Origin of the sequence: Sulfitobacter maritimus, assembly GCF_013346665.1 — a bacterium.
Taxonomy (GTDB): domain Bacteria; phylum Pseudomonadota; class Alphaproteobacteria; order Rhodobacterales; family Rhodobacteraceae; genus Sulfitobacter; species Sulfitobacter maritimus.
In genome coordinates, this window is record NZ_JABVBB010000021.1 from 736,827 (window position 1) to 792,031 (window position 55,205).

Annotated in this window: 55 protein-coding genes, 4 tRNA genes and 1 other RNA gene (2 of these 60 cut by a window edge); 32 read left to right on the forward strand and 28 right to left on the reverse strand. The window is 61.1% G+C overall.

Going from position 1 to position 55,205, the window contains the following annotated elements; translation table 11 throughout:
• From HTT03_RS05550 to HTT03_RS05570, 5 genes are all read left to right on the forward strand, one after another.
• Window positions 1-687: the 3' portion of a DsbA family oxidoreductase gene (locus HTT03_RS05550; protein ID WP_174858850.1), read on the forward strand. Its footprint begins 3 nt before the window's first position; 687 of the gene's 690 nt are visible here — the last part of the coding sequence; its start codon lies off the left edge, out of view; it ends in the stop codon at window positions 685-687.
• A gap of 39 nt (window positions 688-726) precedes the next feature.
• Window positions 727-1,416, forward strand: coding sequence for a lipoyl(octanoyl) transferase LipB (gene lipB, locus HTT03_RS05555; RefSeq protein ID WP_174858851.1), 690 nt, complete (start codon window positions 727-729; stop codon window positions 1,414-1,416).
• A gap of 156 nt (window positions 1,417-1,572) precedes the next feature.
• Window positions 1,573-3,246 (forward strand): cytochrome c oxidase subunit I, encoded by a 1,674-nt coding sequence (gene ctaD / locus HTT03_RS05560; protein WP_174858852.1) that lies wholly within the window; start codon window positions 1,573-1,575, stop codon window positions 3,244-3,246.
• 230 nt (window positions 3,247-3,476) lie between these two features.
• Window positions 3,477-3,551: transfer RNA gene (locus tag HTT03_RS05565), tRNA-Gly, on the forward strand.
• 155 nt (window positions 3,552-3,706) lie between these two features.
• Window positions 3,707-3,781, forward strand: a tRNA-Gly gene (locus HTT03_RS05570).
• Window positions 3,782-4,039: 258 nt separating this feature from the next.
• Here the strand turns inward: HTT03_RS05570 and rlmB are convergent.
• Window positions 4,040-4,816 carry a 23S rRNA (guanosine(2251)-2'-O)-methyltransferase RlmB gene (gene rlmB, locus HTT03_RS05575; RefSeq protein ID WP_174858853.1) on the reverse strand — a complete coding sequence of 259 codons (777 nt, stop codon included), beginning with the start codon at window positions 4,814-4,816 and terminating at the stop codon, window positions 4,040-4,042.
• Window positions 4,817-4,928: 112 nt separating this feature from the next.
• Here rlmB and HTT03_RS05580 point away from each other — a divergent pair.
• Window positions 4,929-5,012 (forward strand) — tRNA-Tyr (locus tag HTT03_RS05580).
• A 316-nt stretch (window positions 5,013-5,328) separates the two neighbouring features.
• On the opposite strand, the gene HTT03_RS05585 is transcribed toward HTT03_RS05580, so the two are convergent.
• Window positions 5,329-5,796, reverse strand: coding sequence for a hypothetical protein (locus HTT03_RS05585; protein WP_246253353.1), 468 nt, complete (start codon window positions 5,794-5,796; stop codon window positions 5,329-5,331).
• 86 nt (window positions 5,797-5,882) lie between these two features.
• On the opposite strand from HTT03_RS05585, the gene HTT03_RS05590 reads away from it, so the two are divergent.
• A complete protein-coding gene (locus tag HTT03_RS05590) occupies window positions 5,883-6,887 on the forward strand; it encodes a hypothetical protein (RefSeq protein ID WP_174858854.1) in 1,005 nt (334 codons plus the stop codon).
• A 70-nt stretch (window positions 6,888-6,957) separates the two neighbouring features.
• Window positions 6,958-8,250: an O-acetylhomoserine aminocarboxypropyltransferase/cysteine synthase family protein gene (locus HTT03_RS05595; RefSeq protein ID WP_174858855.1), complete on the forward strand. Its 1,293-nt coding sequence runs from the start codon at window positions 6,958-6,960 to the stop codon at window positions 8,248-8,250.
• A 39-nt stretch (window positions 8,251-8,289) separates the two neighbouring features.
• Here the strand turns inward: HTT03_RS05595 and HTT03_RS05600 are convergent, their stop codons facing one another.
• A complete protein-coding gene (locus HTT03_RS05600; protein ID WP_174858856.1) occupies window positions 8,290-8,991 on the reverse strand; it encodes an SIMPL domain-containing protein in 702 nt (233 codons plus the stop codon).
• A gap of 167 nt (window positions 8,992-9,158) precedes the next feature.
• Between HTT03_RS05600 and HTT03_RS05605 the strand changes: the two genes are divergently transcribed.
• A complete protein-coding gene (locus HTT03_RS05605) occupies window positions 9,159-11,960 on the forward strand; it encodes a hypothetical protein (RefSeq protein ID WP_174858857.1) in 2,802 nt (933 codons plus the stop codon).
• Window positions 11,961-12,029: 69 nt separating this feature from the next.
• Here the strand turns inward: HTT03_RS05605 and hppD are convergent, their stop codons facing one another.
• Window positions 12,030-13,124: a 4-hydroxyphenylpyruvate dioxygenase gene (gene hppD / locus HTT03_RS05610; RefSeq protein ID WP_174858858.1), complete on the reverse strand. Its 1,095-nt coding sequence runs from the start codon at window positions 13,122-13,124 to the stop codon at window positions 12,030-12,032.
• 132 nt (window positions 13,125-13,256) lie between these two features.
• Here hppD and HTT03_RS05615 point away from each other — a divergent pair, with 132 nt between their 5' ends.
• Window positions 13,257-13,715, forward strand: a complete 459-nt coding sequence (locus HTT03_RS05615; RefSeq protein ID WP_174858859.1) for an Lrp/AsnC family transcriptional regulator — start codon at window positions 13,257-13,259, stop codon at window positions 13,713-13,715.
• Window positions 13,716-13,734: 19 nt separating this feature from the next.
• A complete protein-coding gene (locus tag HTT03_RS05620) occupies window positions 13,735-15,648 on the forward strand; it encodes a cation:proton antiporter domain-containing protein (protein ID WP_174858860.1) in 1,914 nt (637 codons plus the stop codon).
• Window positions 15,649-15,668: 20 nt separating this feature from the next.
• Here HTT03_RS05620 and cobT read toward each other — a convergent pair whose 3' ends face one another.
• Window positions 15,669-16,682 (reverse strand): nicotinate-nucleotide--dimethylbenzimidazole phosphoribosyltransferase, encoded by a 1,014-nt coding sequence (cobT, locus tag HTT03_RS05625; protein WP_174858861.1) that lies wholly within the window; start codon window positions 16,680-16,682, stop codon window positions 15,669-15,671.
• 78 nt (window positions 16,683-16,760) lie between these two features.
• Here cobT and cobS point away from each other — a divergent pair, with 78 nt between their 5' ends.
• Window positions 16,761-17,561, forward strand: a complete 801-nt coding sequence (cobS, locus tag HTT03_RS05630) for an adenosylcobinamide-GDP ribazoletransferase (protein ID WP_174858862.1) — start codon at window positions 16,761-16,763, stop codon at window positions 17,559-17,561.
• 121 nt (window positions 17,562-17,682) lie between these two features.
• Here cobS and HTT03_RS05635 read toward each other — a convergent pair whose 3' ends face one another.
• From HTT03_RS05635 to HTT03_RS05655, 5 genes are all read right to left on the reverse strand, one after another.
• A complete protein-coding gene (locus HTT03_RS05635) occupies window positions 17,683-18,195 on the reverse strand; it encodes a CarD family transcriptional regulator (RefSeq protein WP_174858863.1) in 513 nt (170 codons plus the stop codon).
• A 301-nt stretch (window positions 18,196-18,496) separates the two neighbouring features.
• Window positions 18,497-18,832 (reverse strand): ferredoxin FdxA, encoded by a 336-nt coding sequence (gene fdxA / locus HTT03_RS05640; protein ID WP_067262482.1) that lies wholly within the window; start codon window positions 18,830-18,832, stop codon window positions 18,497-18,499.
• Between the two features lie 53 nt (window positions 18,833-18,885).
• Window positions 18,886-19,269 carry an RNA-binding S4 domain-containing protein gene (locus HTT03_RS05645; protein WP_174858864.1) on the reverse strand — a complete coding sequence of 128 codons (384 nt, stop codon included), beginning with the start codon at window positions 19,267-19,269 and terminating at the stop codon, window positions 18,886-18,888.
• The gene (locus HTT03_RS05650; RefSeq protein ID WP_343035704.1) at window positions 19,270-22,251 is read right to left on the reverse strand and encodes a helicase-related protein; all 2,982 of its coding nucleotides are present in this window, start codon (window positions 22,249-22,251) and stop codon (window positions 19,270-19,272) included.
• A 15-nt stretch (window positions 22,252-22,266) separates the two neighbouring features.
• On the reverse strand, window positions 22,267-22,824 hold the full coding sequence (locus tag HTT03_RS05655; RefSeq protein ID WP_174858865.1) for a tetratricopeptide repeat protein: 558 nt from the start codon (window positions 22,822-22,824) through the stop codon (window positions 22,267-22,269).
• A 74-nt stretch (window positions 22,825-22,898) separates the two neighbouring features.
• Between HTT03_RS05655 and HTT03_RS05660 the strand changes: the two genes are divergently transcribed.
• The 7 genes from HTT03_RS05660 to HTT03_RS05690 are packed head-to-tail and all read left to right on the forward strand — an operon-like array spanning window position 22,899 to window position 30,898.
• Window positions 22,899-23,189: an SCP2 sterol-binding domain-containing protein gene (locus HTT03_RS05660; protein ID WP_174858866.1), complete on the forward strand. Its 291-nt coding sequence runs from the start codon at window positions 22,899-22,901 to the stop codon at window positions 23,187-23,189.
• Window positions 23,189-24,136 (forward strand): alpha/beta fold hydrolase, encoded by a 948-nt coding sequence (locus HTT03_RS05665; RefSeq protein ID WP_174858867.1) that lies wholly within the window; start codon window positions 23,189-23,191, stop codon window positions 24,134-24,136. Before HTT03_RS05660 ends, HTT03_RS05665 begins: the two co-directional genes overlap by 1 nt.
• 48 nt (window positions 24,137-24,184) lie before the next feature.
• A complete protein-coding gene (locus HTT03_RS05670) occupies window positions 24,185-25,189 on the forward strand; it encodes a ligase-associated DNA damage response exonuclease (RefSeq protein ID WP_174858868.1) in 1,005 nt (334 codons plus the stop codon).
• Window positions 25,186-26,784 carry an ATP-dependent DNA ligase gene (locus HTT03_RS05675; protein ID WP_174858869.1) on the forward strand — a complete coding sequence of 533 codons (1,599 nt, stop codon included), beginning with the start codon at window positions 25,186-25,188 and terminating at the stop codon, window positions 26,782-26,784. The genes HTT03_RS05670 and HTT03_RS05675 overlap by 4 nt, the downstream gene beginning before the upstream one ends.
• 56 nt (window positions 26,785-26,840) lie before the next feature.
• Window positions 26,841-28,658: a M3 family oligoendopeptidase gene (locus HTT03_RS05680; RefSeq protein ID WP_174858870.1), complete on the forward strand. Its 1,818-nt coding sequence runs from the start codon at window positions 26,841-26,843 to the stop codon at window positions 28,656-28,658.
• A 44-nt stretch (window positions 28,659-28,702) separates the two neighbouring features.
• Window positions 28,703-29,503 (forward strand): alpha/beta fold hydrolase, encoded by an 801-nt coding sequence (locus HTT03_RS05685; protein ID WP_174858871.1) that lies wholly within the window; start codon window positions 28,703-28,705, stop codon window positions 29,501-29,503.
• A 3-nt stretch (window positions 29,504-29,506) separates the two neighbouring features.
• Entirely contained in the window at window positions 29,507-30,898 is a 1,392-nt protein-coding gene (locus tag HTT03_RS05690; RefSeq protein ID WP_174858872.1) for a sensor histidine kinase, read from the forward strand.
• 31 nt (window positions 30,899-30,929) lie between these two features.
• On the opposite strand, the gene HTT03_RS05695 is transcribed toward HTT03_RS05690, so the two are convergent.
• From HTT03_RS05695 to HTT03_RS05705, 3 genes are all read right to left on the reverse strand, one after another.
• Window positions 30,930-31,199, reverse strand: coding sequence for a DksA/TraR family C4-type zinc finger protein (locus HTT03_RS05695; protein ID WP_174858873.1), 270 nt, complete (start codon window positions 31,197-31,199; stop codon window positions 30,930-30,932).
• Between the two features lie 221 nt (window positions 31,200-31,420).
• On the reverse strand, window positions 31,421-31,795 hold the full coding sequence (locus HTT03_RS05700; protein WP_174858874.1) for a hypothetical protein: 375 nt from the start codon (window positions 31,793-31,795) through the stop codon (window positions 31,421-31,423).
• Between the two features lie 199 nt (window positions 31,796-31,994).
• Window positions 31,995-32,555 carry a protein-tyrosine phosphatase family protein gene (locus HTT03_RS05705; RefSeq protein WP_174858875.1) on the reverse strand — a complete coding sequence of 187 codons (561 nt, stop codon included), beginning with the start codon at window positions 32,553-32,555 and terminating at the stop codon, window positions 31,995-31,997.
• A gap of 98 nt (window positions 32,556-32,653) precedes the next feature.
• Between HTT03_RS05705 and HTT03_RS05710 the strand changes: the two genes are divergently transcribed.
• Window positions 32,654-33,280, forward strand: coding sequence for a GntR family transcriptional regulator (locus HTT03_RS05710; RefSeq protein WP_174858876.1), 627 nt, complete (start codon window positions 32,654-32,656; stop codon window positions 33,278-33,280).
• 52 nt (window positions 33,281-33,332) lie between these two features.
• Here HTT03_RS05710 and rpoH read toward each other — a convergent pair whose 3' ends face one another.
• Both rpoH and HTT03_RS05720 read right to left on the reverse strand, forming a co-directional pair.
• Window positions 33,333-34,229 (reverse strand): RNA polymerase sigma factor RpoH, encoded by an 897-nt coding sequence (rpoH, locus tag HTT03_RS05715; protein WP_174858877.1) that lies wholly within the window; start codon window positions 34,227-34,229, stop codon window positions 33,333-33,335.
• A gap of 173 nt (window positions 34,230-34,402) precedes the next feature.
• Complete coding sequence (locus HTT03_RS05720; RefSeq protein WP_174859000.1) at window positions 34,403-35,446, reverse strand: RluA family pseudouridine synthase; 1,044 nt, start codon at window positions 35,444-35,446, stop codon at window positions 34,403-34,405.
• Between HTT03_RS05720 and HTT03_RS05725 the strand changes: the two genes are divergently transcribed.
• Window positions 35,445-35,735 carry a DUF6476 family protein gene (locus tag HTT03_RS05725; RefSeq protein WP_174858878.1) on the forward strand — a complete coding sequence of 97 codons (291 nt, stop codon included), beginning with the start codon at window positions 35,445-35,447 and terminating at the stop codon, window positions 35,733-35,735. The two genes, HTT03_RS05720 and HTT03_RS05725, sit on opposite strands and share 2 nt — an antisense overlap.
• On the opposite strand, the gene HTT03_RS05730 is transcribed toward HTT03_RS05725, so the two are convergent.
• A complete protein-coding gene (locus tag HTT03_RS05730; RefSeq protein WP_174858879.1) occupies window positions 35,736-36,521 on the reverse strand; it encodes an inositol monophosphatase family protein in 786 nt (261 codons plus the stop codon).
• Between the two features lie 164 nt (window positions 36,522-36,685).
• Between HTT03_RS05730 and HTT03_RS05735 the strand changes: the two genes are divergently transcribed.
• The gene (locus tag HTT03_RS05735; protein WP_174858880.1) at window positions 36,686-37,726 is read left to right on the forward strand and encodes an NADP-dependent oxidoreductase; all 1,041 of its coding nucleotides are present in this window, start codon (window positions 36,686-36,688) and stop codon (window positions 37,724-37,726) included.
• Window positions 37,727-37,993: 267 nt separating this feature from the next.
• On the opposite strand, the gene HTT03_RS05740 is transcribed toward HTT03_RS05735, so the two are convergent.
• Window positions 37,994-38,899: a LysR family transcriptional regulator gene (locus HTT03_RS05740; protein WP_174858881.1), complete on the reverse strand. Its 906-nt coding sequence runs from the start codon at window positions 38,897-38,899 to the stop codon at window positions 37,994-37,996.
• Window positions 38,900-38,993: 94 nt separating this feature from the next.
• On the opposite strand from HTT03_RS05740, the gene HTT03_RS05745 reads away from it, so the two are divergent.
• Entirely contained in the window at window positions 38,994-39,860 is an 867-nt protein-coding gene (locus HTT03_RS05745) for a methylenetetrahydrofolate reductase (RefSeq protein ID WP_174858882.1), read from the forward strand.
• Window positions 39,861-39,941: 81 nt separating this feature from the next.
• Window positions 39,942-40,424: a PaaI family thioesterase gene (locus tag HTT03_RS05750; RefSeq protein WP_174858883.1), complete on the forward strand. Its 483-nt coding sequence runs from the start codon at window positions 39,942-39,944 to the stop codon at window positions 40,422-40,424.
• 19 nt (window positions 40,425-40,443) lie between these two features.
• Here HTT03_RS05750 and HTT03_RS05755 read toward each other — a convergent pair.
• Window positions 40,444-40,520, reverse strand: a tRNA-His gene (locus tag HTT03_RS05755).
• Between the two features lie 331 nt (window positions 40,521-40,851).
• Between HTT03_RS05755 and HTT03_RS05760 the strand changes: the two genes are divergently transcribed.
• The gene (locus HTT03_RS05760) at window positions 40,852-41,040 is read left to right on the forward strand and encodes a DUF6324 family protein (protein ID WP_174858884.1); all 189 of its coding nucleotides are present in this window, start codon (window positions 40,852-40,854) and stop codon (window positions 41,038-41,040) included.
• Between the two features lie 6 nt (window positions 41,041-41,046).
• Here the strand turns inward: HTT03_RS05760 and HTT03_RS05765 are convergent, their stop codons facing one another.
• Window positions 41,047-41,523, reverse strand: a complete 477-nt coding sequence (locus HTT03_RS05765) for an MmcB family DNA repair protein (protein ID WP_425506294.1) — start codon at window positions 41,521-41,523, stop codon at window positions 41,047-41,049.
• A gap of 89 nt (window positions 41,524-41,612) precedes the next feature.
• Here HTT03_RS05765 and HTT03_RS05770 point away from each other — a divergent pair, with 89 nt between their 5' ends.
• The 3 genes from HTT03_RS05770 (at window position 41,613) to ssrS (ending at window position 43,944) form a co-directional block, all read left to right on the forward strand.
• On the forward strand, window positions 41,613-42,926 hold the full coding sequence (locus tag HTT03_RS05770) for a hypothetical protein (RefSeq protein WP_174858885.1): 1,314 nt from the start codon (window positions 41,613-41,615) through the stop codon (window positions 42,924-42,926).
• Complete coding sequence (locus HTT03_RS05775) at window positions 42,923-43,714, forward strand: COG3904 family protein (RefSeq protein WP_174858886.1); 792 nt, start codon at window positions 42,923-42,925, stop codon at window positions 43,712-43,714. Before HTT03_RS05770 ends, HTT03_RS05775 begins: the two co-directional genes overlap by 4 nt.
• 76 nt (window positions 43,715-43,790) lie before the next feature.
• Window positions 43,791-43,944, forward strand: a non-coding RNA gene (gene ssrS / locus HTT03_RS05780) — 6S RNA.
• A 58-nt stretch (window positions 43,945-44,002) separates the two neighbouring features.
• On the opposite strand, the gene nusB is transcribed toward ssrS, so the two are convergent.
• The 4 genes from nusB to HTT03_RS05800 form a co-directional block, all read right to left on the reverse strand.
• The gene (gene nusB / locus HTT03_RS05785) at window positions 44,003-44,479 is read right to left on the reverse strand and encodes a transcription antitermination factor NusB (RefSeq protein ID WP_174858887.1); all 477 of its coding nucleotides are present in this window, start codon (window positions 44,477-44,479) and stop codon (window positions 44,003-44,005) included.
• Window positions 44,476-45,027 (reverse strand): 6,7-dimethyl-8-ribityllumazine synthase, encoded by a 552-nt coding sequence (locus tag HTT03_RS05790; RefSeq protein ID WP_174858888.1) that lies wholly within the window; start codon window positions 45,025-45,027, stop codon window positions 44,476-44,478. Before HTT03_RS05790 ends, nusB begins: the two co-directional genes overlap by 4 nt.
• Before the next feature lie 5 nt (window positions 45,028-45,032).
• Window positions 45,033-46,157, reverse strand: a complete 1,125-nt coding sequence (gene ribB, locus HTT03_RS05795) for a 3,4-dihydroxy-2-butanone-4-phosphate synthase (RefSeq protein ID WP_174858889.1) — start codon at window positions 46,155-46,157, stop codon at window positions 45,033-45,035.
• 80 nt (window positions 46,158-46,237) lie between these two features.
• Window positions 46,238-46,825 (reverse strand): riboflavin synthase, encoded by a 588-nt coding sequence (locus HTT03_RS05800; protein ID WP_174858890.1) that lies wholly within the window; start codon window positions 46,823-46,825, stop codon window positions 46,238-46,240.
• A 129-nt stretch (window positions 46,826-46,954) separates the two neighbouring features.
• Between HTT03_RS05800 and HTT03_RS05805 the strand changes: the two genes are divergently transcribed.
• The 3 genes from HTT03_RS05805 to HTT03_RS05815 all read left to right on the forward strand — a co-directional run bounded on the left by HTT03_RS05805 (window position 46,955) and on the right by HTT03_RS05815 (window position 51,526).
• Window positions 46,955-48,247 carry a capsule biosynthesis protein gene (locus HTT03_RS05805; RefSeq protein WP_174858891.1) on the forward strand — a complete coding sequence of 431 codons (1,293 nt, stop codon included), beginning with the start codon at window positions 46,955-46,957 and terminating at the stop codon, window positions 48,245-48,247.
• Between the two features lie 114 nt (window positions 48,248-48,361).
• The gene (locus HTT03_RS05810) at window positions 48,362-49,492 is read left to right on the forward strand and encodes a polysaccharide biosynthesis/export family protein (RefSeq protein WP_174858892.1); all 1,131 of its coding nucleotides are present in this window, start codon (window positions 48,362-48,364) and stop codon (window positions 49,490-49,492) included.
• 9 nt (window positions 49,493-49,501) lie between these two features.
• Window positions 49,502-51,526: a capsular polysaccharide export protein, LipB/KpsS family gene (locus HTT03_RS05815; protein ID WP_174858893.1), complete on the forward strand. Its 2,025-nt coding sequence runs from the start codon at window positions 49,502-49,504 to the stop codon at window positions 51,524-51,526.
• 2 nt (window positions 51,527-51,528) lie between these two features.
• On the opposite strand, the gene ribD is transcribed toward HTT03_RS05815, so the two are convergent.
• Window positions 51,529-52,608: a bifunctional diaminohydroxyphosphoribosylaminopyrimidine deaminase/5-amino-6-(5-phosphoribosylamino)uracil reductase RibD gene (gene ribD / locus HTT03_RS05820; protein WP_174859002.1), complete on the reverse strand. Its 1,080-nt coding sequence runs from the start codon at window positions 52,606-52,608 to the stop codon at window positions 51,529-51,531.
• Window positions 52,609-52,637: 29 nt separating this feature from the next.
• Window positions 52,638-53,105, reverse strand: a complete 468-nt coding sequence (nrdR, locus tag HTT03_RS05825) for a transcriptional regulator NrdR (RefSeq protein ID WP_174858894.1) — start codon at window positions 53,103-53,105, stop codon at window positions 52,638-52,640.
• A 186-nt stretch (window positions 53,106-53,291) separates the two neighbouring features.
• On the opposite strand from nrdR, the gene HTT03_RS05830 reads away from it, so the two are divergent.
• Window positions 53,292-53,963, forward strand: coding sequence for an SDR family oxidoreductase (locus HTT03_RS05830; protein ID WP_174858895.1), 672 nt, complete (start codon window positions 53,292-53,294; stop codon window positions 53,961-53,963).
• An 18-nt stretch (window positions 53,964-53,981) separates the two neighbouring features.
• Here the strand turns inward: HTT03_RS05830 and HTT03_RS05835 are convergent, their stop codons facing one another.
• The 3 genes in view from HTT03_RS05835 to HTT03_RS05845 are tightly spaced (at most 1 nt apart) and all read right to left on the reverse strand, a layout consistent with a single transcriptional unit that may run on beyond the window.
• Window positions 53,982-54,398: a secondary thiamine-phosphate synthase enzyme YjbQ gene (locus HTT03_RS05835; protein WP_174858896.1), complete on the reverse strand. Its 417-nt coding sequence runs from the start codon at window positions 54,396-54,398 to the stop codon at window positions 53,982-53,984.
• Window positions 54,399-54,803: a hypothetical protein gene (locus HTT03_RS05840; RefSeq protein ID WP_174858897.1), complete on the reverse strand. Its 405-nt coding sequence runs from the start codon at window positions 54,801-54,803 to the stop codon at window positions 54,399-54,401.
• 1 nt (window position 54,804) lies between these two features.
• On the reverse strand, window positions 54,805-55,205 hold the 3' portion of the coding sequence (locus tag HTT03_RS05845) for a hypothetical protein (RefSeq protein ID WP_174858898.1). The gene runs 10 nt beyond the window's last position; only the last 401 of its 411 coding nucleotides appear in the window; its start codon lies off the right edge, out of view — the gene reads right to left on this strand; it ends in the stop codon at window positions 54,805-54,807.

Below are 55,205 nucleotides of genomic sequence, written 5' to 3' on the forward strand. Positions count from 1 at the left end.
CCCGCAGACACCTCCGCCGCCCCTCCGCAAACCGACGCCCCCACGGTACAGATCGACATCGTGTCCGATGTCATGTGTCCTTGGTGCATTGTTGGTTACAAGCAACTGGAACAGGCGCTCGGCGCGGTGGGTGTCGGGGCCTATATCCGGTGGCATCCTTTCGAATTGAACCCGCAGATGCCCGCTGAAGGCCAGAACATGGCCGAACATCTGGCCGAGAAATACGGCTCCACCCCCGCGCAATCTGCCGAGAATCGCAAACGCCTGACCAGCATGGGCCGCGCGTTGGGCTTCACTTTCAATTTCACCGACGACACGCGGATGCAAAACACCTTCCTCGCCCATCAGCTTTTGACTTGGGCGCAGAGCAAAGGTCTGCAACACCCGCTGAAGATGGCTTTGTTTGACGCGCATTTCACCCAAGGCCGCAATGTGGGTGATAAAGAAGTATTAACCGATATCGCCGCCTCCGTCGGTTTGGACCCTGCCGAAGCGAAAGAGGTCCTCGCCAGCGGCAGCTATGCGGCCCAGACCCGCGAAGCACAGCAAATCTGGACCTCGCGCGGTATTTCCGGTGTGCCGTCGATGATTTTCGAAGGCAAATACTTGATCACCGGAGCGCAGGGGGCCGAGAACTACGCGCAACTGTTGCGCAAAGTGCTGGAAGAACGCGACGCCGCCGCGTGAGCACTGGCCGCGCGGCGCGGGGATTGCTAAGGCTAGCGCATGGTTGAATGGATTATCTCCGACGGTCTGACCGATTACCGCGCCGCTGAAGCGTGGATGGAATCACGCGCGGCGGCCATCGCGGCGGGCGAGGCTGATGAATGCATCTGGCTGGTCGAACATCCGCCCCTCTACACTGCAGGCACCTCGGCAAAACCAGCAGATTTGACAGATCCGGGGCGCTTCCCCGTCTACCCCACGCGGCGCGGCGGACAGTACACCTATCACGGGCCGGGCCAACGGGTTGCCTATGTCATGCTTAATGTCGCCGCACGCGGACGCGATGTCCGCTGTTTTGTGCGTCAGCTAGAAGACTGGGTGATCGCCACGCTCGACCAATTCAATCTGCGCGGAGAGATTCGGCCCGGTCGCGTCGGCGTTTGGGTCCAACGGCCCGACAAGCCGAACCAAGCCGATGGCAGCCCCGCCGAAGACAAAATCGCCGCGATCGGAATCAGACTGCGCAAATGGGTGAGCTTTCACGGTATCAGCATTAATGTTGAGCCGGACCTAAGCCATTTTAGTGGCATCATCCCCTGCGGCATTGCCGAACATGGGGTGACATCGCTTGTCGATCTCGGCTTGCCGGTCACGATGGATGACGTCGACCTCGCCCTGCGCGCCAGCTTTGACGGCGTGTTCGGCGCAGAGGCCCCCGCCCCCGCCTGTCCGGCCAGCGCGCCTCGCTGACCGCGCCGGGCGCGAGACAAATCGCCGCGCAAAAAATACCCCCCCTGCGACGAACGAGCCCATTGCCCCCAAGGGAACGGCGCTCTAAAACGGGCGCGACGACGCAGCGCGCCGATTATGGTGCCTTGTGACCAATTCATTTGCAGGAGGCACCGCATGGCAGACGCAGCCATTCACGGCCAAGATCACCACGACGACCGGGGGTTCTTTACCCGGTGGTTCATGTCCACCAACCACAAAGACATCGGTATTCTTTATCTGATCGTCTCGGCCTTTGTTGGGCTTATCTCGGTGGCCTTCACCGTTTACATGCGCCTTGAGCTGATGGAGCCGGGCGTTCAATATATGTGTATGGAAGGCGCGCGTTTCATCTCTGATGGCACCGCATCCTGTACGCCCAACGGACATCTCTGGAACGTGCTGATCACCGGCCACGGCATCCTGATGATGTTCTTCGTCGTGATTCCTGCGCTCTTTGGCGGTTTCGGCAACTATTTCATGCCGCTGCAAATCGGCGCGCCGGACATGGCTTTCCCCCGGATGAACAACCTGAGCTTCTGGCTCTATGTCGCAGGCACCACCCTGGCGGTCTGCTCGCTGTTGACACCGGGTGGCGCGGGCCAGCTGGGTTCCGGCGTGGGCTGGGTGCTTTACCCGCCGCTTTCGGTACGTGAAGCCGGCATGTCGATGGATTTCGCGATCTTCGCGGTCCACGTCTCGGGTGCCTCCTCGATCCTTGGCGCGATCAACATGATCACCACCTTCCTGAACATGCGTGCCCCCGGCATGACCCTGTTCAAAGTGCCGCTCTTTGCCTGGTCGATCTTTGTCACAAGCTGGCTGATCCTTCTGTCCCTGCCGGTTCTGGCGGGCGCGATCACCATGCTCTTGATGGACCGTAACTTCGGTTTCGCCTTCTTTGACCCCGCCGGCGGCGGTGACCCAGTGCTCTACCAGCACATCCTGTGGTTCTTTGGTCACCCCGAAGTTTACATCATCATCCTTCCCGGCTTCGGCATTATCTCCCACGTCATCGCGACCTTCTCGCGCAAACCGATCTTCGGCTACCTGCCGATGGTCTGGGCGATCATCGCGATCGGTGCTTTGGGCTTCGTCGTCTGGGCGCACCACATGTACACAGTGGGCATGACCCTGAACCAGCAGGCCTACTTCATGCTGGCGACCATGGTCATTGCGGTCCCAACCGGTGTGAAGGTCTTCAGCTGGATCGCCACCATGTGGGGCGGCTCCATTGAGTTCAAAACACCAATGCTCTGGGCCTTCGGCTTCCTGTTCCTCTTCACCGTCGGTGGCGTCACCGGCATCGTGCTGAGCCAAGCCGCCGTGGACCGCGCCTATCACGACACCTACTATGTTGTGGCGCACTTCCACTACGTGATGTCGCTGGGTGCTGTCTTTGCCATCTTCGCAGGGATCTACTTCTACCTGCCCAAAATGACAGGCCGCATGTACCCTGAATGGGCTGGCAAGCTGCACTTCTGGATGATGTTCATCGGGGCCAACCTGACCTTCTTCCCACAGCACTTCTTGGGCCGTCAGGGCATGCCACGCCGCTACATCGACTACCCAGAGGCTTTCGCCTATTGGAACCAGTGGTCGAGCTGGGGTGCCTTCCTGAGCTTCGCCTCCTTCCTGTTCTTCTTCGGGATCATGGCTTACTCGCTGACACGCGGCGCCCGCTCCACGGCGAACAACCCTTGGAACGAATATGCCGACACGCTGGAATGGACCCTGCCCAGCCCGCCGCCCGAACACACGTTCGAGCAGCTTCCAAAGCAGGAAGACTGGGACAAGCAGCACAGTCACTAACCTCGGCAAAACAATCGAAAGGCCCCGCCCCCGCGGGGCCTTTTCTTTTGCACCGCGCCACCGCTGGGCCAAACCGCACCATTCAGACCCCTTCCAATTCATCCTTTTAAAAATACCCGCGGGGGTCCGGGGGCAGCGCCCCCGCCTTGCACAACTTTTTCCACGCAAAACGACATTTCCCTCTTGAAGCCTCTCGCGCCTATGGGTATCCCGCCCACACCAAACGGTAAGCGGGCGTAGCTCAGGGGTAGAGCATAACCTTGCCAAGGTTAGGGTCGGGCGTTCGAATCGCCTCGCCCGCTCCATTTGGACTTCACAGGGTCGCATCTTCGGATGCGGCCCTTTGTGTTTTCAGTGCCATCGATCTTCCTAGAATTAATTCCCGCGCTTTGTTCCCGACCTTCATTTTCCCTCTTGCAGCCGCCTGCGCGAATGGGTATTCCCCCCTCAGCAACCGGATGCGGGCGTAGCTCAGGGGTAGAGCATAACCTTGCCAAGGTTAGGGTCGGGCGTTCGAATCGCCTCGCCCGCTCCAGGTTGATCCTGCCACCCCGCAGGAACGCAATGCCGCCCCAAGGGGCGGCTTTTGTGTATCTAGCCCTTGCCCCCAGCACAAAAAAACGCCCCATGGAATCCACGGGGCGTATAGGTACGGAACGAGGGACAGTATGTGGCCAGCAGGCGTTCCGGGCCTGCGGTCATCTTATAACTTAAGAAGCCTTTGCCGTTTTCAAAGGGGCCAGCGCGCACCGGCCCGCCCCCCTTTCGCCTTTGAGCCAATTTCTGCCGATTTTCAGCCGCCAACCCGACTGGCATAGAGCGCAATGGCTGCCGCATTGGAAACGTTGAGCGATCCAAACCCCCCGGCCGCGTCGATCCGCACCAGCGCATCGACTGTCTCGCGTGTCTTCTCCCGCAGTCCCGGCCCCTCGGCGCCGAGGACCAAGGCGACAGGACGGTCTCGACGGCCTTCTACAGCGGCCTCGATGGTCTGTGTGGCCTCCCCATCCAGTCCCAGCACCAGATAGCCCATGTCCTGCAACGCTTTGATCGTATCAGCGAGGTTGCGCACCCGCAGGTAAGGCTGCCGCTCCAGCGCACCGCTGGCGGTCTTGGCTAGGGCGCCCGTCTCAGGCGCAGAATGGTGCTTCGTGCCAATCACCGCCGAAGCGCCCAAGACTTCAGCCGAGCGGAGAATCGCGCCGACGTTATGCGGATCCGTCACCCGATCCAGTAACAGCAGCCGCGGCGCGGAATCACCAATTGCCACATCCTCCAGCCGCCCCCAGTTGAGCGGCTTAACTTCCAGAGCCGCGCCTTGATGGACCGAATTGGGATCAAGCGGTGGGCGGAACTTGCGCGGGTCGACAACCTCGGGCGTGATTCCCGCTGCCGCAATGGCATCTTCCAGCTTCGCTTGGGCATTCGGCGTCACCATCAAACGCAATTTCTCGCGTTGCGGATTCTGCAGCGCATCGCGCACCGCGTGCAGGCCAAAAAGCCAGACAGTCTGCGCCGCTTCGGCCTTCTTGTCCTGCTCTTTCTGCACGACCCATTTAGGTTTCTTCATCTCTTTATCCTTTCGCGCGATTTCCCCAAGATTTCTCAGGAATTCGCCTTGACGGTCCGTTGGGTCGCTTGTAATCACGCCCCCACGTCAGGTGCAATGCACAGGGCAAAGTGGGCGACAGGCCGCAAGGTGTGGCAGGGGACTGTAACTCCCTCGCGGAGACGCACGCCTGGTTCGATTCCAGGGTCGCCCACCACTTTACCCCATCTAAAGACAACGATATTCCGCAACCCTCGTGTTCGAGGCCGGCCGATCGATCCCCCGGATCGATCCTACGCTATGCAGCATGTTGCAGGGGCCGCCTGCGGCTCCCTCGCGGAGACGCACGCCTGTTCGATCCCGAGTCGCCCTTACCCCTCGCTCAACTTAGCAATTACCCAGACCCCAAATGTCAGGGGATCAGCACCGCGCCGCGTGGGAAACGCGCGCTGTCCAGACTGAGGTCGTCATAAACCAGTTGCACCTGCACCGATTGAAGCGAACCGGGCGCGAAGGTCATATAGGGCAGCGGGTCACTCTCCAGAATCGCATTCGGCGCAGACGTCCACGTGACAGGGCGGCATTGGCCAATTCTGCATCGCCTGATCGTTCACAGAAATCGCCATGGCGGCAAGCCCGCAACGCCAGCTCCACAAATGAGTGACATAGACATAATCCTGACCGTTGTAGTCGCGCACCGCGACCCAACTGCCACGGGTGACGTCAAGGATCGGTTTGACCTCCGCCGCCGTCGTGAACCTGCCGCTGGGGGTCTGGTCTTCGGCGGCAAGTCCCGGCGGCACCACGGACATATCAAACGCCGCAGGCAAAGCGGGCTTTGAAGGCGCTGCGGGGGCGTCCGGGCGGTCCGGCTTGCCGGAGGTTGCGGGAGCCTGCGCCGTCTGCGGGCGCTGCGGCACCAGTGGCGCTGCGATCCCATCTGTGGGCGCGTTTTGCCCGCCAATACCGATAGCGATGACTGCGAAAATGAAATCAAACATCCCAAACCCTCCGGCCCCCAAATGCCGCCTTTTGCCAGATCAGACTTCCGCCTATACTCGCTCAAAACACGAGGCCGCGCCTAAGTATGACACGCAATTCGCGTATTTCGCAAATTTTCAACGTCGTCATCGTGGCCCAGCAAGGGCGGCTGGCCTATGAGGCGTTGCTTTTTGCCGCCTCGCTGCGCCACTCTGCACCCGGTTTCAAAGGGCGTCTGTTCATCGCTGAGCCGCAGCCGGGGCCCCTTTGGGACAAAGACCCGCGCATCAGCAATGACGCGCTGCGCATGGCCCTTTCGGACCTTGGGGCAGAGTTTATTCCTTTTGAAAGCAAGCATTTTGGCAGCGCTTACCCCTATGGCAACAAGATCGAAATGCTCAGCGCCCTGCCCAAGGGGGAACCCTTTGTTTTCTTTGACACGGACACGCTGATCACCGGCGATCTGACCGCGGTCCCTTTCGATTTTAACCGCCCTTCCGCCTCGCTGCGCAGGGAGGGGACGTGGCCGCAGCCGCAGCTTTACGGGCCGGGCTATACCGGATTGTGGAAATCACTCTACGACAAGTTCGACCTCGATTTCGACAGCAGCCTCGATCTCAGCCAACCTGGCGAATACTGGCGGCGTTATCTCTATTTTAACGCCGGTTTCTTCTACTACCGCTGCCCTCATGAATTTGGTGCATTGTTCCTGCGCTATGCGCTGGCGGTGCGCGATGATCCTCCGGTCGAGCTTTGCGCGCAGAGCTTTGATCCTTGGCTGGACCAGATCGTGCTGCCGCTGGTGATCCACAAGCTCGGCGGCGGCCGCGATACACTGCCGCCCGGTCTGCTCGATGGCGCCATCTCCTGCCATTACCGCTTCCTGCCGCTGCTCTATGCCCGCGAAAGCACGCGCGTGATCAAGGTGCTCGAAACCGTCGCGGCAACCCATAAGATCAAGAAGCTGCTCAAGGAACGCGATGCGATCAAACGCATGATCTACCAAAAGCGTGGGGCCAAGGTGCGCGCGCTGTTTGACCAAGACAACCTGCCGCGCCGTGAACAGGCGATCCGCAACCGGATCAAATCAAACGGCTTCTGGATGCGCTAACCGCCAGTTGTTTGTCCGCAGACTTGGCCCTAGGGTGCCCGAGACCCCATTTTTCTGAGAGGACAGAGCCATGGCAGACACCCCTAATCTTCGTTTTGACACCCAGCAAATCCACGCCGGCGCGGCGCCGGACCCGGCCACCGGCGCGCGGCAGACGCCGATCTACCAGACCACGGCCTATGCCTTTCGCGACGCCGATCACGCCGCGGCGCTCTTCAACCTGCAAGAGGTCGGCTATATCTATTCGCGCCTGACCAACCCCACCAATGCGGTGCTGCAAGAGCGGATTGCCACGCTGGAAGGCGGTGTTGGTGCGGTTTGCTGTTCGTCGGGCCACGCGGCGCAGATCATGGCGCTGTTCCCGCTGATGGGGCCGGGCAAGAATATTGTCGCCTCGACACGCCTTTACGGCGGCACGGTGACCCAGTTCAGCCACACGATCAAACGCTTCGGCTGGTCCTGCAAATTCGTCGACTTCGACGATCCGCAGGCGGTGGCCGATGCGATTGACGATGACACTCGCGCGGTCTTTGGCGAGGCGATTGCCAACCCCGGCGGCTATATCATGGACGTGCGTGCGATTGCCGATGTGGCCGATGCGGCGGGGATTCCGCTGATTATCGACAACACCAGCGCCACGCCCTACCTCTGCCGCCCGATCGAACACGGCGCGACGCTGGTGGTACATTCCACCACCAAATACCTGACCGGCAACGGCACCGTCATGGGCGGCTGCGTGGTGGATTCGGGCAAGTTCGATTGGTCCGCGAATGACAAATTCCCCTCGCTCAGCCAGCCTGAGGAAGCCTATCACGGCATGACCTTCCATGAGACCTTTGGCCCGATGGCCTTTACCTTCCACAGCATCGCCATTGGCCTGCGCGATCTGGGCATGACGATGAACCCGCAAGCAGCGCATTACACGCTGATGGGGATCGAAACCCTGTCCCTGCGGATGGAGCGCCATGTGCAGAACGCGGTTAAAGTGGCCGAGTGGCTCGAACAAGATGACCGCGTTGATTACGTGACCTATGCGGGGCTGAAGTCGTCGCCCTATTACGAGCGTATGCAAAAGGTCTGCCCGAAGGGCGCGGGCGGCTTGTTCACCTTCGCGGTCAAGGGCGGCTATGACGCCTGCGTGAAGCTGGTAAATGAGTTGGAAATCTTTAGCCATGTCGCCAACTTGGGCGATACGCGCTCGCTGGTGATCCACTCGGCCTCGACCACGCACCGTCAGTTGACGGAAGAGCAGCAAGAGGCGGCGGGCGCAGGTCCAAGCGTGTTGCGTCTTTCTATCGGGACCGAAGATGCCGACGATCTGATCGCCGATCTGGATCAGGCGCTGACCAAAGCCACGGCCTAAACGATTGCCCCCGCCAGACTGTCTGGCGGGGGCTTTTTCTTATTGCTGCGCCGCGATGGCAAAGGTCATCGACACCTGCGCCTGCACCTCGACCTCGCCCTCGGCAATCGCACTGTCCATGGCAGCGCCCATACGGGCTGCCTCAAACATGCGGGGCTGCGGATTTGTGTTCTCGGTCATCCGCAACAGTTCACCCAGTTCGACCCCTGCGGCCTCGGCCATTTGGCGTGCGCGTTCCGTGGCGTCGGTCACAGCGGCGCGGCGCGCCTCGGTCATGGCGTCTTTCGGGTCTTGAAGGCTGAAGTCTATCCCGTTGAAATCATTCGCGCCCTTCTCAAGCACCGCGTCCATCATCGCGCCGAGCTTGCTGAGATCGCGCACTTTCACCGTTACCGAATTCCCGGCCTGATAGCCGGTGATTTTCGGCGGCTCGCCGTTTTCCATGGGCCGACGGTCATGCACCGGGCGCAGGTAAAAACGGCTGGTCTGACGGTCCTTTGCCGCAACCCCTTCGGCGTCCAGCTGCGCCAGAATGGCCGCAACCGCTTGGGTTACCTTATCCATCGCCGCCTTGGCCGTGGGGGCTTCTTCTGTCACGCCAAGCGTGATCGTTGCCATATCGGGCGCGGCAGCGACGCTGCCCAGCCCGGTCACGAGTATGCCCTGCTCCGGCGCCTGCTGCGCCGACAGCGCCCCGGCCCCAGCCATCCACGCCAGCGCCACCCAATTTATCAGTCGCATCGTTGTTCCTTTCGCCTGTTTCTGCGGCCCATTTGCTCATCGCCAACAGTGGCTGGCAAGCCGTCCCCAGCCTGCTGCCCTTCCCTTGGGCGAACTCCTGCTCTATCTTAATCGCGACGCGCGGCGCGCCTGTAAGTGCGCCCGACCCCATGCTAAAGTCGTTTGCGATGAAGCCGAATTTTACCCTTTCTCTGTCCTTCGACGGTATTCGCCTGCTGCACCGTGTGGCAGACGGTTGGCGCTTGGTGGGCGAAGTGATGCTGGACAGCGCCGATCTGGCCGCTGAACTGGCCGTCCTGCGCAAGACCGCCACTTCGTTGGAGCCGGGCGGGCTGCGTAGCCTACTGCTGATCCCGGATTCGCAAATTCGGTATCTGACCCTCGACACGCCGGATATGGACCCCGCCGCACGCCGCGCTGCCGCTGCTAAAGCGCTGGAGGGAGCGACCCCTTATGCGGTGGATGAACTGGTCTTTCACGTCAGCCCGGACGGTGCGCGCAGCCATGTCGCCGCCGTGGCCCGCGAGACTTTGGACGAGGCCGAGGCTTTTGCGGTGGAGCATCGCTTCTACCCCGTAGGATTTGTCGCGGCCCCCAGCGATCACAGCTATCGCGGGGTGCCGGATTTCGGCCTGACCACCGCCGCGCAGTCGCTGCTCGCCCCCGGTGAAACTCTGGAGCCGGAAACCGCCCCTGTTGTAGCCCTTCCGACTACACCGGCGCCGAAAGGCCCGATTGCCGAAACGCCGGAACCCGCGACGGAAGAAACGCAGACGCCCCTGCCCGATGCCACTGGCCCAGCCAATGTTGAAGAGACGGCGCAGGCTGAACCCTCCCCCGTTCTCGCGGAGACCCCCGCAGACCCGCCGCCACCACGCGACGAGCCTTTGCCCGAATTCAGCGCCCCGGTCGAACCGCCCGCCGAGGCTGACCCGGCGCCTGTGCAAAGCACCGCGCCCCGGATCGAGGATTTACCAAAGCCAGAAGCCCCGCCGCGCGATCAGCAAAAGCCAGGCAGCGTTGCGGCCTCGGCCGCGCCATTGGCAGCAGCAGCGGCAACTGAAGGCGCAAAGCCCCCGTCGCGCAAGATCGACTTCTCCGCCCCGCCGGCAAACGGTGCCACGAGCGCCGGTTTCGCCAGCCGCCGCGCACCGGAGCCGCAACCGTCCAACGCAAAAGCATCGGCCAAAGCACCCAGTTTGGGCGGCGCCCGTCGAGACACAGCGCCCGCAGGCGACAGCAAAGCCAGTCCGACCCCCGCCGCAGGCGCAGCCTCTGGCACCGCATCAACGCCGCTTGCCGCCGCAACCGCAGCGGCAGCATCCCCTGCGCATATGCCGCTGGATGCCACAGAGGGCACCACAGAGACCGCCACCCCCCAGCCCGACAGCAGTTCGCTGACCGCGCCAAACCGGTCGACGGGTGGGACATTCCTGAGCCGCCGCAAAGCCAAGGACAAAAAGCCCCGCAAGGAGCGCCGCCTGACCCCAGCCGCAATGGCCGCGCCCACGCCTGCCAGCGAAGCAGAGCGGATGACCATTTTTGGCGCGCGGCAGCGCACCTCTGTAGGGGGCAAACCCCGCTTCCTTGGGCTGATCTTGACCGCAGCGCTGTTGCTGTTTCTGGCTGCTGTCGCGGCATGGGCGTCGATCTTTCTGGACAATGGCAGCGCCCTGTCGCGCCTCTTTGGCGATCGTAGCCCGCGCAGCACTGCGGAGGCGATGGACCAAGCGCCGATTGACAGCCCCGCCCCGGATGTGGCCGAACCCGTCACCCCGCTGGATGAAGCGCGTGATCTTTTGCCGCCGGAGCCTGAAGGGCTTAACGCCATTGAAACTGCCGCGCTCGACGCAGGGTTGACCGACGAAGACGGCGCGGTGCTCGACGCGCTGCGCACGCCGCAGCTGCGCCCCAGTTCCGACATGACAGAGGCCGAGATCGACGCGCGCTATGCGACAACCGGCATCTGGCCGCGCGCGCCGCAGGTGCCGCCTGCCCCTGCGGCCGAGATCGACATTGATGACCTCTATCTCACCAGCATCGACCCGATCAGCAGCACCACTGACGCCGTAGCGCTGCCTGCGGTCGACCGGTTCGCCACGGATACCGCCCCCGGTGCTGTGGCCACCCCTGCCGCTGCCGGAACGACATTTGATCTTGATGCCCGCGGTTTGGTGACCCCCACCGCTAAGGGTGCGCTCAGTCCGGACGGCCACCTTGTCTATCTTGGGAAGCCCGATGTGGTGCCGCCGCAGACGCTGGCAAAGCGCGAAGTTGTGCCTGAAGCCTCCGCAGTCGACAGCGGCTTGATAGAGCGCCGCCCCCATGCCCGGCCCGAAGACCTTGCCGAGACAAATGAGCGCGCGCAGTTGGGCGGGCTAACCCGCGCTGAATTGGCCGGACTGCGCCCGCAATTGCGGCCGCAATCCGCTCAAGAGGCGGCGGCGGAAGAAGCAGCAGCGAAGGAAGACGCGACAGAAGAGGTCGCAGCTCTGGCGCCAAGCTCTGACCCAACTGTTGCACCCACCGACACAAATAACGCGGTCGCAGCTGCCCTCGCCACACCGCCTGCGATTGAGAACGCCACCAAACAGGCCACGAAACTCTCCCGCCGCCCTGACACACGTCCGCGCAACTTCTCGCGGATTGTAAAACGGGCGGAAACCGCTGCCGCACCCGCACAGGTGGCCAGCGTTGCCCCCCGCACAGTCGCGCCGAAGATTCCGTCCAAGACCTCTGTTGCGAAACAGGCGACCTCCAAAAACGCGATTAACCTGCGCAAGATGAACCTTATTGGGGTCTACGGCAAACCGTCGAACCGTCGCGCTTTGGTGCGTCTAAGCAATGGGCGCTACCAGAAAGTCGAAGTCGGCGACCGGGTGGACGGAGGCCGGGTGGCGGCGATTGGCGACAGCGAATTGCGCTATGTCAAACGCGGACGGAATGTCGTCTTGCGGATGCCGAACTAGGCGAAGGGTTTCCCCAAATGAAAAGGAGCGCCGAAGCGCTCCTTTAACCCGTCAGGCCTGACGTGTCGCTCAGGAGGCTTCCAACTCTCCGTTGTCGATCTGCTCCTGTTCGATCGATTCAAACAACGCTTTGAAGTTACCCTCCCCAAAACCGTCATCGCCTTTGCGCTCAATGAACTCAAAAAAGATCGGCCCGATCACGGTTTTTGAGAAGATTTGCAACAAGATGCGAGTCTCCCCCCCATCAACGACTCCCTCGCCGTCGATCAGGATGCCGTGTTTCTGCATCCGGTCGAGCGGTTCTTCGTGGCCCTTCACCCGGTCTTTGCTGAGCTTGTAATAGGTCGCGGGCGGCCCCGGCATGAACTTCAGCCCATTGTCGGCAATGGCGTCGGTCGCGTCATAGATGTTGCGCGCGCCCACGGCGATATGCTGGATGCCCTCGCCGTTGTACTTCTTGAGATAGGCCACAATCTGGCCGGTCTCGCCCCGGTCTTCATTGATCGGAATACGGATACGACCACAGGGGGAGGTCAGCGCGCGGCTGGTCAGCCCGGTGTATTTGCCCGCAATGTCAAAGAAGCGGATTTCGCGGAAGTTGAACAGATCACCGTAGAACTTGAACCAGACGTCCATATTGCCCTTGTGGACGTTATGCGTGAGGTGATCGAGGTAGTAAAAGCCAACACCTTCGGGCTTCGACTGGGCGATCCAATCGTATTCCCAGTTGTAGGGCGAAGTGTCGTAATACTGATCAACGAAATAGATCAACGAACCGCCGATCCCCATGATCGCAGGCACGTCGAGCACCTTCCCATCGCCTTTGTATTCCTCTGCCCCCTTGGCCACCGCGTGCTCCAGCGCCTTTTGCGCATCGACCACGCGCCAACCCATTGAGGGCGCACAGGGGCCGTGGTCTTCGACAAAGCGCGCGGCAAAACTTTCAGGATCGTGGTTTAACACGTAGGTGATGTCGCCCTGCTGCCAAAGCTCGATCTTTTTTGTCTTGTGATTGGCGACATGCGCGTAGCCCATCTTGGTAAAGACGTCGCGCAGCGCCTGTGGGTCAGGGCTGGCGAATTCTACAAATTCAAACCCATCGGTGCCAGCCGGGTTCTCTGGCGTGATGGTCGATTTCGGGGCATCATGCGGGAACGGACCCATGGAGATCTCCTGTCAATTGATTTGTCCTAGAATACAAGCGACGGACTGCGGGTACTCCGCTTTTCGCTGCGCCGTTCTGGTGATTTTCGCAAACATCGCGCATAGTAGCCGCAAACGATGCGGGAAACATGCATGACACTAGATGAAACGGACCGGCGGCTGCTCACAGCCTTGCAAAAAAACGCCCATCTGACGGCGCAGGAATTGGGAGAGCAGTTAAACCTGTCCCCCAGCCAAGCCGGACGGCGCCGGCAGCGGTTAGAGGCTGAAGGTTTTATCCGTGGCTACCATGCGCGGCTTGATCCAGTGCGCATGGGGCTGAATGTGCAGGGTTTTGTGCAGGTGCATCTTGGCACCCATGGGCCGGAGCATTCGGCCAGCTTTGCGCGGCTCATGGCCACCCGTCCCGAGATTGTGAGCGTGTGGACCATGACAGGGGATGCGGACTATCTTTTGAGGGTCTATTGTGACGATCTGCCAAGCCTGAACCGGCTTATTCACGATGTTCTTTTGCCGCATCAGGCTGTGTCTCGGGTTCATAGCCAGATCGTCATGGATCAACTCAAACAAGACGGGCCGCTGCCCATCTGACCCATCCGAAAGGACGCCAATGGAAGGCTTTTTGTTCCAAGCCTCGGTCTATCTTGCCGCTGCTGTGATCGCGGTCCCCATCGCCGCACGTCTGGGGCTGGGGTCGGTTCTGGGCTATCTCGCGGCGGGTATTCTGATCGGGCCGGTGCTGGGGCTGGTCGGGTCTGAGACCAAGGACGTGCAGCATTTCGCTGAGTTCGGCGTTGTGATGATGCTGTTCCTCATCGGTTTGGAGCTTGAACCCCGCGCACTTTGGGACATGCGCCACCGTCTGCTGGGATTGGGCGGCGCACAGCTTGTTCTGTCAACCGCCGCACTGATGGGGATCGCGATGGCCTATGACCAGCCGTGGCGCGTGGCGCTGGCGATTGGTCTGACGCTGGCGCTTTCCTCAACGGCGATTGTGCTGCAAACGCTGACCGAAAAGAACCTGATGCGGACCCAAGGCGGGCGCTCGGTGTTTTCTGTCCTGCTCACCCAAGACATCGCGGTGATCCCGATCCTCGCCTTTCTGCCCCTGCTCGCCGCCTCCATCCCGCCCGGTATGTTGCCCGATGGCTCCATCTCGCTCGATCCCGACAAGGTCGAGAGCGCGCATGTCGGCGGCGACGGTGGCAATGTGAACGAGGCCGCGCACGCCGCGCTGACATTCGTTCAGAACTTGCCCGGCTGGGGGGTCACCCTTGTCACCTTTGGGGCCATCGCGGCGATCATCCTCGTGGGCGTTTACCTGACCCGCCCGGTCTTTCGCTATATCCACCTCGCCAAACTGCGCGAGATGTACACGGCCTTGGCCTTGCTGATCGTGGTGGGGATTTCATCGCTGATGACGCTGGTGGGCCTGTCCCCGGCTTTAGGCGCCTTCCTCGCCGGGGTTGTCCTTGCCAGCAGCGAATTCCGCCATGAGTTGGAGACCGACCTTGAGCCGTTCAAAGGGCTGCTCTTGGGGTTGTTCTTCATCACCGTGGGCGCGGGGGTCAATTTCGAACTGTTGTTTGAAAAACCGCTGATCCTTGTCGGCATGGCGCTGTTGGTCATCATCGTCAAAGCGTTGATCCTGCTGGTGCTGGGCCGGATGTTCCGCCTTAAGGGCCGCGACGGTTGGCTGTTCACACTCGCACTGGCACAGGCGGGGGAGTTTGGCTTTGTCTTGGTCAGCTTCTCCATTGCCACCGGGGTGATGCCCGACCGGATTGCGGAGACGCTTTTGGTGGTTATCGCCCTGACCATGCTTATCACGCCGCTGCTCTTCATCCTTTATGACGGCATCAGCAAACGGCTGGATGACGCAGGGCCGATCACCCCGGATGAGATCGATCAAAGCGGCCCGGTAATTATCGCGGGCGTCGGACGGTTTGGGCAAATGGTGAACCGTATGGTGCAGGCCAGCGGGTTTGAGACCGTGGTGTTGGACCACAACCCCGAGACCATCGCCGTGATGCGGCGCTTCGGCTTCAAGGGGTTTCTAGGCGACCCGACCCGGCCCGACATTCTGCGCAAAGCGGGGTTACAAGACGCCCGCGTTTTGGTCGTTGCCCTCGACAATCCCTCTGCGGCGGTGGCGCTGATCGCCTATGCCCGCAAGGAAAACCCCAACCTGCATATCGTTAGCCGCGCCCGCGACCGGACTGAGGTGTACCGCCACTATCAAGCAGGCGCCAACGACATCACCCGCGAGCTTTTCGACAGTTCCCTGCGGGCCGGCAGGTATGTGTTGGAGAACATGGGCATGTCAGATTTCGAGGCCAATGAGGCGCAGAAGCTGTTTTACGCCCATGACCGCGCGTCAGTCCGCGAGTTGGCAGCGCTCTGGCAGCCCGATGTACCACCCTCGCAAAACGCGGCCTATGTCGCGCGGGCGAAAGAGTTGCAGAAAGAGCTTGAGACCGCTTTCATCAACCTTGGCGCGGAAAAGGACAAGGAGCGCGCTTAACCGGGCGCGCCGTTCCTGCATCAAGCGTCGCTAACACCCGCCTCGGCAAAAGTCGCCACCCCAATGTGACAGGCCAAAGCCGTTTTCAACACCGCAATGGCAAGCCCCGCGCCCGAGGCTTCCCCCAGCCGCAACCCCAAGTGCAACAATGGCTCTTTGCCAAGGGCGTTGAGAAGCCGACTGTGGCCGTTCTCAGCGCTCTGATGTCCGGCGATGGTGTGGTCCAAAGCCCCAGTCACGCTGCGTTCCAGACAAAGCGCCGCCGCGCAGCAGATGAACCCGTCTAGGATCACGGGAATGCGCAGCATCCGCGCCCGCGCAATCGCCCCGGCCATCGCCGCCAACTCGCGCCCGCCAAGGCGGCGCAGGGTCTCAAGCCCATCGCCCGCCCTTTGGTGTCGTGCCACGCCTTCGGTTACCACTTGGGTTTTCAACGCCAGCCCCGCGTCGTCCACCCCAGTGCCGCGTCCGGTCCATTCATCGGCATCACCGCCCAAAAGCGCACAGGCCACAGCGGCAGCCGCGGTCGTGTTCGCGATCCCCATCTCACCGACGACCAGAAGATCCGCCGAGGGGCTGACCGCGTCCCAGCCCGCCTGCAGGGCGGCAAGGAAAGCGGGTTCGTCCATCGCAGCGGTCTGGGTGAAATCTTCGGTGGGCGTGTCGAGCGACAGCGGTACCACGTCGAGCATCGCCCCATTCACCCGCGCGATCTGATTGATCGCCGCGCCGCCGCTTTCAAAATTTGCCACCATCTGCGCCGTTACGGCGGCTGGAAAGGCCGATACCCCTCGCGCGGCAACGCCGTGGTTGCCCGCAAAAACGATGATCTGCGGCGCGGTGATCTCGGCCACCTCCCCCCCGCGCCAGCCGCGATACCAGCAGGCGAGTGTCTCCAACCGGCCAAGTGCGCCAGGCGGTTTGGTTAACTGGCTGTCACGCTGCCGCGCCGCATCCAGTGCCTCCGCATCCATCTGAGGCATCTGCTGTAAAAGAGCGCGGAATTCGGAAAGGGTCGTGAAGGGCTGTGTCATATGGCATCCGATAAGGATTGATATTTATCCGTTAGTAGCCGTAGCTTGCAGGCGCTGAAAGTGCCGAAAGGGCGAAACATGACCAAACCCAATCCGGCACCTTGGAAACAGACATTTCAACTGCGGGATCTCCCGGTGGCGCTGGCGTTATTAACCCGCTTGCCCCTGCCGCATTTTCATTTCCCGACCGAGGCCAACCGTCCCACCGCGCGAGGGGCTTGGGCCTATCCGCTGGTGGGGGTTTTGCTGGCCGTGATCGCAGCAGCCGTGGGCGAAGCGCTTAGCCGCATGGGGGCCACTGCGGGGCTGTCGGCGGCTTTCGTGCTGCTTGCGCTGGTAATGCTCAGCGGCGCGATGCACGAAGATGGGCTGGCTGATTGCGCCGACGGCTTTTGGGGCGGATGGACCCCGGACAAACGGCTCAAGATCATGAAGGACAGCGTGATTGGCACCTATGGGGTGATCGCGCTGGTGCTGTCGCTGCTGCTGCGCTGGTATCTGTTGGTCGAATTGATCACCGATGATGCCTTGCTTTGGGCGCTGATAATCGCCGCTGCCGGGTCACGGGCGGCGATGGTATGGGTGATGGACAGCCTGCCGGTCGTGCGTCGCGATGGGCTGTCAGGCCGCACCGGGCGCCCCAGCGCATGGGCCAGCGGCGCAGCGGTACTGATAGCGGTGGTGCTCACCGTGCTCGCGCCGGATGTCTCGGCATGGCGGTTGGTGCTTCTGGCCTTTTTGGCAGCACTCGTGATGCGGCATTTGGCAAAACGCAAAATCGGCGGTCAGACCGGCGATGTACTAGGCGCGACTCAGCAGGTGACGGAGATTGCGCTGCTGATCGGCTGTCAAATGATGGCCTTTGGCTGGCAGGGTTGAGCGGTTTGTCTCAGGGGCTGTTCATGCATGGTCCGGCTACTAAATCCCACCGCATAAACACGAAAAAGCCGCACCCAGAGAGGGCACGGCTCATTCGATAATACACGCTCAACGCAGCCGTTTAGGCAGCGACACGGCTTTCCAGCACATCGCCGACCTGCTTGGCTGCAGCGAGTTCATCCCCACCGGACACCGCCGCCACTTCGCGGGTCAGCCGCTCAAGAGCCGCTTCATAGAGCTGACGCTCCGAATAGCTCTGCTCGCGCTGGTCATCGGTGCGGTGCAGGTCGCGCACTACCTCGGCAATGGCAATCAGATCGCCAGAGTTGATCTTTTGCTCATACTCCTGCGCACGACGCGACCACATGGCGCGTTTGACCTTGGCCTTGCCCTTCAGCGTCTTCATCGCGTGATTGATCACATCCGGCGTAGAGAGCGCACGCATGCCAATCTCAGTCGCCTTATGCGTTGGCACGCGCAGGGTCATCTTGTCTTTCTCAAAGGAAATTACGAAGAGTTCCAACGAGATCCCAGCGACTTCCTGCTCCTCGATCGACATGATCTGCCCGACGCCATGCGCGGGATAGACGACGAATTCATTCGGGCGGAAATCAAGCTTTTTCGATTTGGTCATTTAGGTCGCTCCTTGGCGTGCGGGGCAGCCCCGCCGTTAACTCATAAACCTGAACAGCACGCGAAAAACGCAAGCGAGAGCAGCCTGTCTGGTCTGCAATCGAATGCGTCTACGTTAGAAATTTGAAGTCAACCTCTACAGCGTGGTCGATACATTTCCGGCTCGTCTGTTACAGTTTGGGACAGCATACCACAAAAACGAAGCGTTCGGAAGCGCCCCCCGCGCGGAAGGGGTCAAACACCATGATATACAGGGATTTATGGCCTAAACCTCATCCCTTCACAGTTCAAAGCGGCGCGAATCAGCCGCCCTCGCCCGGTTTTTCCGAGAAGAGCTCCATCTTGCCCTCTTTGCCGTCCATCTCCTCTGCTTCGGGCAGCGGGTCTTTTTTGGTGATGATGACGGGCCAAAGCTCGGAATATTTGCGGTTAAACTCCACCCATTTTTCCATGTCCGGCTCAGTATCGGGGCGGATCGCATCGGCCGGGCATTCCGGTTCACAGACGCCACAATCGATACATTCGTCAGGGTGAATGACCAGCATGTTCTCGCCCTCATAGAAGCAGTCTACCGGGCATACCTCGACACAGTCGGTGTATTTGCAGGCGATGCAGGCGTCATTCACGATATAGGTCATGCGGGAAACTCTGGCTGGGGTGTTCGGAGGACTAGCTAAACCGCAGGGCGAGATCATTCAAGGTGGCGTGCCTTAGAAAGATCAAGCTGCCTGCGGTCGCGTTTGGTGGGGCGTCCCTTTCCTTCATAACCGGGGTTTTCCGGGGCGATGTTCTTGGGCTTGGCTTCTGGCGGGGATAAATCGGTATAGAGCGCCTGCGCCTCGGGCGCGGGGCCGCGCCTTTGGCCGATGGCGTCAATCTGGATGACACGGACATGATCGCCTTGAGCAAAGGTCAGCACATCGCCGGGGCCAACTGTGCTCGCGCGCTTTTGCGTTGGGGTGCCGTTGATCCGCACCGCGCCGCCCGCCACCTGCGCGGCGGCGAGCGAGCGTGTTTTGTAAAAGCGGGCAAACCACAGCCATTTGTCCAGCCGTAGTTTCTCGTCCGCCGTCATTTACTTGTCGTCCTTCAGCCCCATCAGCGCAGCGGCAAATGGGTTGTCGGGGTCGATCCGCTTCTCTTTACGCGGGGGCCGGGCAGAGAAATTCTGGGCCTTGCCGCCCTTATCCGCGCCGGGTTTGCGTCCTTTGCCTTTGGCCGGTTTGCCACGCGGTTTACCCTGCCCTTGCGGACGGTCCCCGCCGCGACGGTTGGCAGCATTGCCGCGCGGATTGCGTGCCCATGTGAAGGTGTAGAAGACTTCCATTTCAGGTCCGGCAATATCCGCATCCGGCGCCGTGCCTTGAGGGATTTCCTCAGCCGGAACTTCGGGGATCGCAGCTTCGACTTCGGCATCCTCCGCCGGGACATCGGCCATCGGCGCGATGCCATCGTCAAGCATCTGCTCCACATCCGCCGGGCGATCTGCTGGATCGGTGTCGGGCGACGGGGTTTCGACAATACCACCCGCGGGCTCTTCTGCGGCAACATCCATGATCGGCTTATCAGCCGCATCATCGGTCACTGCGTCGGGGGCTATCTTCTCAGGCACCTCATTGTCGGCGGCCGGGTCCATCGCATCATGGCTGCCGTCTTTCGGCATCACGGTATCGACGGACTTGACCTTGGTGCGCTCGTTCTTCTCGGCCTTGTAGCCGAGACCTTCCATCAGGTCGGCGAACTGCTCAAGCGTCATGCCGGTGATCGACAGCATGTCCGGTTTGGCTTCGAACCCGCCGCGAGAGTCTTCAGCCCTCAACATGTCCGCCAAACGCTCCAGCATATCGATACGGATCGCCCGTTTGCCCGCGTTGCGGTAGCCCGACATCGTGTCGGCCCCTTCGGGCGCGCCAGCTTCAACCGGGATTGTGACCAGACCGGGAGGCGGGGATTCAGGGAATTCGTTCAGACCTTTGCTCAGCGACCAGAGCACGAGGCGCAGACGTGTCGGCGCGGGCTTGAGCATCAGCGGCATGAAGATGGTGAACTGGCCAAAACGGATGCCATGTTTGCGCAGCGCACCACGGGCGTCTTGATCGAGCGATTTCACATCATCGGCCACCTGCGCACGGGGCAGGATGCCGAAATTCTCGACCAGTTGGAATGCAAAGCCGCGTGCAAGGCCTGTCAGGGTCTCGTCTTTGGCAAGCCCCATGAGCGGCTCGAACAGGGCCGCAACCTTGCGGTCGATAAAATGTTGCAGGCGGCGCTTGACCTTTTCAGCCACTTCCGGACCGGCGATATCGTCAACGAAGACCTCGACCTGTGGCTTCAGCGGATCGGAACCAGCGGTCAGCTTGCCCACCGCAGCACTGCCCCACATGAGGCCGCCCTGCTCGGTAAAATCAATCTCGGTATCGGGTGCGTTGTAGAACCGATCAGCGCGCAGATGAAACTGCGGCGCCAGTGCCTGCAATGCGGCGGTCTTCACCGTTTTGTCTTCTGCCGCACCTGCGCCCTTGTCCACCCGAAAGCGGAACCCGTCCAGCTTGCCTACAAATTCACCTTCAACGGTGACTTCACCGGTCTCGTTTACATCGGCCACCATGGCTTCCTTCTGTCCAAGCCGGCGCAACAATACGGATGTGCGCCGATCTACAAATCTTTGCGTCAAACGCTCGTGCAGAGCGTCCGACAAGCGGTCTTCTACGACACGCGTCGTGTCGCGCCAATGGCTTTCGTCCTTTGTCCAGCCCTTGCGCTGAGCAACGTAAGTCCATGTGCGGATAAACGCGAGTCGTTTGGACAACGCATCAATGTCCCCATCGGTTCGATCAATTCGTCTGATTTGTCGCGCCAGCCAGTCATCGGGGATATATCCGCGCTGGTGCAAGTCGTTGAAAATGGTCTCTAACAGGCCTGCATGTTCGGCATGGCTGATGCCGCGAAAGTCGGGAATACGACAAACATCCCAGAGCAAGCGCACCGAGGCACCATCCGTGGCGCGGGCGAAAACCTCATCAACCTGCGCCAGTGACTTCAACGCCCGCAGATCGTCGGATTCGCGGGCGCGGACCAGACGTTCATCCTCTGGCGGCATCTCCAACGTCTGGATCAGCCTGTCGATAGTGCCGAACTGCAAAGCGTGGTTGCGCCAGTTGATTTTGTTCTGCGGGGTAAAGCTGTGATCCATGATTGCGCGGGCCACATGGTCGTCCAGTGCTGGCGCATCGCCAGTGGTGCCAAAGGTGCCGGACTTGAACCCGCGCCCGGCCCGGCCCGCGATCTGGGCCAATTCGTTGGGTGCAAGCGGGCGCATCCGCCGCCCGTCAAACTTGGTCAGCGCAGAAAAGGCGACGTGATCGACATCGAGGTTCAACCCCATGCCAATCGCATCGGTCGCCACGAGGTAATCAACCTCGCCGTTTTGATACATCGCCACCTGCGCATTGCGCGTGCGCGGTGAAAGCGCACCCATCACCACGGCCGCCCCGCCCTTTTGGCGGCGGATCAACTCGGCAATCGCATAAACGTTCTCGACCGAAAACCCGACGATGGCGCTGCGCGGCTTCATCCGGCTGATCTTTTTCTGACCGGAGTAGATCAATTCACTCATCCGGTCGCGTCGCATGAAATCGACCCCCGGCACCAATGCCGCGATGGTCCCGCGCATCGTGTCGGCCCCCATAAAGAGCGTCTCGTGCAGCCCGCGCGACCGCAGCAAACGGTCGGTAAAGACATGCCCCCGCTCTGGGTCGGCGCAAAGCTGGATCTCGTCGATGGCGACGAAATCCGCGCCGATCTCCTGTGGCATCGCCTCAACGGTGCAGACCCAATACTGCGTGCGCGGTGGCACAATCCGCTCCTCGCCCGTCACCAGCGCCACGACCGAGGGGCCACGCGCTTTCACGATACGGTCATAAACCTCACGCGCCAAAAGCCGCAGCGGCAGGCCGATCACACCTGTGCGATGGGCCAGCATCCGTTCGATTGCATAGGTCGTCTTGCCTGTGTTTGTCGGGCCGAGAACGGCCACGACGCGCTTGTTGCCTGCCACCTGTCTATCCTTGAATTAAAGCTCGCGCCCGATGCCATCCCGCCGCAATGCGTCAAGAGCAGATCGGGCGTCTTCGTGATGGGGGTTCAATGCCAGCACTTTGCGGTAAAGTATCGCCGCGCGGCCCAGATCACCAAATTCCTGCACCATGACCGCAAGACCGAAGATTGCGTTGTAATTATCGGGGTTCAGCGCCAGCGTGCGCTCCAGATCATCCAGCGCGGGGCCATAGAGGTCGGCGCGAAAATAGGCCTGTGCACGGGTGTGGAACCCTTCGGCAAATTGCGGCGCGTGATCGGTGAGCGCAGTAAGATGCTCAATCGCCAACTGAATTTCTCCTGCCGCCAAAGCATCGCGCCCGCGGTTCAGCAGCAAATCCATCGCCGGCGACCCTGAGCGCGACCAATGCGCCTCAATCTCATGGGTGATGCGCCCGGCCTCTGCCGCCGGGGCCGTGCGCAGCTTGTCCAACAGCTCTGGGGGCGCAGGTTCAGCCGTGGCCAGACCTGCAAGCCACATAAAGCCGCCAACTGCCGTAACGATATGTTTGAGGTTGACGGTGAGGTTGCGCATAACAACAGTGAATGTAACAGGCTGCCGCTGCAATTCCAGATGTGTCGGGGCCAAATGCCAAAAAAGGGCGAGCGATGAGCGATATTGTGAACGAAGCGGTTGTGGTGCTGAACGAAAAGCTGGCCGGTAGCGATTTTGACGGCACGGCCAAATTCGACATTGAAGACGAAGGCACCGTGATGATGGATGAGAACGGCGCACGTGCAGGTGATGACGAAGCCGACGTGACGTTGAGCGCCGATGCAGAGACCTTCCAGTCGATCCTTGAGGGCGACACCAACCCCACATCCGCTTTCATGACCGGCAAGCTCAAGATCGACGGTGACATGGGCATGGCGATGAAACTCGCCGCCGTCCTCGGCTGATGCAGCTCGACCCGGCCCCGCTTTTCACCGATATCGCACCCGGACCAGAGGGCGGCAAAGCCTATTGGGCCGAAACGTCGGATGGCAAGCGGATCAGGCTGGGTCATTGGCCGCTTGAGAATGCCCGCGGCACGGTGCTGCTGTTCCCCGGGCGCACGGAATATATCGAAAAATACGGGCTTTGCGCTACTGAGTTGGCGCGGCGCGGGCTGGCCACCTTGGCGATTGACTGGCGCGGTCAGGGATTGGCGGACCGGCTGCTGCCTGACAAGCGCATTGGCCATGTGGATGCCTTTGGCGACTATCAAAAAGACGTGGCCACCATGCTGCGGGCCGCGCGCAGCCTGAACCTGCCACGCCCCTATTTTCTGCTGGCCCATTCCATGGGCGGCTGCATCGGGCTGCGTGCCGTGATGGAGGGGTTGCCGGTGCAGGCCGCTGCCTTTACCGGCCCGATGTGGGGCATCTATGTCGCACCGCAACTGCGGGCTGTGGCATGGTCGATGGCGCAGCTTATGCCGCAGATCGGTCAAGGCCACCGTCTGCCGCCGGGCACCAGAATTGACCCCTACCCGCTCATCGCGCCATTTGAGGACAATCTGCTTACGACCGACCAGCAGATGTACGACATGATGCGCGACCAACTGGCCGCCCACCCTGAATTAAGCCTCGGCGGTCCCAGCTTTGTCTGGCTGCGCGAGGCGCTGGCCGAGACCAAACATCTCGCGGGGCGGTCTGCGCCCAATATGCCCTGCGTCACCTTCCTTGGCAGCAATGAACGGATCGTCGCGACTGACCGTGTCCATCGACGCATGAATGAATGGAAAGGCGGGCGGCTGGAGATTGTCGAAGGGGGCGAGCATGAGGTGCTCTTAGAGGTGCCTGAGCTACGCAATCCCATTTTCGACGGTTTGGAAAAGCTCTATCTGGGCTGCGTCGCCGCATAGAGCGTCATTTTCCTGTGCAATCGCCGCGCGCCGCCTAGATTGCTCAGAATGACACGCGAACCCGTCCTGACCTTTACCGAAAACGGCATCTACTGCGCTGCTGGAGATTTCTACATTGACCCGTGGCGCCCTGTCGCGCGGGCGCTGATCACCCATGGCCACGCCGACCATGCCCGCGACGGCATGGGCAGCTACCTCGCCACAGATGCCGCCCTGCCCGTCATGCGCCACCGTCTGGGCGAGATCGACGCTGAAGGCATCGCCTATGGTGAGCGTCGGCAGATCGGCGGGGCCACGGTGTCTTTCCACCCCGCAGGCCATGTGCCGGGCAGCGCGCAGATCAGGGTTGAGGTCGCAGGCGAGGTCTGGGTCGCATCGGGGGACTATAAGGTCATCGACGACGGCATGTCCGAGCCTTTCGAGCCGGTCAAATGCCACCATTTTATTACTGAGAGTACCTTTGGTCTGCCAGTCTTTCGCTGGGCGCCGCAGGCCGATGTGGCGGCTGATCTTAACGCGTGGTGGGCGCGCTGTGCAGCCGAGGGCAAGACTGCTTTCCTAGGCGCCTATTCACTGGGCAAGGCGCAACGCCTGCTGTCGATGCTCGACCCCCACGTCGGCCCGATCCTGACTCATACGGCAGTGGAGAACACCAATGCCGTGCTGCGCGGCCAAGGCATCACCCTGCCCGACACCATGTTGGTCACGCCTGAACTGAACCCCAAAGACCACCCCGGCGCTCTGGTGCTCGCCCCGCCCTCGGCGCTTGGCAGCCAATGGGCGCGGCGCTTTGGCAAGCAGGAGAGCGCTTTTGCCTCCGGCTGGATGGCTTTGCGCGGCGTGCGCAGGCGGCGTGCGGGGGACCGGGGGTTTGTTATCTCCGACCATGCCGACTGGGACGGGCTGCTCTGGGCGATCCGCGAGACAGGTGCGGAAAACATATACGTTACGCATGGTTATACGGATATCTTCACGCGATACCTTAACGAGCAAGGCTGGAACGCGCAGGTCGTCCCGACCCAGTTCGACAGCGACGGAGGTGACAGCGAATGAAGGATTTTGCCGCCCTCTTTAACGCCGTCGACCAGACCACCAAGACCACAATCAAAGTCGCCGCCTTGGCCGAGTATTTCACTACGGCTGAAGAGACCGACCGTCTCTGGACCGTCGCGCTCTTTTCAGGTCGCCGCCCGAAGCGCGCCGTGACCACGACCAAACTGCGCGAATGGGCCTCCGAAGCCTCCGGCGTGCCGCTGTGGCTTTTCGAGGACAGCTACGCCATTGTCGGTGATCTGGCCGAGACCATCGCGCTTGTCTTGCCGCCTGTCGACAGCGACGACACCGGCACGCTCACCTCATGGATCAACGCCCTGCGCGGGTTGAAAGAGGAAGACGACGCCGCCCGCAAGGCCTTCGTCCTCTCTGCATGGCAACAGCTTGGCGGGACCGAGCGGTTTTTGTTCAACAAGCTCATCACCGGCGGCTTTCGCATTGGCATCAGCCAAAAGCTGATGACCCGCGCCCTGTCTCGCGCCACTGGTCGCCCCGAGCCGGAGATGGCGCATCGCCTGATGGGCAATTGGCATCCGGACGACGTGACGTGGCACAGCCTCATCGAGGCCGAAGACGCGAGCGCCGACGCCTCGCGCCCCTATCCGTTCTACCTCGCCTATGCGCTGGAGGATACGCCGGAAGCCTTGGGCGATCCAACCGATTGGCGGGCAGAGTGGAAATGGGACGGCATCCGCGGCCAGTTGATCCTGCGCGATGGCGACTATTTCGTGTGGTCACGGGGCGAAGAACTCATGACCGACCGTTTCCCCGAACTCGCCCGCGCCGCTGACCATATGCCCCCCGGCACGGTGCTCGACGGGGAATTGCTGGTCTGGCAACCGGGGGCGGAGTTCCCCTCCTCATTCAATGCGCTACAGGCCCGGATTGGCCGCAAGACCGTGCCGAAAAAGCTGCTCGCCGAAGCGCCCGTGATCCTGCACGCCTATGACATGCTCGAATGGCGGGGCGAAGACATCCGCCACCGCCCCTTTGCCGAGCGCCGCGCCCTGCTGGAAAAGGCCAGCGCCGATCTGCCCGCTGACGCTCCAATCCGCCTGTCGCCACAGCACAAGTTCACCGATTGGACCGAGCTCGCCACGCTGCGTGACACCGCCCGCGACGCACAGGCCGAAGGGCTGATGCTGAAACGCGCCGACAGCCCGTACCTGTCGGGCCGCAAGAAGGGCGATTGGTGGAAATGGAAGCTTGACCCGCTGACCATCGACGCGGTGATGATCTATGCGCAATCCGGCTCAGGCCGCCGGGCGAACCTCTTTACGGATTTCACCTTCGCAGTCTGGAACGGCAACGATCTGGTACCCTTCACCAAAGCCTACTCCGGCCTCACGGATGCCGAATTCCGCCAGATCACCGCATGGGTGCGCAAGAACACGCTGCAACGTTTTGGCCCGGTGCGGCAGGTGACCCCGCACCATGTCTTTGAAATCGCTTTTGAAGGCATCCAGCCCAGCCCGCGCCATAAATCCGGCGTCGCCCTGCGCTTTCCGCGTATGCTGCGCTGGCGCAAGGACAAGCCGTTGCAGGAAGCAAACACGCTGGATGACCTGAAAGAAATGCTGCGCATCTACGGGTAGCTTGTCCCTGCGCGCCGGGAGGCATAGATGTGACGAAACGCAAAAGAGGTACACCGATGTTTCAGCTTCCCTTCCCGCTTCGCGACGCCAATGCCACTGCCGGGGGCAAAGACCTCGGCGATCTGCCGGAATGGGACTTGAGCGACCTCTACACCAGCGAAGACGCGGCGGAACTGAAACGCGATCTGGACTGGCTGGAAGAGGCTTGTGAGAGCTTTGCGGCAGACTACGAAGGCAAGCTGGCTGACCTGGACGCCAAAGGTCTGCTCGACTGTGTGCTGCGCAATGAGAAGATCAATCAGGTCGCCGGGCGCATCATGTCCTACGCGGGGCTGCGCTATTACCAACTCACGACGGACGCAGGCCGGGCCAAGTTCATGTCCGACATGCAGGAAAAGATCACCGACTATACCACGCGGCTGGTCTTCTTCACGCTGGAGCTGAACAAACTGCCGGACGACCATCTGGCCAATCTGCTCGACCAAGACGCCGATCTCGCTCGTTACAAGCCGGTGTTTGACCGCATCCGTGCGATGAAACCTTATCAACTGTCTGACGAGATGGAGAAATTCCTCCACGATCTCGGCGTCGTGGGTGACGCGTGGGAGCGGATGTTTGACGAAACCATCGCGGGGCTGGAGTTCGAGGTCGACGGTGAGACGCTCAACATCGAAGGCACGCTGAACCTGCTGACCGACCCCGATCGTGCCAAGCGCGAAGCAGGCGCGCGGGAATTGGCGAACGTGCTTGGCGCAAACATCCGCACCTTTGCCCGCGTCCACAACACCCAGGTGAAAGAGAAAGAGGTCATCGACCGCTGGCGCGGCATGGAGACGCCGCAGACCGGGCGCCACCTGAGCAACCATGTCGAGCCCGAGGTCGTCGAAGCGCTGCGCAACGCTGTGGTCGAGGCCTACCCGAAGCTAAGCCACCGCTACTATGAACTCAAGCGCAAGTGGCTCGGCCTCGACGTCATGCAGGTCTGGGACCGCAACGCGCCGCTGCCGATGGAAGACCCCAAGGTTGTCGACTGGGCGCAGGCCGAAGAGACCGTGATGGAAGCCTATACCGCCTTTGATCCGCGCATGGGTGAGTTGGCGAAACCGTTTTTCACCAAGGGCTGGATCGACGCGGGTGTGAAACCGGGCAAGGCACCGGGCGCCTTTGCGCATCCGACTGTGACCAACGTCCACCCCTACGTGATGCTGAACTACCTTGGCAAACCGCGTGACGTGATGACGTTGGCGCATGAGTTGGGCCATGGTGTACACCAAGTGCTGGCCGCCGATCAGGGTGAAATGCTCTCCTCCACCCCGCTGACACTGGCCGAAACCGCATCCGTCTTTGGCGAGATGCTTACCTTCCGCAAGATGCTCGACAAGGCCCAGACCCAAGCCGAGCGCAAGGTGCTGCTGGCGGGCAAGGTTGAGGACATGATCAACACGGTCGTCCGCCAGATCGCCTTTTACGACTTCGAGTGCAAATTGCACGAAGCACGCCGTGGCGGCGAGTTGACGCCTGATGACATCAACGCACTGTGGATGTCCGTGCAGGCTGAAAGCCTTGGACCGGCGTTCGAGTATATGGAGGGCTACGAGACCTTCTGGGCCTATATCCCGCACTTCGTCCACTCGCCCTTCTACGTCTATGCCTATGCCTTTGGCGACGGTCTGGTGAACGCGCTCTACGCGGTCTATGCCGAGGGTGAAGAAGGCTTCGAAGACAAGTATTTCGAGATGCTCAAAGCCGGCGGATCAAAGCACCACAAAGAACTCCTCGCGCCCTTTGGGTTGGATGCTTCTGACCCCGCCTTCTGGGACAAGGGTCTGAGCATGATTTCTGGTATGATTGACGAGTTAGAAGCGATGGAATAACCGTGGGCGAACGTCTTTTGCACTAATTTCGAGGGGTGCTCGCTATGTCGGCTTTAAAGCGCAATAACGTGAACCTCGTTGGACAAGGGCAAAAGACGATCGTCTTCGTGCATGGCTTCGGCTGTGACCAGACGATGTGGCGCTTTGTGGCGCCGGCATTCGAAGAGAACTACCGCGTGGTGCTCTATGATTTGACCGGCGCTGGCCAATCCGACCTTTCAGCCTATGACTTTGACCGCTACAGCGATCTTTCCGCCCATGCGGCTGACCTGATCGAGATCTGCGACGCGCTTGAGCTTGAGGAGCCGATTGTGATTGGCCATTCGGTCGGGGCGATCATCGCGGGCCTCGCAGCCGCCGACAATCCCGGCCGCTTTGGGCAGGTGGTGATGGTTTCGCCCTCGCCCTCTTTCGTGAACGACGGTGAGTATATCGGCGGTTTCGACAGGGCCGATCTGCTTCAGGTGATCGACTTCATGCAGGAAAACTACCTTGGCTGGGCCGAACAAATGGCCCCGGCCATCGCTGGCCAGCAGTCCGAAGGCGATAGCGCGCGCCTGCTAACCAAGAGCTTTTGCCGCACCAATCCCGACATCGCGCGACATTTCGGACGGGTGACTTTTCTGTCTGATCGGCGGTCTGACATGACCCGTATCAAGACCCCGACCCTGATCCTTCAGTGTGACGACGATGCAATCGCCCCCGTGGCCGTGGGCGATTGGATGTATAACACGATGACCGGCGCGACCCTGCGGGTGATCGAAGCTGTTGGCCACTGTCCTCATATGACGGAGCCGAAAAAGGTCATCCGCGAAATCAATCGCTACCTTAACGAGAGCGGCTGAGCCTTGAGCACGCCCCCCAGCCTCCCCCCTGAGGACGCTCAGCTTTTAATCGACCAAGCAGACAGCGGCTTTGTCGTGACTGATCACAATGCCAATATCACCTATTGCAACAGCCGTTTTGCAGCCTGGAACAACGCGTCTGCCGGTGAATTAATCGGACTTCGTCTGTCTCATCTGCTCGACGTGCCGGGCCGCGTGTTTTTTGAAACGCATATCATGCCGATGATCCTGCTTCAGGGCTTTGCGCGCGAAATCCTATGCCGTCTGAACCCCAAGGACAGCGAGCGGCTGCCGATCTTGCTTAACGCCAGCCGCCATCCTGCGGATGAAGGCCCAGAAGCGCGTATTGTGTTCAACATCTTTAACGCGACCGAGCGGGCGATGTATGAAAACGACCTGCGCCGGGCGCGGGATGACGCAGAAGAACTGGCTGCCGTAATCCGCTCCGCGCAGGTTGCGATCTTTCGCATCGATAACGAAGGTCGGGTCAAGAACTTTAACCATCGGGCAGCGACGATGTTTGGATTTGACCCGGCGCAGGGCATTGGTCGCATGATCACCGACTTGGCGCCCCTGCCCGATGACCCTGAGTGGTTCGACCGCATTAAGCCACAAGCGTTGCAGGGCGAAGCACCTGAGTTCTTCGAAGCTCAAACCGAAAGCGGCATTCATCTTTCCATCTCACTCACCCCCATCACGGAAGGTGGCGAACGCACGCCCCACCCCGATTTCTCGCTGCTGATGCGCGATGTGACAGAGCGGATGCGGACTGAGCGGCAGTTGCAAATCACCCTGCAAGAACTGAACCACCGCGTCAAAAACAACCTCGCTGTCGTAACCGGCATTGCCCGTCAGACCTTCCGCTCCGAAGCCTCGGCCGATGAAGCGGCCCGCTTTATGGCGCGGCTGCAATCTATGGCCAAAGCGCATGACCTACTGGTGTCGAACAATTGGCGCAGCACCAGCATCCGCGACATGGCGCAGCTCACGGCCGAAGAATCGGGCATGGTCGCGCAGTTTGACATTGATGGGCCAGAGGTGGTTTTCGCGCCGCAAAGCGTGGCAATGCTGGCGCTCGCGCTTTTTGAATTGATGACCAACGCGATGAAATACGGCGCGTTGACCTCCGACCACGGGCGCGTCGCCCTGCACTGGACCCTGACCGGAGAAGGCAACGATCAGCGCTTCTGCCTGAAATGGCAGGAAACCGGTGGCCCGCCGCTAAAACAAGAGGCGCGAGACATCGGTTTTGGCTCAAAACTCGTCAAGCGCCTCGTCGCCGCAGAGCTCGGCGGCACCGCGCAGTTGGACTTTGCACCGACCGGATTGGTCTACACGCTAGAGGCCCCCTACAAAGGCCCAGAGGACGCCAAGGCCCCGCGTCATTTGTTATAACGATTGCAGCAGCCCATTGGCCAGCCCGCCCTCACTTAAGCTGGCTGTCCTTTGAGCCGCGCCGGTTAATGCCACCGCGCATCTGTTGCTGGCCGTCACGTTCGCGCACACAGTCAATGCAAAGCTTAACGCCCGGCAAGGCAAGGCGCCGTGCTTCGGGTATCGGCTCTTCACATTCGGCGCATTCAAGCAGGCTCTCACCCACGGGCGCACGGCGGGCCTTTAGCCGCGCAAGTTCATCCGAAATAGACGCTTCGATCTGTTCACTCACTGCCCCATCACGGGCCCATCCGCCAGCCATGGCCTAACCTCCAAAACCTGAAAATCACCCCCGCGCCGCTGTCAATTCATCGCCTCGCGCGGTCTGTTGGTCATAAGATGGGTCTGAACAAAGACTTAATCAAGCCACCCCCGTGATGGACTGCCATTGCCCTCCTTTGCTGTTCTCCTTAGTCAAAAAAAAACCGCACCTCGAAAGATGCGGCAAGTCTGGCATTTGGGTCTTCAAACGAAGGCAGTAATTCAAGCGACTTTTAGTGCGCCCTCCCGTTCTTGCTGATCGAAACGTACGGACAGGCTAATGGCAGTTTGGATCAACCGCTTGCGCAAGTCCTGGGATTGCCCTGCGCGGCGCAAGGGGACGCTGGTGAGCAAATAAGCGGTCCGCGGTGGGCTGGAAGGATGATGCGAATAGGTCACGGCGACACAGGCTTCAATGCGGCCGAAATCGCGACAATAGCGAACCTTGGTGATATTTGCGCGCAGCACCTCATAGCTCACCGGGCGGCTGTGCGCATTAAGCGAGATATCGACCGGCTCATACAAGCGCCGTTTCCGCATCAACTCACCATTCGTGAGGGGCTTGTAGGTGTGAATAACTTCTGAGCGCATAAACATGATAGAACCTCGCCTCTGTGTAACTCTTCGTTAATCTTTCTCCCTTTGGGCAGATGATCCGACCTAGTGCCGCCCCACGTCCCCAACCTGTATACATGTCTTGTTGCCGAATTGTGGCAGGAAAAAGGCGAGAACTTGCAGGAATTACGGCAACCTGGCTTTCCGCTGCATAACCTTACGTCAACCTAATGCCGCACGCTCAAGCGGCCTGATACGCACGGAGCCAGTTTTCTTGGACCTGATTCTCGATCGCTTCAGAGAAATTCCGGCGGACGAAGGGGATCGCTTTTGACGCTGACATGCCGCAGGCGATGAGTAACAAGGCCGCCGTCAACCCGCTTCGCCCCGCGCCATACTGGCAGCACAGTGCAATGGTCTCACCACGCTCAAAGGCAGCAAGGCAACGGGTTTCATGGCCCGGCCATTTGGTCATAAACCCTTCGTCTGGAACTGAAAAATCACGGATAGACGAAAACCAAAGTGTCAGCCCCTGCTGCTCCGCCGCTCCACGAAGCAGATCAAACGCGCCCTCTGGCAGCTCCTCCTCTTCAGTCAAGACCAACAGGCGCCGCGCGCCCGTCCGCACAAGACCCGCCAATGTCTCATCCATTTGCGCGGGGTCCAGATAGGCTGCCCCATCAACATCTGTCGCAAGACCGGGGAACCCCGCCATTGCAATATGCCCACCCCGTGGTGTTGCAAACACCGCTCTGATTGAGGTCGCCTCACCGTCGAACGACGGGGTCTGAGCTGCGGACATAGGTAAATTCCTGAAACAAATTGAGGTTGCGCTTACCTACATGTATACATGTGCAGACATCAAGCTGGCACTGTCGTTGGATTGAAGGGAGTTTTCAAATGCTGAAGGGCAGCCAGTCCAGCCAACATATCGCAGAGGCACTGCGTGCTGACATCTGCCTTGCGCAGTCGTCTGACGATCAAATGCTGCATGAAGGCGCGTTGGCACAACGTTTTGGCGTCTCGCGCACGCCAGTGCGTCAGGCTTTGCAGCGTCTATCCTATGAACGCATGATCACGGTAAAATCTGGGATCGGCTCGGTCATTTCGCCACTGGAGGATCCGCAGCGCGATGATGATCTGCGTGCAGCCGTAGCGGTGATCAAAGCGGTGGCCGCCTGCGCATCTGACGCACCTGCCTCGGCGGCCCAGGTGATGGATTTTGCCGGTATGTTGGGGCTGCTTGCAGTAAGTGATCTCGGACGAGCCGAAGACTTCTTTCAACTGCGCGCCCGGTTGGCCGCATCGCTGTCTGCGTTAATCGAAAACCCGATCTTGAAGGACGCTTTCCATGCGGCTTATTGGCGTCTGATCCGCTGGCGAATTCAAGACTTGCGCAGCAATCCTGCCGCACAAGCCGCTTTGTTGGATCGGTTGGTCAACACCATCATTCAGACATTGCAGCAGGATACGGTCGCGGCCACCTTCGAAAAGGTCGCTGCTTTAGAGGGCCATCCCCCGGACTGACATGCCGCATATAAAACGCCCCCTACTATCGGTTAGCAGGGGGCGCTCAGTGTTAATCAGCGGGCACCATGCCCTTTTCTTTCGCCAATTCACGCATACGTTTCTGCAGCTTTTCAAACGCGCGCACTTCGATCTGACGAATACGCTCTCGGCTCACGGCATACTGGGTCGAGAGGTCTTCCAGCGTGACAGTCTCATCCGACAACCTGCGTTGCGTGAGAATGTCTTTCTCGCGGTCGTTCAGAACCTCTAGCGCCTCAGCCAGCATCTCGCGGCGGGTTTGAAGCTCATCGCGCTCTGCGTAGTCGCCAGCCTGATCGGCGTCCTCATCCTCTAGCCAATCTTGCCATTGCATCGTGCCTTCGCCTTCAGAACCGACAGTGGCGTTCAGCGAAGCATCGCCGCCAGACATCCGTCGGTTCATCGACACGACTTCAGCCTCGGTCACGCCAAGCTGGGTCGCAATTTCGGTCACGTTCTCAGGCCGCAGGTCGCCTTCTTCCAAGGCACCGATCTTGTTCTTAGCCTTGCGAAGGTTAAAGAACAGTTTCTTTTGGCCGGAGGTCGTCCCCAGTTTCACCAAGGACCAAGAGCGTAGGATATACTCTTGGATCGACGCCCGGATCCACCACATCGCGTAGGTGGCAAGGCGGAAGCCCTTCTCCGGATCAAAGCGTTTCACAGCCTGCATGAGCCCCACATTCGCCTCTGAGATCACTTCAGCCTGCGGCAACCCATATCCGCGATAGCCCATCGCGATCTTCGCCGCGAGGCGCAGGTGCGAGGTCACCATCTTATGAGCCGCTTCGGTGTCCTGTTCCTCAACCCAGCGTTTGGCCAGCATGTATTCTTCCTCAGGCTCCAACAGAGGGAACTTGCGGATTTCTTGCATATAGCGGTTTAACCCGCCTTCGGGTGTTGGTGCGGGCAGATTTGCATAATTCGCCATGTCATGTCCCTTTCCCAGTTCATTTCCGGGCCTATGTTATTACACTTAACATGCAATATGGGCGGCCCGCTCTGTGCTTTCAAGGCGGAAGCATCTGCGCTTCTGTTCACCTTTGCACAACGTCTGTGAACAAAACGTAACCAGCGAGGGGCAAGTTCCCCTCCTCAGACGGGTCAGCCGGAGGCTGGCGGACCCTCGCGCAGCATATCCAGCAAATCTGCCATATCAGGGGGCAAAGGCGCTTCAAAACGCAGGTTTTCTCCGGTGACAGGGTGTTCGAACCCCAAAACAGCGGCGTGGAGCGCCTGTCGTGGAAAGGCACGAACAGCCTCAGCCGTGGCTTCTGGAAGGGCCGACTTCGCCAGTTTGCGCCGGCCGCCATAGGTGGCATCCCCCACAAGTCCGTGACCGGCGTGGGACATATGCACGCGAATTTGATGTGTGCGACCGGTTTCCAGCCAACATTCCATCAGCGCCAATACGGGCGGCTTGCCAAAGCGCGCCACGGTGCGTGCGCGGGTCACGGCGTGGCGACCGCCTTGGAACAGCACAGCTTGCCGTTGACGATCGGTCTTGTGCCGCGCCAGTTGCGTGGTCATGCGCAGAATGTTCCCCGCCTCAAATGATGCCCCTTTGACGCCGCGCAAGCGCGGGTCATTGGCATCCGGCACCCCGTAGACGAGCGCTTGGTAATACCGTTCCACGGTATGTTTCTCAAACTGTGCGGCTAGCCCATGATGCGCCGCGTCGGACTTCGCGACGACCAGCAGACCAGTTGTATCTTTATCAATGCGGTGCACAATCCCGGGCCGCTTCATGCCGCCGACGCCTGAGAGATCATCACCGCAATGTGCTAACAATGCGTTAACCAGCGTGCCCGATGGCGAGCCCGGCGCGGGATGCACCACCATGCCGGCGGGTTTGTCGATCACGATTAGGTCGTCATCCTCGAACACCACAGACAGGGGGATATCTTCGGGGAGGATATGGCTCTCTGCCGCTTCCTCGACTTCGATCTGCACCACTTGTCCCTCGGCCACCTTGGCGCGTGGGTCCTGAACGACGGCACCATCCACGGTCACCGCCCCCTCTTCGATCAACCGACCCAAGCGCGTGCGCGATAGGTTCGCTGCCTCTGGCACATCGCGGGCCAGCGCCTTATCAAGACGGGCGGGCGGGCTTTCGCCCAGAATGAAATCAATGCGGCGGTGAGACATGGACACGGACAACCCTGATGAACCGGCGAACTTACGGTTTCTGCGGCGGATGGTGACGGTCTTGACCGTCGTGATGATTGGCGGGGTTCTAGTGCTGATCTTCGTGCTTGTCACCCGTCTGAGCGATCAAGGTCCGACCATGCCGCGCAGCATTACCCTGCCCGATGGCAGCAGCGCCCAAACGTTTACGCAAGGCCGCGGCTGGTATGCGGTGGTGACGGATGCGGACGAAATCCTCATCTTTGATCAGCTGACCGGCGAGCTGCGCCAGACGATTGCGATCGACTAATCAGCCGCGGATCGTCTTGGCGAAGGTTGAGAAGATCGGTTCGTTCGAGCAGACGATCTCGCCATGTTGCAGGATGTTCCGCTCAGGGCGGATCGCTTCCACGAGGCCACCGGCTTCTTTAACGATCAACATGCCCGCGGCCACGTCCCAAGGCTTCAGACGACGCTCCCAGAAACCGTCGTAACGGCCCGAGGCAACGTAAGCGAGATCAAGCGACGCCGCACCCCAGCGGCGCACACCGGCGCAAACGGGCAGCAAGCGGCCCAGATCTTTCAGGGTTTCGGGCAGATCGGCACGGCCCCCGAACGGCAGCCCCGTGGCAAAGATCGACTCGATCATCCGGTGACGACCAGACACACGCAGGCGGCCTTCGTTCATCCAAGCGCCGGTGCCTTTTTCGGCAAAGAACATCTCGTCTTTGGCGGGGTCAAAGACCACCCCGGCGACGATCTCGCCCTTATGTTCCAGCGCGATGGAAACGGCCCAATGCGGCAGGCCGTGCAGAAAGTTGGTTGTGCCATCCAGCGGATCGACGATCCAACGGCGCGTGTTGTCTTGGCCCTCGTCCTCGCCACCCTCTTCGGCCAGCCAGCCATAGGTCGGACGCGCGCCCATCAACTCGTCCTTGAGGATCTTCTCAGCGCCAATATCGGCTTTGGTCACGAAATCGCCCGCGCCTTTGACCGAGACCTGAAGGTTCTCGACCTCGCGGAAATCCTTGACCAATGCACGCCCCGCTTTGCGTGCTGCTTTGATCATGATGTTAAGATTCGCACTGCCGACCATTGTTCGCGCCCTTTGATGGATAAGGCGGGACGTATAGGGCGCAAGAGCACAATTGCCAAGGGGGCAGCGCCCACCGCGCCTGCTCAACTATTACGTAAGGTGCGGGGTTGTTTTCAGCGCATGAGAACGCAACTAGGACACATAGCAATTAAAAAGGAAAGCCGATGCCCGAACAGATGCAAAGAATCGTCCTCGCCAGCCGCCCCGATGGCGCGCCGACGTCCGAGAACTTCCGGCTCGAAACCGTCGATATGCCCACGCCGGGCGAAGGGGAGATCTTGGTTGAGGTGCATTACATGTCGCTCGACCCGTATATGCGAGGCCGGATGGACGATGCGGAATCCTATGCCCAGCCGGTGCCGATTGGCGGGCTGATGGAGGGCGGCAGCGTCGGCAAGGTCATCGCCTCAAATGACCCGAGCTTTGCTGAGGGTGATTTCGCCTTTGGAGCGTTCGGCTGGGCCACCCATGGTGTCGCCCCCGCCAAACAGTGCCAGAAGATCGACGCCAATGCCGTTCCGATCACCGCCTCGCTCGGCGTGCTGGGCATGCCCGGCCTGACTGGGTGGTTCGGCTTAAACGAGATCGGACAGCCGAAAGAGGGCGAAACGCTCGTCGTTGCTGCGGCGACTGGGCCGGTGGGTTCGGTCGTAGGGCAATTGGCCAAGGCCAAAGGTCTGCGCACCGTGGGCATCGCGGGCGGGCCGGAGAAATGCGAGATCGCCACGCGCGAGTTCGGCTTTGACGTTTGCCTAGACCATCGCGCCTATGACGATGCGAAATCCCTGCGCGCGGCGCTGAAAGAGGCGGCACCCGACGGGGTCGACATCTACTTTGAGAACGTCGGCGGCAAGGTTTTGGACGCGGTTCTGCCCGTAATGAACCCGCATGGCCGCATCCCGCTGTGTGGCATGATCGCTTGGTATAACGCAGGCGGTCTGGGCGCAGATGCCGAAGGCGCAGGCCTGACCGCCCCGCGTCTATGGCGGACGATCTTGGTGAACTTCCTCACCGTGCGCGGCTTTATCATCGCGAACCATTGGGACAAAATGCCGGAATTCCACCGCGAAGTGGGTCCAATGGTGGCGGATGGCCGCATGAAAGTGAAAGAAGACATCACCGAAGGGCTGGAAAATGCACCTCAGGCGTTTATCGAGATGCTGACTGGCGGGAACACCGGGAAGGCTATCGTTAAGGTGAAGTAAGCTTTGGAATGCGTCGTTCCGCCTGGTGGGGCGGCGCGTTCACCCACCCGGCCCGGAATCAAGCCGCGGGCGCCGGGCCATCGTCTGCCCGTTCGTCACGCTAGGGCGTGCCAATTTAGTAGGGTGCACCATTGGTGCGACCGGGTAGGCGATTAAGAGAGGCTGGGCGCTACTCCGCGAACGCATATCACGGCTGAACCATAAAGCGACATGAACCAACGGTCAGATCGCCCTCCCACGGGCAGGTGCTGGCCCTCGCTGCTAAGCTTAAGCCCGCTGCAACTTCCGCGCCTCCTGCCCGGCCAACTTCAATAACTCATCCATAAACGGCTTGCCCAGATCATCCTTGCGCACTGCCGCATAGAGCCGCCGTGTGATGCCATGTTCCGTCAAGGGCCGGGTCACGTAGTCTGAGGAATACTTGACCTCGCGCACCACCCAATCCGGCAGCACTGAGACCCCCCTATTCGACGCCACCAAGAGCAAGATCACCGCCGTCAACTCAACCTGCCGGATCGCCGCAGGCTCCACCTTCGCCGGGATCAACAGCTGACTGAACACATCCAACCGCGAGCGTTCCACCGGATAGGTGATCAGCGTTTCCCCCCGGAAATCCCCCGCCTCAATAAAGGGTTTCTCGGCCAAGGCATGGCTCTGCGCCGCCACGAATACCGGATTGTAATCAAAGAGTTCGACAAATTCGACACCCGGCAGTTCTTCGGGGTCTGATGACACGACGAGATCCACCTCCTCGCGCAGCAAGGCAGGCAGCGCGTCAAAGGCCAGACCGGGGCGGATATCGACATCCACATCCGGCCAATGGCGCCGGAACTGCTCCAACACCGGGAACAGCCACTCAAAACAGGCATGACACTCAATCGCGATATGCATCCGCCCGGTACTGCCCGCCCGCAGACCGGTAAACTCATCCTGCAAAGCCTCAACCTGCGGCAAAACCTGCTGCGCCAGCTTGAGCAACCGCTGCCCGGCGGGCGACAACTTCAACGGTTTCGAGCGCCGCACAAACAGCTCGACCCCTGCCTGATCCTCCAAGCCCTTCACTTGGTGACTCAGAGCCGATTGCGTGATATTCATCTGTTCCGCCGCACGGGCCAATCCGCCCGCTTCGTGAATGGCTTTAATCGTGCGCAGATGTCGGAACTCGATGTGCATGTGAGGCATTACTCATGTTCAAGATGAATGTTATGAATTTGTCTCACAGCGCTGGATGTGAAACAAGGCATGAAACCGTCAAAAGGATCAACCGATGACCACGCCTGCTGTCTCCTTCGAAGTCTTCCCGCCCCGCACTGTCGGCGCGGCGTTCAAACTGTGGGACGCGGCTCAGGCTTTGGCGCCTTTGGCCCCACGGTTTTTCTCGGTCACCTATGGCGCGGGCGGCACGACACGCGACCTCACCCACGATTCGGCCCATGTGCTGCACCGCACCTCTGGTCTGCCCGTTGCGGGCCACCTCACCTGCGTTGGTGCCAGTAAGGCTGAGACACTCGACGTCGCTGACAAATTCGCCGAAGCGGGCATTAAAGACATCGTCGCCCTGCGCGGCGATCCGCAGGCAGGCACCGACAAGTTCGAACCACATCCCGAAGGCTTCGCCGACAGTTGCGAGTTGATCGAGGCGTTGGCCAAGACTGACAAATTTACCATCCGCGTTGGCGCCTACCCCGATCCGCACCCCGAAGCGGCGGACCAACAGGCCAATATCGATTGGCTGAAACGCAAGTTCGACGCAGGCGCGGATGAAGCCCTGACCCAGTTCTTCTTTGAGGCTGACACCTTCCTGCGGTTCCGCGACGCCTGTGTCAAAGCGGGCATCGACAAGCCGATCACGCCGGGAATTCTGCCAGTGGTTAACTGGACCTCGGCCCGTAAATTTGCGGTGAAATGCGGCACGCCGGTCCCGACCTGGGTCGATCAGGCCTATGAGGCCGCGATCCGTGATGACCGCCACGATCTGCTTGCCCAGGCCATGTGTACGGAGCTTTGCAGTGACTTGATCGACGAAGGCGTCGATGCGCTGCATTTCTACACGCTCAACCGAGCCGAGTTGACCCGTGATGTCTGCCGCGCGATTGGTGTGACACCGCAGGTTGATCTCTCCGACGTTGCGTAACCCTTACACCTGACAGGCGGGGGCTTGCCCCTGCTCTGCGCGGGCGTATCCTCCACAGCGATTAACCTGTCGGAGAACCCTATGCCCCGCGTTGCCCAAAGCCCTGCTGACCTTTTGTCCCAATCCGAGGCGCTTAAGTTATCGGGCCTCGAATTCATGCAGGCGATTCTTGACGGCACCAACCCCGGCCCGCCGATTGGCCAGACCATGGGCTATGCGTTGCATGCGGTCGAAGAAGGCCGCATCGTCTTTCGCGGCGCGCCAAGTTTTGCCATGACCAATCCGATGGGAACCGTGCATGGCGGCTGGTACGGCACGCTGCTTGATTCCGCGATGGCCTGTGCGGTGATGACCAAAATCCCGCGCGGCTCGGTCTACACCACATTGGAATACAAAATAAATATCCTGCGCGGCCTGCCGTTGGGGATGGAGATCGACTGTATCGGCATCACTGACCACGTTGGCCGCTCCACCGGTGTGGCCCATGGCGAAATCCGTGGCATCGAAGATGGCAAGCTCTATGCCACAGGCTCGACCACCTGCATCGTGATGAAGTTGGGATGAGCAATGCGATGGGGGGGGGTGGTACCACCTCCTGGTCTCGAACCAGGGACCTCTTGATCCACAATCAAGCGCTCTAACCAACTGAGCTAAGGCGGCACTGGGGCGGATTTAGCGCCGGTGGCGACGGATTGCAAGACCTCAACCCGCGAAGGATTGCAGCTTTCTGAAAGATTTTTTCGCCAAGGGGCTACGATCCCTTGGTTACTCGACATGGATCCCTTGGTTACTGGACATGTCCATCGCCTGCAGGCCCATATTCGCCCGTTCTGCGCATCTCTGGCGAAAACCGGAAAGAACAGGCTGTTTGAGCGGATCGCTAGGATAGAGCGCTTCTCTCTCAGCCCTCTCCCCATCTACGCAACTCCACGGCGCTTGCCTTTCAGCCCGGCCCGCGCTAGCGATAGCCCCCATCAATTTGGAGACCGCTATGGGCATCGACACCGAACGCGACATCGAAGCAAACCTGCAAATCGGCCCGACGGACAAGGGCATGGTCCGACTGTTCGTCGAAGGCGGCGGCGTGGAAATCCCGATGGATTTCACCCCAGATGAGGCCCGCGAAATTGCCGAAGAGATCATGGCCGCTGCGAGCCGCGCCGCCAAGGTAAAGGGCTAATCGGCGCTAAGACCAGCTTGGTGCCATATCTGGATCGCGCAATCGATGCAGGCGCCGCGCGGCATGAGTCGCGAACTTCTGGATCATCACCTTGCGCCGTGCAGGCGCAAGTTTGCTTTCGAGCCCCATGCGGATCGTCTCGGCGCCATAGGCGTCCCCGATGATTAGGCCGCTTTCCTCTGGCAGCAGATCAATAGGGAAGTCGCTATCGACCGCCCAAAAGAAACGGTCCGCCCATTCTAAATAGCCCTCCCATTTTGCGTCGCCCATAAAGTCGGCGCGACAGGATTTGCACTCCACAATCCAAACCTCTCCCTTAGGCCCGAGCGCCATCACATCCACGCGCAAACCGCGCGTTGGCACCAGTTCCTCGACACAGGCGAAGCCCAAATCAGCAAGGTGTCGCATCACCCCGCGCGCCAAAAGCTGGCCGGGTTGGAACGTTTGTATGTCTGTCTCCATCATAGGGATAAATATGAACATTTGGTGAACATTGACAAGAGGCCGCGCCAAAGACTTTGGTAATTCCCCCGCCGCCCCCTATCTTGAAACCAGCAGAGCGAGGGGGCCCCATGGCAAAACGCGAACCGATGAGTGAAACGCAGGCGCGGGGCGTGCGCTATGCGCGTGAGCGAGAGGGGCATCTGACTTGGCTCGACACGTTTTCCGGCACGGCCTTAGGCGTGCTGGCGGTTGCCTCGGGCATCTATACCTACCTTGGCGTGTCCTCGCTGCTTGATGACAACGGGGCAATGTCGGCCTTTGCTGCAATTGCCTATTCAGTGGCAGTTTCGGTCGGCATTTTCGTCTTCTGGTCCTACCTTCTGCGGCTCTTCCCCGCGGTCCGTACCGCCCGCGCGCGGATGGGACTGCTGGGGGCGATGGGTCTCGGTTCGCTCGCGATCATCGCCATGTCGAGTTGGCTGAACGCCGCCGCACTTGCCGGATCAGCGGCGGTCGAACAGCACCTTGCTGAGACGGTGCAGGACTATCAGGGCGCCTTGGAGCGCACCCATGAGATTGCGCTTTCCGCCCAAGGGCTGGAGCGTGACGTTGCCCGCGTGCGCCAGAGTTTCGAAGACCTGAGCGAACAGGAAGCCGCGGGAAGCCTTTCTGGCCTTGCCGGGCGGGGGGCGGTGTTTCGGGTGTTGCGTCAAAAATCAGCGGAACTGTCCGGGTTGGAGGCCCAAATCGCCACGCAGACGCCGCTGGTAGATGACGCTTTTGCCGAAGGGAATCAGATCCTTAGCCGTATGCGTGCGCTGACGGTCGAGCCCGGCCCGGTCGAGGCACGCTCGGTCGAATTCTCCGAACAGGCGGTGAGGTTGGCTGGGCTGATCACCCGCTTGCGCCAGCTTTCCGTGGCACCGTTGGTGGAACGCGCCGCACAGGATTTGGCAGCCTCTGTCGTCTTGCCCGAACTGGATGGGAGCAACCCCGAACAGCGCGGCGCGCAGGGGGCGACCATTACCTCCGTCCTTGAAGTTTTGGCCCAACGCGCCGCCACGTTGGAACGTGCAGCGCAAGCTGTGCAGGCGATGCCTCCGGCCGCCGACAGCACCTATACGCCGATCTCCAGCGCCGATGCGGTGATCCTCTATGCGCGCAACTTTGTACCCTCTTGGGCCGGCGCCATCGCAATTGATCTGTTGCCTGTCGTGCTGGTGCTGATCCTTGCAATCACCCAAGGCGCGATCCGGTCTGGCCGCGAAGGGGCGGCGGTAGAGGATACCTTGACGCTGGCCGAGCTGCGCGCCGCGCTGGCCGCTGTGCGCGATGTGGATGCGGCGATGCAAGACAGTCCCGCCCATATGCGCCCGAGCGAGGACGCCCCCGCCCCACGCGAAGAAACGCAGGGGCAAGTCACCCCGATCAAAAGCACATGAGCGACAGCGCCGCCTCTGAGAACGCCGCATCCGACAGCGACTCCGCGCCACGCAAGCCCGTCGTCGGGCGCGTGCTGATGGGGGTGCTAATCTTCCAACTCGGCCTTGCCGTGCTGCTCTTCTGGGGCGATCTGGGCGATGGGCTGCGCCTGCCCGGCTTTGGCCCCAAAGCGCCGGAACTTACCGAACCGATCCGACCCGGCGATCAAACCCGCCGCTTTCGCCCAGACCGCGCGCCGAACCCCGGCCAACCGATGCCCGACACCGCCCTGCCGGACCGGTTGATCCTGACACCGGTTTCAGGCGGGCGGGCCGCCTTACTGGAGGGCGCGATCACGGAAGGCGACGCGCAACGCATCGCCAAGCAACTGGCCGATCTTTCCCCGCAGCCCCAAGAAATCTTCCTCAACTCCCCCGGTGGCTCGGTCCAGGATGCGCTGGAACTGGGCCGCTATTTGCGACGCGAGGGGCTAAATACTGCTTTGCGAGAGGGTGACGTCTGCTATTCCGCCTGCCCCTACCTCTTGGCCGGTGGGGCGAGCCGCCGGGTGCCAGAAACTGGCTCGGTTGGGGTGCATCAGCATTACTTCGGCGAAAGCACGATTCTGCCCGCCTTTGTCGCGGTGGAGGACATTCAGCGCGGCCAAGGTGAGGTGATGCGCTATCTTGCGCAGATGGGGATTGATCCGCTGGTGATGCAGCACGCGCTGGTCACGCCCCCCGATGAAATCTACGTTTTGCTGCCTGATGAATTGCGGCGCTACGGCTTTATTCCCGCTGAAAAATAGGGGCGTCAAAGGAAGTTGGCAAAAGCGCGCCGCCCCCCTTGTCCCCTGCCCCTATGGCCCCTACATCGGGGGTCGACGGGTTCTGCCCTGTTCGTGAACGTTACATTCCAGTGGCCTTAAGCAAATCCGAGGGAGCTGGCTCTGTCCGAGCCCTGGTTCGGTTACCTGGCGCCCACCTGTACATACAGGTCCTCGGGAATAAAAACAGCAGCGGCAGGCGCGGTTCCCGTCACTTTTCCCGAAATCATGATGTGGTGAATGGCCCTTCGGGGCCAGTTTCCCGCGCGTTTAAAACGCTTCGGGACGCGCCTCGCGGGCCATATGGTCGAGCACCGCGTTGACAAAGCTTGGCTCGCGCCCATCGGGGAAGAACGCATGGGCCACGTCGACATATTCCTTGATCACCACACGCGGCGGTGTGTCATCATGGCGGAACTCGGCACCAGCAGCGCGGAAGAGCGCACGCAGGGTCGGGTCAATGCGGGCAATGGCCCATTTGGCGACGATAGCGCGGTTGGCCATCTGATCAATCGGCGCCTGATAGTTCACCGCATCTTCAAGCACGCGGGAGAAGTGATCGACATCCCCCTCTTGCATCTCCTCGCCCTCATAGACAGCACCGAAACGGTGGTCGATGAACTCGTGACGCACGACGTCGACCGTCTGCGCGGAATGCTCCATCTGGAACAACGCCTGCACGGCATAGAGCCGTGAGGCCGACTTCATCTTACGTTTTTGGTTGCCCGAAAGCCCGTTGCTGGTCATGCGATGTTTGATCCATCCGTGTCGCCGGCCATCAAAGTGTCCTGCCCGAATGGCTTGAACCCGATGCCCTTGCTCTGGCGGCCCCATTTACGAGCGAGCGCGATAAGATGCAAGGCCGCAGCCGCCGCACCGCCGCCTTTGTTTTGCCCCTCAGGGTCGGCACGGACTTCGGCTTGCTTTTTGTTCTCGACTGTCAAGATGCCGTTACCGATGCAAAGCCCTTGCAGCCCAAGCAGTTGCAGGGCGCGGCTGCTGTCGTTGCAGACGGTCTCGTAATGCGTTGTCTCGCCACGGATCACGCAGCCCAAGGCGACATAGCCGTCGAAGTTGCTGTGCCGGTCGGAGATGCCGATGGCGGTGGGAATCTCCAGCGCGCCGGGCATTTCGATCACGTCATAGGTTGCGCCTGCGGCTTCAAGCTCGGCCTTGGCCCCAGTCAGCAGGCCGTTCGCGATGTCCGAGTAATAGGGCGAGACCACGATCAGCAGCTTCACTGGTTCGTCAAAGCTGGGGCGCGGCAGGATGGTATGCTCTTCGGCGGATGCCATGGCGATTACTCCGTGGTGATGGGCCGGGTGCCCACGATTTCAAGCGCATAGGCGTCAAGGCCCAGATAGCGCGTATCGGGATTGTCGGTCAGCAGGATGAGTTCATGCAGGCCCATCGACGACAGGATCTGCGCGCCGAGCCCGGTGCGTTTGATGGTGCGCGGTCGGTCGTCGTCTTCGGGGTCAAGCTTCAGACGCGGGTAAGGATCGCGGAACAGCACCACGGCGCCGCGGCCCTCTTCGGCGATGATCTGCATCGCGCGGGGCAATTCGTCCGCCGGGCTGGGGCCGAGGCCGAGGATATCTTCAAGCGCGTTGATCGCATGGGTCCGGATCAGCACCGGCTCGGGGGTCGAGATGTCGCCCTTGGTCAGCACCACATGATCGGTGCCGGTGATCTGGTCGGAAAACACCCGCATTAACCAGTCGCCGCCATAGGCTGAGGTCACGGTGCGGCTGTCGCGTTCCACCAGCAGGTTGTCGTGCTTGTGGCGGTATGTGATGAGGTCGCTGATCGTGCCGATCTTGAGCTTATGCTTGGCAGCGAATTCCACCAGATCGGGCAGACGGGCCATCTCGCCGTCGTCTTTCATAATCTCGCAGATCACGCCTGAGGGGTGCAGCCCTGCTAGGCGCGAAATATCAACCGCCGCTTCGGTATGCCCTGCCCGCACCAGCACGCCACCATCGCGGGCGCGCAGGGGGAAGACATGGCCGGGGGTCGCGATATCCGCCGAACCGGATTGCTCCGAAATCGCCACGGCCACGGTCAGCGCCCGGTCGGCGGCGGAGATGCCCGTGCTGACACCCTCACGCGCTTCGATGCTGACGGTAAAGGCCGTTTCATGCCGCGAGGAGTTGTTCACCGCCATCATCGGCAGGCCGAGGTGATCGACACGTTCGGACGTCATCGGCAGACAGATCAAACCGCGCCCGTGGGTCGCCATAAAGTTGATCGCTGCCGCATCGGCAAATTGCGCCGGGATCACCAGATCGCCTTCGTTCTCGCGGTCCTCATGGTCCACCAGAATGAACATCCGGCCTTGGCGTGCGTCTTCGATGATCTCTTCGATCGGAGAAATCGCGTCGCTCAGCCCTGTCTCGACCGGTCCGGGTTTGTCAAATTGCATCGGCTGTCCCATCTATCTGTTGTCCGGCTCTTAGCCTGACCCGCGCGGCTTGGCCAGAGTGCGGTGCCCGGAGCGGGGCGTCACATCTCGTTCAGGCGTGCCACATAACGGGCCAGCGTGTCGATTTCGAGGTTCACCAGATCACCGAGTTTCGCATCGCCCCAAGTGGTTACCTCTTTGGTATGCGGGATGAAATTGATCCCGAAATCACAGCCATTGACGTCATTCACCGTCAGCGAGGTGCCGTTTAGCGCGACCGAGCCCTTGGGCGCGATAAACCGTGCCAAGTCCTCAGGTGCGCGCAGGGTCACACGTGTGCTGTCGCCCTCGTCCTTCATTTCAATAATCTCGGCAACACCGTCTACATGGCCCGAAACAATATGCCCGCCGAGTTCGTCGCCCACTTTGAGCGCCCGCTCAAGGTTCACCCGCCGCCCTTCGGTCCAATGCTGGCCAAGGTTGGTCTTAGCCACGGTCTCTGCGCTGATCTGCACCTCGTACCAATCATCGCCCAACCCGACGACCGTCAGACAGACCCCATCGCTGGCGATCGACGCGCCCATGTCGATGCTGCTGGTGTCATAGCGCGTCTGGATACGCGCGCGCAGGTCGCCTTCCTGCTCCAGTTTAGTCACGGTGCCGACGTCGGTGATAATGCCAGTGAACATGAAAGGGCTCCTTTGCGGTTCCGCGCAGTGGTAAACCCGGCGTCCGCCACAGGCAAGAGCGGGTCATGTCACATTGTCGCCCATATTATATGGTGGTTAACCCCTAAAGGACGACAATAAAGGATGAGCATGACCGCCACAGACGCCCAGACCAGAACCTTCCTGTTTCTACAGGGGCCACATGGGCCCTTTTTTAACAGTTTGGGCAGGATGCTGCGCCGTGCAGGGGCCGAGGTTTGGCGCGTCGGGTTCAACGCAGGTGACCGGGCGTTTTGGTTCCATCCCGCAACCTACATCCCCTATCGCGGCACCGTGGCCGATTGGCCCGCCACCTTTGTCGCGCTGTTGGACGAAAAGCAGATCACCGACATCGTGCTTTACGGCGATACCCGCCCGATCCATGCCGAAGCGGTGGCCGAAGCCAAACGCCGGGGCATCACCGTGCATGTCTTTGAAGAAGGCTACATGCGCCCCTATTGGGTCACTTATGAGCGCGGCGGCTCGAACGGCAACTCGCGGCTGATGGAGATGACCATTCCGCAGATGCAGGCCGCGCTGGCCCGGTCTGACATGGAAGCCCCCCTGCCCCCGGGCCATTGGGGCGACATGCGGCATCACATATTCTACGGTGCGCTCTACCATTGGTTCGTCATGTTCCGGAATGGCGACTACCGCAATTTCACCCCACATCGCAGCATCCCGGTGACCAAGGAGTTTCGCCTCTACCTGAAACGCCTGCTGCTGATGCCGGTGCTGGCGCTCGACCGGCTGCGCGCAACGCTGCGCATCCGGCTGGGCGGCTTTCCCTATCATCTGGCGCTGCTGCAACTAGAGCACGACTCGGCGTTCAAATCCCATTCGCCGTTCACCACCATGGCCGACTTCTTGGAATTGGTAATCGAAGGCTTTGCCAAAGGCGCACCGCAGCATCATCATCTTGTGATCAAGGCGCATCCGCTCGAAGATGGCCGCGTGCCCGTGCGGCGCGATGTGCGCCGTTTGGCGCGGGCCTATGGTGTGGCAGATCGTGTGCATTTCGTGCGCGGCGGCAAGCTGGCGCAGCTTTTGAACGACTCCCGCAGCGCGGTAACAGTGAACTCTACCGCCGGGCAACAGGTGCTCTGGCGCGGCATCCCGCTCAAGGTATTTGGCCGCGCGGTCTATTCTCAGCCAGAGTTCGTCTCGGACCAGCCCTTGCCAGAATTCTTCGCCGCCGCCAGCCGCCCCGACAACCGCGCTTACAAAGATTACCGCCGCTATCTGCTTGAAACCTCGCAGGTGCCGGGCGGGTTTTACGCCGCACGCGGGCGCCGACAACTGCTGCGTCAGGTGGTTGATATGATGCTGGCACAGGACGATCCCTATGACGCGCTGGAACAAGGCACCGCGGCCCCTCGGCAACAGTTGCGGGTTGTCACCTGATCTAAGCCTTTCACCCCTGTAGCTTTTTTCAAGAACCTGCGCTAGATTGCGAAATAATACGTCATGACAATTGGCGATTTCGAGGCAGAATAATCAGGTCGAGGAGACCGGGCAGTGAAATCCGTAACCATCCGGTGGGCGCGTCCCATCGCAGTTCTGGCGGCATTGGCCGTCGTGTCATCCTGCGGATTGCCGCAGGTCGGTCCGAACAAACGGCAGATCTACTCAGGGTCCGTCCAGCAAGAAGGCGACGCCTTTATCGTTGCCGTTAATGACCGCGTGACCCGCGCCACCGCTGTGGCCCCCGCCCTTGGCTTTTCCGAAAGTTTCAAAAACGCAGGCCGGGTTGGCTCTGACACCATCCAGCCGGGCGACATCCTTGGCATCACGGTTTATGAAAACGTCGATGATCCGCTCTTAGGCGTCGAGGGTGCGCCCGCCACCATGCTCGAAGAAGTGCAGGTCGACGGCGCGGGCTTTATCTTTATCCCCTACGCAGGCCGCATCCGGGCCGCAGGCAACACCCCCGAAGCGATCCGCCGCATCATCACCAACAAATTGGGTGAACAGACGCCCGATCCACAGGTCGAAGTGCGCCGCGCGGCGGGTGATGGCTCTACCGTCTCGCTCATCGGCTCGATCGGCGCGCAAGGCGTTTATCCGATTGAGCGGCCAACGCGCACGCTTTCGGCCATGCTGGCCCGCGCAGGCGGTGTGACCATCGTGCCGGAAATCGCGCAGGTCACCGTGATCCGCGGCGGACAGCGCGGCAAAATCTGGTTCCAAGACCTCTATGACCACCCCGAACTCGACATCGCGCTGCGGCCCAACGACCGCATCTTGGTCGAAGAGGACACCCGTTCGTTTACCGCCCTAGGGGCCACCGGTGGACAGGCCCGCGTGCCTTTCGAATCGCAAAACCTGTCGCTGCTCGAAGGCATCGCACAGGTCGGCGGGCTGAGCCCGATCTCGGCCGACCCCACCGGCGTTTTCGTTTTCCGCAATGAGCCCGAAGAGGTCGCCGAGCAGGTCTTGGGCCGCAATGATCTCACAGGTGCGCAGCGCATGGTTTATGTGACCGATCTGACCAAGCCCAACGGCATGTTCATGGCGCGTGATTTCGTGATCCGCGACGGCGACACCATCTATGTGACCGAAGCCCCCTTCACCCAGTGGAGCAAGGTGATCTCGGCCATCACCGGCACCGCAGGTTCGGCGGATAGCATCTCTTCGCTGACCGAATGAGCCACCCCGGTGGCATTTGAAGCTGACCCATATCTCTACCCCGCCGCCGGTCCCGAAAGGAGCCGGCGGCTTTTCGTATATAACGGCGGGTTTGTGACGCAGCGCCGGGTTCGGCGCATTTTGCAGTTGTCCGGCCATTCCCTGCGATTGGGGCTGCCCGGTCCCGGAGATGCCGTGGCGGTCTGGGGCAACTCCCCCACCGCACATCGCGGGCTGGCCGTGGCCGCAAAACGCGAGGTGCCGGTGATCCGTGTGGAGGACGCTTGGCTGCGCTCGCTCCATCCGGGCCGCGCAGGCGAGCCGCCCTTGGGCCTGCTCATCGACAGCCGTGGCGCGCATTTTGATCCTGCCCAGCCTTCGGATCTCGAAGAGTTGCTGGCCCGCCACCCGCTGGATGACACGGCCCTTTTGAACCGCGCGCGGGCCGGTATGGCACAGATGGCCGAGGCGCATCTTACGAAATACGCGGGCTTCGATCCTACCACCCCGCCGCCCGACCCCGGCTATGTGCTGGTAATCGACCAGACGCGAGGCGATGCCTCAGTGACCGCCTCAGGCGCGGATCGCGGCCGGTTTCTTGAAATGCTCGTTTTCGCGCAGGAAGAACACCCCGGCGCGCGGGTCATCATCAAAACCCACCCTGAGACGGCGCAGGGCTACCGGCCCGGCCATTTCGGCCCCGAAGACACCAACGACCGGATCACCCTGTCGACCGATCCCATCAGCCCTTGGGCGTTGTTCGAGGGGGCGGTTGGCGTCTATACCGTGTCGTCTCAGATGGGGTTTGAGGCGATCTTTGCGGGTCACAAGCCGCGTGTCTTTGGGCAGCCTTTCTACGCCGGATGGGGGCTGACGGAGGATGAGTTCCCCGTCCAACGCCGCCAGCGCAGCCTCACCCGCGCCCAGCTTTTCGCTGCGGCGATGATCCTTTATCCCACGTGGTACGATCCCTACCGGGACCAGCTTTGCGCGTTCGAAACAGCCATCACTACCCTCGCCGCCCAAGCCCGCGCATGGCGCGAAGATCACCCCGGCTGGGACGCGTGGGGCATGCGCCTGTGGAAGCGCCGTCCGTTGCAGCAGTTCTTCGGCAAGCCAACCCCGGTCCGCTTTCGCAAAGGCCCGGCTGACGCGCCGGTGCCTCCTCGTCGCGCCATGGTCTGGGCCAGCAAGGCGGACACCGCGCCAGAAGGCGCATCGCAGGTGGAGGATGGGTTCCTGCGCTCGCGAGGTCTGGGTGCAGAATTGGTGCCGCCCCTGTCGCTGGTCTGCGACGACTTAGGCATCTACTACGATCCCAAGAGGCCGAGCCGCTTGGAAAAATGGATAGAGAAACGCGCCGAGCTGCGCCCCGATCAGTCGGCCCGCGCCCGGTCGCTGATTGATGCGCTCACCAATGCGGGGGTGAGCAAATACAACCTCGGCGGAGACGCGCCCGACCTGCCGCCGGGTCGCCGCGTTCTGGTGCCGGGACAGGTGGAAGATGACGCCTCCATCCTCACCGGCGCAGGCGAAGTGCGCAGCAACGCGGCCCTGCTGGCCGCCGCCCGTGCCGCCAATCCCGATGCCGTGATCCTCTATAAACCCCACCCCGATGTTGAGGCCGGGCTGCGCAAGGGCGTGACCGGGGCCTGCGATGCCGATCAGGTGCTTAGCCACGCCGACCCGATGGCGCTTTTAAGTCAAGTCGACGCGGTCTGGACCATGACCTCCCTTCTGGGGTTTGAGGCGCTGCTGCGCCGCGTGCCAGTGGTGACGCTTGGCGCCCCCTTCTACGCGGGATGGGGCCTGACCGAAGACCACGGCGACGTGCCGCCCCGCCGCCGTGCGCGGGTGACGCTGGAAGGGTTGGTTCATGCCGCGCTGATCGACTACCCGCGTTATCGCGATCCAGTCACCGGCCTGCCCTGCCCTGTCGAAGTGGTGGTTGAGCGGTTAGCCAATGGCACCCTGCCCCGCGCAGGTCTGGGCAATCGGCTGCTGTCTAAGCTCCAAGGTCTCTTTGCCAGCCAAAGCCACCTCTGGCGGCGATAGCCTCAGTCTGCCGCGTTGCGGCGCCAGACGTGCAGGAGGTCCGGCCCAATGCGTTGGCTTGATTGCAGCGCGAAACGCGGCGCCTCGGCCAATCGCGAAAGTCCGAGCGCGCCGATCCCCGGCAATCCCTCGGCCCCGATCACCAGCCCGGCGGTAAATCCCACCAGCCGGTCGACCAGATCAGCCTCGATCAACGACGCTGCCAAAGCACTGCCGCCTTCACAGAATATCCGTGTCAGCCCATGGCTCGCCAGTTGCCGCAGCACATCGGTCGGGTCCAACTGCGCTCCTCGTGCGGCGCAGGGCAGCAGCGTGGCCCCCAAATCAGACCATGTGCGCAGCAGCGCCGGGTCCGCATCCGCACCGTGGCACAGGATCAAAGGAATATCTCCCGCCGTCCGCGCCAGCTGCCCCATAAGGGGCAGATCCAACCTGCGCGACACGACAACGCGCGCTGGTTGATGCGCCACGCCCAGCCCCCGCACCGTGAGGCTGGGGTCATCCTTGCGCGCCGTGCCCGCGCCCACCATCACGGCATCATGCCGACTGCGCATCGCATGGGTCAGCCGCCGCGCGGGCGCGTCGGTGATCCATTGGCTCTCACCCGTGCCAGTCGCGATACGCCCGTCAAAAGAGGTCGCGAGTTTCAGCGTCAGCATCGGGCGGCTCAGATCGGTACGGCAGAAAAACCCCGCGTGATCGGCGCGGGCATCAGCCTCGCAGACCCCCACCACCACATCGATCCCCGCCGCCCGCAACATCGCAATGCCGCGCCCGTTCACGCGGGCATCATCGTCTTGCGTGGCGATCACCACCCGCGCTACGCCCGCGTCGATCAGCGCCTGCGCGCAGGGGGGTGTTTTGCCGTGATGCGCGCAAGGCTCAAGCGTGACATAGACCGTGGCCCCCCGCGCGGCCGCGCCTGCTTGCGCCAACGCCTGAGGCTCCGCATGGGGGCGCCCGCCGGGCTGAGTCCAGCCCCGGCCAACGATCCGAGAGCCTTGGGTAATGATACAACCCACCGCTGGATTGGGCCACACATTGCCCTGCCCGCGCCGCCCCAAGGACAGCGCCAGCACCATGAAGCGCGCGTCACTCACCCGATCGCCGGTCACTCTTCCGGCAGGGCGTCGGGCCGCAGTTCTTGGACAAACTTGTCGAAATCATCTGCCGCTTGGAAGTTCTTGTAAACAGAGGCAAAACGCACGTAAGCCACGGTGTCAATCCGGGCCAGTGCCTCCATCACGATCTCACCGATATGCTTGGAACTGATGTCAGTCTCGCCCATGCTTTCTAAGCGTCGCACGATGCCAGAAATCATCTGGTCAATCCGCTCGGGATCAATGGGCCGCTTCTGCATCGAAATACGGATAGAACGTTCCAGCTTATCGCGGTCAAAATCTTCGCGCTTGCCGGAGGACTTGATCACCACGAGGTCACGCAGTTGCACCCGCTCATAGGTCGTGAAACGCCCCCCACAGGCCGGGCAAAACCGTCGCCGACGGATTGAGACGTGATCCTCGGCCGGGCGGCTGTCTTTCACTTGGGTGTCGATATTTCCGCAAAACGGGCAGCGCATCGGCCGTCCCCCTTCTCATCCTGCCTGACTTGTGGGGCGCGCGGCCCTCTTGGCAAGACTTATAGGGGAGCCGCGAGGTTTTGGGTAGAGAAGATTTCCACAGCTAGATGTTGCGTTCAAACATGTGTCATGGACCCAACGCATCGCCGCCCGCGTTGAAAGGTAGAACACATACCGGAGCACCCCATGACCAAGACACTTTTCCTCACCGGCGCCTCCAGCGGGATCGGCGCAGCCACTGCCCGCGCTGCGGCCCAAGCAGGCTGGAACATCGGCCTTTTCGCACGCAGCGAAGACAAGCTGAAAGACCTCGCAAATGAGATCGGCGATCAGGCGCTGGTGCTGGTGGGGGACGCCACCGATTACGATGCGCAGAAGCAGGGTCTCGACAAATTAGCGGACCACTTTGGCCAGATCGATGCGGCCTTTGCCAATGCCGGGCGCGGCACCAGTCCCGCAGGCACCGAGCATGGCGATCCGAAAGACTGGAAAGCTATGGTGGACCTCAACATCATGGGCGCGCTTTATACCGCTCATACCGCCATGCCGCATCTGCGCAAAACTACCGGGCAATATGTCGTCACCGGCTCCGCTGCGGGGCGGCGTCATATCCAAGGTTCGATCTATGGCGCGACCAAATGGTTCATCCACGGTTTCGCGGGCAATCTGGCGGATGAAATGGCCGAATGGGGCGGGCGCTGCATGGTAGTCTCGCCCGGCATGGTCGACACCGCGTTTTTTGGTGAGGCCAAGCCAGACAAGCTCCAGCCCGAAGACGTGGCGGCGGCGGTGATACATGCGCTTGAGGCACCGGCCCGGGCAGCGGTGCGCGAGATTCATTTGATGCCGACAGACTGACCTAGACCGGCCCGGCGCTTAGTCGGGCCGGAAATGCGCGGCAATCTGGCGAACGTGAGGCGCGTCGCGATGTTCGAACAAATAGATACCTTGCCATGTGCCAAGCCGCATTCGGCCCCGGAAAACGGGAATACTGAGGCTAACCGGCAAGACAGCAGCCTTGATATGGGCAGGCATGTCATCCGGCCCTTCCATAACGTGGCGCAGATAGGCCATTTGCGGCGCGTCAGAGGGCGGTACCAGCCGCGCGAAATACGCCAGAAGATCGTGCTGCACGTCGGGGTCAGCGTTCTCTTGTATCAACAACGACGCGGAGGTGTGTTGCACCAGTAAGGTCAGCAGCCCATCGCCTTGCCCCTCCACCCATGCTGCGACGTCGTCGGTAAACTCATAGAGCGCTTGGCCGTCGGTTTTGATGGAAAAACTGATCTGCATTTAACGCCCTGCACCGCGCAGCGCATGGCACAGGCTGAGCGTATGTTGCACGGACATTGACGTGCCTGCCTGTCGGAAGGATGCACCAAGCAGGAAGACCGAACGCGGGATCAAACCTGTCGGGTCAAAGGTGAACTTCACCGGGCCGCGCTGGCCCAAGCCGGGCCTGCGGGCTTCGGCCACATAGATGCGCTGCCCCGGCGCCACTGCCCCGGTCTGCTGTGCATAGGTGCCTGCCGCGCACCACATGCCGCGTGCGCCGTTTTCGCGATCATTCTCAACGAAAAAACCGTCTGCTGCGGCGGTGACCTGCAAGTCATACCGAAGCGGCATTCCCTGCCCAATCGCGGGTGTCGCGAGCAGTGTGAGCGCCAAAAGGCCCCGACCAAACGTACGTCCCATCATGCTAGAAGTCCTCCAACTCGATCAGGTCCTTGCGGCAGAACTGACGGGCGTGATGGCTGGGCAGATTCTCTCCGGCACGGCGCACGGACACAGAATAGGATGCGCCCACGTCTGGCCCGGCCCGGTCCGCCTGCGTCGTAAAGACCACGCCACGCCGCCCGACACCGCTGACCGACGGCCCGCGCGGGGTTTTGATGTAAAGCCGTTCAGCCGGTGGCAGCCCCAACACGGTCTGCGCAAAATCGCTCGCCGCGCACCAAATACCACGCGCCCCTTCGCCGCGATCTTCGATGACTTCAAAATCATGGGCGTTAAGTGGCACAACCACCAACCAATTCTCAGCGCGATAGGCTTGAGCGGCGGCTTGCAATGGCAGCAACAGGCAGATGAGCAAGGTAAGAA

Excerpts from the sequence above, each read along its gene's own strand:
- HTT03_RS05695 (WP_174858873.1), bottom strand. The coding sequence starts at position 31,199 with ATGGCTGGCGGATGGGCCCGTGATGGGGCAGTGAGTGAACAGATCGAA.
- lipB (WP_174858851.1), top strand. The coding sequence starts at position 727 with ATGGTTGAATGGATTATCTCCGACGGTCTGACCGATTACCGCGCCGCT.
- HTT03_RS05740 (WP_174858881.1), bottom strand. The coding sequence starts at position 38,899 with ATGCACATCGAGTTCCGACATCTGCGCACGATTAAAGCCATTCACGAA.
- HTT03_RS05830 (WP_174858895.1), top strand. The coding sequence starts at position 53,292 with ATGACCAAGACACTTTTCCTCACCGGCGCCTCCAGCGGGATCGGCGCA.
- cobS (WP_174858862.1), top strand. The coding sequence starts at position 16,761 with ATGACCAAACCCAATCCGGCACCTTGGAAACAGACATTTCAACTGCGG.
- HTT03_RS05670 (WP_174858868.1), top strand. The coding sequence starts at position 24,185 with ATGACACGCGAACCCGTCCTGACCTTTACCGAAAACGGCATCTACTGC.
- HTT03_RS05675 (WP_174858869.1), top strand. The coding sequence starts at position 25,186 with ATGAAGGATTTTGCCGCCCTCTTTAACGCCGTCGACCAGACCACCAAG.
- HTT03_RS05840 (WP_174858897.1), bottom strand. The coding sequence starts at position 54,803 with ATGATGGGACGTACGTTTGGTCGGGGCCTTTTGGCGCTCACACTGCTC.
- HTT03_RS05620 (WP_174858860.1), top strand. The coding sequence starts at position 13,735 with ATGGAAGGCTTTTTGTTCCAAGCCTCGGTCTATCTTGCCGCTGCTGTG.
- hppD (WP_174858858.1), bottom strand. The coding sequence starts at position 13,124 with ATGGGTCCGTTCCCGCATGATGCCCCGAAATCGACCATCACGCCAGAG.
- HTT03_RS05635 (WP_174858863.1), bottom strand. The coding sequence starts at position 18,195 with ATGACCAAATCGAAAAAGCTTGATTTCCGCCCGAATGAATTCGTCGTC.
- HTT03_RS05760 (WP_174858884.1), top strand. The coding sequence starts at position 40,852 with ATGGGCATCGACACCGAACGCGACATCGAAGCAAACCTGCAAATCGGC.
- HTT03_RS05805 (WP_174858891.1), top strand. The coding sequence starts at position 46,955 with ATGACCGCCACAGACGCCCAGACCAGAACCTTCCTGTTTCTACAGGGG.
- HTT03_RS05790 (WP_174858888.1), bottom strand. The coding sequence starts at position 45,027 with ATGGCATCCGCCGAAGAGCATACCATCCTGCCGCGCCCCAGCTTTGAC.
- HTT03_RS05710 (WP_174858876.1), top strand. The coding sequence starts at position 32,654 with ATGCTGAAGGGCAGCCAGTCCAGCCAACATATCGCAGAGGCACTGCGT.
- rlmB (WP_174858853.1), bottom strand. The coding sequence starts at position 4,816 with ATGAAGAAACCTAAATGGGTCGTGCAGAAAGAGCAGGACAAGAAGGCC.
- HTT03_RS05775 (WP_174858886.1), top strand. The coding sequence starts at position 42,923 with ATGAGCGACAGCGCCGCCTCTGAGAACGCCGCATCCGACAGCGACTCC.
- HTT03_RS05680 (WP_174858870.1), top strand. The coding sequence starts at position 26,841 with ATGTTTCAGCTTCCCTTCCCGCTTCGCGACGCCAATGCCACTGCCGGG.
- HTT03_RS05595 (WP_174858855.1), top strand. The coding sequence starts at position 6,958 with ATGGCAGACACCCCTAATCTTCGTTTTGACACCCAGCAAATCCACGCC.
- rpoH (WP_174858877.1), bottom strand. The coding sequence starts at position 34,229 with ATGGCGAATTATGCAAATCTGCCCGCACCAACACCCGAAGGCGGGTTA.
- HTT03_RS05750 (WP_174858883.1), top strand. The coding sequence starts at position 39,942 with ATGCCCCGCGTTGCCCAAAGCCCTGCTGACCTTTTGTCCCAATCCGAG.
- ribB (WP_174858889.1), bottom strand. The coding sequence starts at position 46,157 with ATGCAATTTGACAAACCCGGACCGGTCGAGACAGGGCTGAGCGACGCG.
- HTT03_RS05645 (WP_174858864.1), bottom strand. The coding sequence starts at position 19,269 with ATGACGGCGGACGAGAAACTACGGCTGGACAAATGGCTGTGGTTTGCC.
- HTT03_RS05665 (WP_174858867.1), top strand. The coding sequence starts at position 23,189 with ATGCAGCTCGACCCGGCCCCGCTTTTCACCGATATCGCACCCGGACCA.
- nusB (WP_174858887.1), bottom strand. The coding sequence starts at position 44,479 with ATGACCAGCAACGGGCTTTCGGGCAACCAAAAACGTAAGATGAAGTCG.
- HTT03_RS05600 (WP_174858856.1), bottom strand. The coding sequence starts at position 8,991 with ATGCGACTGATAAATTGGGTGGCGCTGGCGTGGATGGCTGGGGCCGGG.
- HTT03_RS05655 (WP_174858865.1), bottom strand. The coding sequence starts at position 22,824 with ATGCGCAACCTCACCGTCAACCTCAAACATATCGTTACGGCAGTTGGC.
- HTT03_RS05835 (WP_174858896.1), bottom strand. The coding sequence starts at position 54,398 with ATGCAGATCAGTTTTTCCATCAAAACCGACGGCCAAGCGCTCTATGAG.
- HTT03_RS05730 (WP_174858879.1), bottom strand. The coding sequence starts at position 36,521 with ATGGTCGGCAGTGCGAATCTTAACATCATGATCAAAGCAGCACGCAAA.
- HTT03_RS05735 (WP_174858880.1), top strand. The coding sequence starts at position 36,686 with ATGCCCGAACAGATGCAAAGAATCGTCCTCGCCAGCCGCCCCGATGGC.
- HTT03_RS05720 (WP_174859000.1), bottom strand. The coding sequence starts at position 35,446 with ATGTCTCACCGCCGCATTGATTTCATTCTGGGCGAAAGCCCGCCCGCC.
- HTT03_RS05605 (WP_174858857.1), top strand. The coding sequence starts at position 9,159 with ATGAAGCCGAATTTTACCCTTTCTCTGTCCTTCGACGGTATTCGCCTG.
- HTT03_RS05725 (WP_174858878.1), top strand. The coding sequence starts at position 35,445 with ATGGACACGGACAACCCTGATGAACCGGCGAACTTACGGTTTCTGCGG.
- HTT03_RS05615 (WP_174858859.1), top strand. The coding sequence starts at position 13,257 with ATGACACTAGATGAAACGGACCGGCGGCTGCTCACAGCCTTGCAAAAA.
- HTT03_RS05685 (WP_174858871.1), top strand. The coding sequence starts at position 28,703 with ATGTCGGCTTTAAAGCGCAATAACGTGAACCTCGTTGGACAAGGGCAA.
- ribD (WP_174859002.1), bottom strand. The coding sequence starts at position 52,608 with ATGGTGCTGGCGCTGTCCTTGGGGCGGCGCGGGCAGGGCAATGTGTGG.
- HTT03_RS05705 (WP_174858875.1), bottom strand. The coding sequence starts at position 32,555 with ATGTCCGCAGCTCAGACCCCGTCGTTCGACGGTGAGGCGACCTCAATC.
- HTT03_RS05590 (WP_174858854.1), top strand. The coding sequence starts at position 5,883 with ATGACACGCAATTCGCGTATTTCGCAAATTTTCAACGTCGTCATCGTG.
- ctaD (WP_174858852.1), top strand. The coding sequence starts at position 1,573 with ATGGCAGACGCAGCCATTCACGGCCAAGATCACCACGACGACCGGGGG.
- HTT03_RS05770 (WP_174858885.1), top strand. The coding sequence starts at position 41,613 with ATGGCAAAACGCGAACCGATGAGTGAAACGCAGGCGCGGGGCGTGCGC.
- fdxA (WP_067262482.1), bottom strand. The coding sequence starts at position 18,832 with ATGACCTATATCGTGAATGACGCCTGCATCGCCTGCAAATACACCGAC.
- nrdR (WP_174858894.1), bottom strand. The coding sequence starts at position 53,105 with ATGCGCTGCCCGTTTTGCGGAAATATCGACACCCAAGTGAAAGACAGC.
- HTT03_RS05700 (WP_174858874.1), bottom strand. The coding sequence starts at position 31,795 with ATGTTTATGCGCTCAGAAGTTATTCACACCTACAAGCCCCTCACGAAT.
- HTT03_RS05660 (WP_174858866.1), top strand. The coding sequence starts at position 22,899 with ATGAGCGATATTGTGAACGAAGCGGTTGTGGTGCTGAACGAAAAGCTG.
- HTT03_RS05585 (WP_246253353.1), bottom strand. The coding sequence starts at position 5,796 with ATGTTTGATTTCATTTTCGCAGTCATCGCTATCGGTATTGGCGGGCAA.
- HTT03_RS05800 (WP_174858890.1), bottom strand. The coding sequence starts at position 46,825 with ATGTTCACTGGCATTATCACCGACGTCGGCACCGTGACTAAACTGGAG.
- HTT03_RS05745 (WP_174858882.1), top strand. The coding sequence starts at position 38,994 with ATGACCACGCCTGCTGTCTCCTTCGAAGTCTTCCCGCCCCGCACTGTC.
- HTT03_RS05765 (WP_425506294.1), bottom strand. The coding sequence starts at position 41,523 with ATGTTCATATTTATCCCTATGATGGAGACAGACATACAAACGTTCCAA.
- cobT (WP_174858861.1), bottom strand. The coding sequence starts at position 16,682 with ATGACACAGCCCTTCACGACCCTTTCCGAATTCCGCGCTCTTTTACAG.